The organism is Gordonia sp. NPDC062954, assembly GCF_044543825.1.
GTDB lineage: Bacteria > Actinomycetota > Actinomycetes > Mycobacteriales > Mycobacteriaceae > Gordonia > Gordonia tangerina.
This window is the reverse complement of the sequence record NZ_JBITWL010000024.1, coordinates 1-56,836: the sequence shown is the minus strand read 5'-3', so window position 1 is coordinate 56,836 and position 56,836 is coordinate 1. Positions and strand designations below refer to the sequence as shown.

The 56,836-nt window shown below is 67.7% G+C and carries 54 protein-coding genes and 1 pseudogene (1 of these 55 cut by a window edge); 14 read left to right on the top strand and 41 right to left on the bottom strand.

Features of this window, described 5'->3' with window-relative positions:
- The 7 genes from ACIGKQ_RS20040 to ACIGKQ_RS20010 all read right to left on the bottom strand — a co-directional run.
- Nucleotides 1-491: the 5' portion of a cytochrome c biogenesis CcdA family protein gene (locus tag ACIGKQ_RS20040; RefSeq protein WP_266060092.1), read on the bottom strand. Its footprint begins 316 nt before the window's first position; 491 of the gene's 807 nt are visible here — the first part of the coding sequence; the start codon lies at nt 489-491; its stop codon lies beyond the left edge, outside the window.
- Nucleotides 488-1,126, bottom strand: coding sequence for a TlpA disulfide reductase family protein (locus ACIGKQ_RS20035; protein ID WP_266060091.1), 639 nt, complete (start codon nt 1,124-1,126; stop codon nt 488-490). The genes ACIGKQ_RS20040 and ACIGKQ_RS20035 overlap by 4 nt, the downstream gene beginning before the upstream one ends.
- A 24-nt stretch (nt 1,127-1,150) precedes the next feature.
- The gene (locus ACIGKQ_RS20030) at nt 1,151-1,780 is read right to left on the bottom strand and encodes a histidine phosphatase family protein (protein ID WP_235724087.1); all 630 of its coding nucleotides are present in this window, start codon (nt 1,778-1,780) and stop codon (nt 1,151-1,153) included.
- Nucleotides 1,781-1,796: 16 nt separating this feature from the next.
- Entirely contained in the window at nt 1,797-3,116 is a 1,320-nt protein-coding gene (gene hemL, locus ACIGKQ_RS20025; RefSeq protein WP_396574743.1) for a glutamate-1-semialdehyde 2,1-aminomutase, read from the bottom strand.
- Between the two features lie 147 nt (nt 3,117-3,263).
- Entirely contained in the window at nt 3,264-4,142 is an 879-nt protein-coding gene (locus ACIGKQ_RS20020; protein ID WP_396574742.1) for a DUF559 domain-containing protein, read from the bottom strand.
- A 175-nt stretch (nt 4,143-4,317) separates the two neighbouring features.
- Complete coding sequence (locus ACIGKQ_RS20015) at nt 4,318-5,220, bottom strand: SGNH/GDSL hydrolase family protein (RefSeq protein ID WP_396574741.1); 903 nt, start codon at nt 5,218-5,220, stop codon at nt 4,318-4,320.
- Nucleotides 5,217-6,716, bottom strand: a complete 1,500-nt coding sequence (locus tag ACIGKQ_RS20010) for a PucR family transcriptional regulator (protein WP_396574740.1) — start codon at nt 6,714-6,716, stop codon at nt 5,217-5,219. The genes ACIGKQ_RS20015 and ACIGKQ_RS20010 overlap by 4 nt, the downstream gene beginning before the upstream one ends.
- Nucleotides 6,717-6,852: 136 nt before the next feature.
- Here ACIGKQ_RS20010 and gabT point away from each other — a divergent pair, with 136 nt between their 5' ends.
- Genes gabT through ACIGKQ_RS19995 form a run of 3 tightly spaced genes read left to right on the top strand, consistent with a single transcriptional unit; the run spans nt 6,853 to nt 10,294 of the window.
- Nucleotides 6,853-8,205 carry a 4-aminobutyrate--2-oxoglutarate transaminase gene (gabT, locus tag ACIGKQ_RS20005; RefSeq protein WP_396574739.1) on the top strand — a complete coding sequence of 451 codons (1,353 nt, stop codon included), beginning with the start codon at nt 6,853-6,855 and terminating at the stop codon, nt 8,203-8,205.
- A 41-nt stretch (nt 8,206-8,246) separates the two neighbouring features.
- Complete coding sequence (locus tag ACIGKQ_RS20000) at nt 8,247-9,716, top strand: NAD-dependent succinate-semialdehyde dehydrogenase (RefSeq protein WP_396574738.1); 1,470 nt, start codon at nt 8,247-8,249, stop codon at nt 9,714-9,716.
- Between the two features lie 20 nt (nt 9,717-9,736).
- Entirely contained in the window at nt 9,737-10,294 is a 558-nt protein-coding gene (locus ACIGKQ_RS19995) for a YdcF family protein (protein ID WP_396574737.1), read from the top strand.
- 175 nt (nt 10,295-10,469) lie between these two features.
- Here the strand turns inward: ACIGKQ_RS19995 and ACIGKQ_RS19990 are convergent, their stop codons facing one another.
- The 3 genes from ACIGKQ_RS19990 to ACIGKQ_RS19980 form a co-directional block, all read right to left on the bottom strand.
- Nucleotides 10,470-11,633, bottom strand: a complete 1,164-nt coding sequence (locus ACIGKQ_RS19990; protein ID WP_235724096.1) for an acyl-CoA dehydrogenase — start codon at nt 11,631-11,633, stop codon at nt 10,470-10,472.
- Between the two features lie 125 nt (nt 11,634-11,758).
- Complete coding sequence (locus ACIGKQ_RS19985) at nt 11,759-12,463, bottom strand: TetR family transcriptional regulator (protein ID WP_235724097.1); 705 nt, start codon at nt 12,461-12,463, stop codon at nt 11,759-11,761.
- Between the two features lie 48 nt (nt 12,464-12,511).
- The gene (locus tag ACIGKQ_RS19980) at nt 12,512-13,210 is read right to left on the bottom strand and encodes a GAF and ANTAR domain-containing protein (protein ID WP_235724098.1); all 699 of its coding nucleotides are present in this window, start codon (nt 13,208-13,210) and stop codon (nt 12,512-12,514) included.
- A 509-nt stretch (nt 13,211-13,719) separates the two neighbouring features.
- Between ACIGKQ_RS19980 and ACIGKQ_RS19975 the strand changes: the two genes are divergently transcribed.
- The gene (locus ACIGKQ_RS19975; RefSeq protein WP_396574736.1) at nt 13,720-15,750 is read left to right on the top strand and encodes an acyl-CoA dehydrogenase; all 2,031 of its coding nucleotides are present in this window, start codon (nt 13,720-13,722) and stop codon (nt 15,748-15,750) included.
- Between the two features lie 113 nt (nt 15,751-15,863).
- Here the strand turns inward: ACIGKQ_RS19975 and ACIGKQ_RS19970 are convergent, their stop codons facing one another.
- The 10 genes from ACIGKQ_RS19970 to ACIGKQ_RS19925 form a co-directional block, all read right to left on the bottom strand.
- Nucleotides 15,864-16,790: a hypothetical protein gene (locus ACIGKQ_RS19970; RefSeq protein ID WP_396574735.1), complete on the bottom strand. Its 927-nt coding sequence runs from the start codon at nt 16,788-16,790 to the stop codon at nt 15,864-15,866.
- Nucleotides 16,791-16,933: 143 nt separating this feature from the next.
- On the bottom strand, nt 16,934-17,566 hold the full coding sequence (locus tag ACIGKQ_RS19965; RefSeq protein ID WP_372475054.1) for a DUF3093 domain-containing protein: 633 nt from the start codon (nt 17,564-17,566) through the stop codon (nt 16,934-16,936).
- A complete protein-coding gene (locus ACIGKQ_RS19960) occupies nt 17,563-17,988 on the bottom strand; it encodes a hypothetical protein (protein ID WP_235724101.1) in 426 nt (141 codons plus the stop codon). Before ACIGKQ_RS19960 ends, ACIGKQ_RS19965 begins: the two co-directional genes overlap by 4 nt.
- The gene (locus tag ACIGKQ_RS19955) at nt 17,975-18,646 is read right to left on the bottom strand and encodes a hypothetical protein (RefSeq protein ID WP_396574734.1); all 672 of its coding nucleotides are present in this window, start codon (nt 18,644-18,646) and stop codon (nt 17,975-17,977) included. The genes ACIGKQ_RS19960 and ACIGKQ_RS19955 overlap by 14 nt, the downstream gene beginning before the upstream one ends.
- A 60-nt stretch (nt 18,647-18,706) precedes the next feature.
- On the bottom strand, nt 18,707-19,684 hold the full coding sequence (hemB, locus tag ACIGKQ_RS19950; RefSeq protein ID WP_396574733.1) for a porphobilinogen synthase: 978 nt from the start codon (nt 19,682-19,684) through the stop codon (nt 18,707-18,709).
- A 30-nt stretch (nt 19,685-19,714) separates the two neighbouring features.
- Nucleotides 19,715-21,397, bottom strand: a complete 1,683-nt coding sequence (locus ACIGKQ_RS19945; protein ID WP_235724104.1) for a bifunctional uroporphyrinogen-III C-methyltransferase/uroporphyrinogen-III synthase — start codon at nt 21,395-21,397, stop codon at nt 19,715-19,717.
- 46 nt (nt 21,398-21,443) lie between these two features.
- Nucleotides 21,444-22,394 (bottom strand): hydroxymethylbilane synthase, encoded by a 951-nt coding sequence (gene hemC / locus ACIGKQ_RS19940; RefSeq protein ID WP_235724105.1) that lies wholly within the window; start codon nt 22,392-22,394, stop codon nt 21,444-21,446.
- A complete protein-coding gene (locus ACIGKQ_RS19935; protein ID WP_235724106.1) occupies nt 22,391-23,764 on the bottom strand; it encodes a glutamyl-tRNA reductase in 1,374 nt (457 codons plus the stop codon). The genes hemC and ACIGKQ_RS19935 overlap by 4 nt, the downstream gene beginning before the upstream one ends.
- A complete protein-coding gene (locus ACIGKQ_RS19930) occupies nt 23,761-24,447 on the bottom strand; it encodes a redox-sensing transcriptional repressor Rex (protein ID WP_266060075.1) in 687 nt (228 codons plus the stop codon). Before ACIGKQ_RS19930 ends, ACIGKQ_RS19935 begins: the two co-directional genes overlap by 4 nt.
- 109 nt (nt 24,448-24,556) lie before the next feature.
- Entirely contained in the window at nt 24,557-24,823 is a 267-nt protein-coding gene (locus ACIGKQ_RS19925; protein ID WP_266060074.1) for a glutaredoxin family protein, read from the bottom strand.
- Nucleotides 24,824-24,975: 152 nt separating this feature from the next.
- Between ACIGKQ_RS19925 and ACIGKQ_RS19920 the strand changes: the two genes are divergently transcribed.
- Both ACIGKQ_RS19920 and ACIGKQ_RS19915 read left to right on the top strand, forming a co-directional pair.
- Nucleotides 24,976-26,160 (top strand): HAD family hydrolase, encoded by a 1,185-nt coding sequence (locus tag ACIGKQ_RS19920; RefSeq protein ID WP_396574732.1) that lies wholly within the window; start codon nt 24,976-24,978, stop codon nt 26,158-26,160.
- Between the two features lie 10 nt (nt 26,161-26,170).
- Nucleotides 26,171-27,553 (top strand): DUF2252 domain-containing protein, encoded by a 1,383-nt coding sequence (locus ACIGKQ_RS19915; RefSeq protein WP_396574731.1) that lies wholly within the window; start codon nt 26,171-26,173, stop codon nt 27,551-27,553.
- A gap of 1 nt (nt 27,554) precedes the next feature.
- Here the strand turns inward: ACIGKQ_RS19915 and ACIGKQ_RS19910 are convergent, their stop codons facing one another.
- The 10 genes from ACIGKQ_RS19910 to ACIGKQ_RS19865 form a co-directional block, all read right to left on the bottom strand.
- Nucleotides 27,555-28,718: a zinc-binding dehydrogenase gene (locus ACIGKQ_RS19910; protein WP_235724110.1), complete on the bottom strand. Its 1,164-nt coding sequence runs from the start codon at nt 28,716-28,718 to the stop codon at nt 27,555-27,557.
- A 64-nt stretch (nt 28,719-28,782) separates the two neighbouring features.
- On the bottom strand, nt 28,783-29,994 hold the full coding sequence (locus ACIGKQ_RS19905) for a lysophospholipid acyltransferase family protein (RefSeq protein WP_396574730.1): 1,212 nt from the start codon (nt 29,992-29,994) through the stop codon (nt 28,783-28,785).
- 160 nt (nt 29,995-30,154) lie between these two features.
- Nucleotides 30,155-31,207: an NAD-dependent epimerase/dehydratase family protein gene (locus ACIGKQ_RS19900; RefSeq protein WP_287016871.1), complete on the bottom strand. Its 1,053-nt coding sequence runs from the start codon at nt 31,205-31,207 to the stop codon at nt 30,155-30,157.
- A 93-nt stretch (nt 31,208-31,300) separates the two neighbouring features.
- A complete protein-coding gene (locus ACIGKQ_RS19895) occupies nt 31,301-31,402 on the bottom strand; it encodes a 30S ribosomal protein bS22 (RefSeq protein ID WP_003402602.1) in 102 nt (33 codons plus the stop codon).
- A 231-nt stretch (nt 31,403-31,633) separates the two neighbouring features.
- Entirely contained in the window at nt 31,634-31,867 is a 234-nt protein-coding gene (locus tag ACIGKQ_RS19890; RefSeq protein ID WP_160900212.1) for a helix-turn-helix domain-containing protein, read from the bottom strand.
- A 189-nt stretch (nt 31,868-32,056) separates the two neighbouring features.
- Entirely contained in the window at nt 32,057-32,926 is an 870-nt protein-coding gene (gene proC, locus ACIGKQ_RS19885) for a pyrroline-5-carboxylate reductase (RefSeq protein ID WP_396574729.1), read from the bottom strand.
- A 60-nt stretch (nt 32,927-32,986) separates the two neighbouring features.
- Complete coding sequence (locus ACIGKQ_RS19880) at nt 32,987-33,841, bottom strand: thioesterase family protein (RefSeq protein ID WP_266060067.1); 855 nt, start codon at nt 33,839-33,841, stop codon at nt 32,987-32,989.
- A gap of 31 nt (nt 33,842-33,872) precedes the next feature.
- Nucleotides 33,873-34,778: a sugar phosphate isomerase/epimerase gene (locus ACIGKQ_RS19875; protein WP_235724115.1), complete on the bottom strand. Its 906-nt coding sequence runs from the start codon at nt 34,776-34,778 to the stop codon at nt 33,873-33,875.
- A 4-nt stretch (nt 34,779-34,782) separates the two neighbouring features.
- Complete coding sequence (locus ACIGKQ_RS19870) at nt 34,783-36,465, bottom strand: hypothetical protein (protein WP_396574728.1); 1,683 nt, start codon at nt 36,463-36,465, stop codon at nt 34,783-34,785.
- 99 nt (nt 36,466-36,564) lie between these two features.
- Nucleotides 36,565-37,557 carry a Ppx/GppA phosphatase family protein gene (locus ACIGKQ_RS19865; RefSeq protein WP_235724117.1) on the bottom strand — a complete coding sequence of 331 codons (993 nt, stop codon included), beginning with the start codon at nt 37,555-37,557 and terminating at the stop codon, nt 36,565-36,567.
- Nucleotides 37,558-37,705: 148 nt separating this feature from the next.
- Here ACIGKQ_RS19865 and ACIGKQ_RS19860 point away from each other — a divergent pair, with 148 nt between their 5' ends.
- A complete protein-coding gene (locus tag ACIGKQ_RS19860) occupies nt 37,706-38,533 on the top strand; it encodes a hypothetical protein (RefSeq protein WP_235724164.1) in 828 nt (275 codons plus the stop codon).
- 73 nt (nt 38,534-38,606) lie between these two features.
- On the opposite strand, the gene ACIGKQ_RS19855 is transcribed toward ACIGKQ_RS19860, so the two are convergent.
- The 5 genes from ACIGKQ_RS19855 to ACIGKQ_RS19835 form a co-directional block, all read right to left on the bottom strand.
- Nucleotides 38,607-39,293 carry a response regulator transcription factor gene (locus ACIGKQ_RS19855; protein ID WP_235724118.1) on the bottom strand — a complete coding sequence of 229 codons (687 nt, stop codon included), beginning with the start codon at nt 39,291-39,293 and terminating at the stop codon, nt 38,607-38,609.
- Complete coding sequence (locus tag ACIGKQ_RS19850; RefSeq protein WP_396574727.1) at nt 39,290-40,681, bottom strand: sensor histidine kinase; 1,392 nt, start codon at nt 40,679-40,681, stop codon at nt 39,290-39,292. The genes ACIGKQ_RS19855 and ACIGKQ_RS19850 overlap by 4 nt, the downstream gene beginning before the upstream one ends.
- A 130-nt stretch (nt 40,682-40,811) precedes the next feature.
- The gene (locus ACIGKQ_RS19845) at nt 40,812-41,165 is read right to left on the bottom strand and encodes a GNAT family N-acetyltransferase (protein WP_396574726.1); all 354 of its coding nucleotides are present in this window, start codon (nt 41,163-41,165) and stop codon (nt 40,812-40,814) included.
- Between the two features lie 162 nt (nt 41,166-41,327).
- A complete protein-coding gene (locus ACIGKQ_RS19840; protein WP_235724121.1) occupies nt 41,328-42,074 on the bottom strand; it encodes a phosphoglyceromutase in 747 nt (248 codons plus the stop codon).
- Between the two features lie 30 nt (nt 42,075-42,104).
- Nucleotides 42,105-42,761, bottom strand: a complete 657-nt coding sequence (locus tag ACIGKQ_RS19835; protein WP_396574725.1) for a DUF1361 domain-containing protein — start codon at nt 42,759-42,761, stop codon at nt 42,105-42,107.
- A 94-nt stretch (nt 42,762-42,855) separates the two neighbouring features.
- Here ACIGKQ_RS19835 and ACIGKQ_RS19830 point away from each other — a divergent pair, with 94 nt between their 5' ends.
- Nucleotides 42,856-44,289 carry an APC family permease gene (locus tag ACIGKQ_RS19830; protein ID WP_235724123.1) on the top strand — a complete coding sequence of 478 codons (1,434 nt, stop codon included), beginning with the start codon at nt 42,856-42,858 and terminating at the stop codon, nt 44,287-44,289.
- Nucleotides 44,290-44,459: 170 nt separating this feature from the next.
- On the opposite strand, the gene ACIGKQ_RS19825 is transcribed toward ACIGKQ_RS19830, so the two are convergent.
- From ACIGKQ_RS19825 to mshA, 3 genes are all read right to left on the bottom strand, one after another.
- The gene (locus ACIGKQ_RS19825) at nt 44,460-46,064 is read right to left on the bottom strand and encodes a 4-coumarate--CoA ligase family protein (protein ID WP_235724124.1); all 1,605 of its coding nucleotides are present in this window, start codon (nt 46,062-46,064) and stop codon (nt 44,460-44,462) included.
- 172 nt (nt 46,065-46,236) lie between these two features.
- On the bottom strand, nt 46,237-46,854 hold the full coding sequence (locus ACIGKQ_RS19820) for a YbjN domain-containing protein (protein ID WP_396574724.1): 618 nt from the start codon (nt 46,852-46,854) through the stop codon (nt 46,237-46,239).
- 47 nt (nt 46,855-46,901) lie between these two features.
- Complete coding sequence (gene mshA, locus ACIGKQ_RS19815) at nt 46,902-48,248, bottom strand: D-inositol-3-phosphate glycosyltransferase (protein ID WP_396574723.1); 1,347 nt, start codon at nt 48,246-48,248, stop codon at nt 46,902-46,904.
- Nucleotides 48,249-48,373: 125 nt separating this feature from the next.
- Between mshA and ACIGKQ_RS19810 the strand changes: the two genes are divergently transcribed.
- The 5 genes from ACIGKQ_RS19810 (at nt 48,374) to ACIGKQ_RS19790 (ending at nt 53,062) form a co-directional block, all read left to right on the top strand.
- Entirely contained in the window at nt 48,374-49,645 is a 1,272-nt protein-coding gene (locus ACIGKQ_RS19810; protein ID WP_396574722.1) for a cytochrome P450, read from the top strand.
- The gene (locus ACIGKQ_RS19805; RefSeq protein WP_396574721.1) at nt 49,642-50,229 is read left to right on the top strand and encodes a TetR/AcrR family transcriptional regulator; all 588 of its coding nucleotides are present in this window, start codon (nt 49,642-49,644) and stop codon (nt 50,227-50,229) included. Before ACIGKQ_RS19810 ends, ACIGKQ_RS19805 begins: the two co-directional genes overlap by 4 nt.
- 100 nt (nt 50,230-50,329) lie before the next feature.
- Nucleotides 50,330-51,298, top strand: coding sequence for a metal ABC transporter solute-binding protein, Zn/Mn family (locus ACIGKQ_RS19800; protein WP_396574720.1), 969 nt, complete (start codon nt 50,330-50,332; stop codon nt 51,296-51,298).
- Between the two features lie 4 nt (nt 51,299-51,302).
- Nucleotides 51,303-52,190, top strand: a complete 888-nt coding sequence (locus ACIGKQ_RS19795; protein WP_396574719.1) for a metal ABC transporter ATP-binding protein — start codon at nt 51,303-51,305, stop codon at nt 52,188-52,190.
- Nucleotides 52,187-53,062 carry a metal ABC transporter permease gene (locus ACIGKQ_RS19790; protein WP_396574718.1) on the top strand — a complete coding sequence of 292 codons (876 nt, stop codon included), beginning with the start codon at nt 52,187-52,189 and terminating at the stop codon, nt 53,060-53,062. The genes ACIGKQ_RS19795 and ACIGKQ_RS19790 overlap by 4 nt, the downstream gene beginning before the upstream one ends.
- A 72-nt stretch (nt 53,063-53,134) precedes the next feature.
- On the opposite strand, the gene ACIGKQ_RS19785 is transcribed toward ACIGKQ_RS19790, so the two are convergent.
- A complete protein-coding gene (locus ACIGKQ_RS19785) occupies nt 53,135-53,620 on the bottom strand; it encodes a DUF2599 domain-containing protein (protein ID WP_266060056.1) in 486 nt (161 codons plus the stop codon).
- Between the two features lie 68 nt (nt 53,621-53,688).
- Here ACIGKQ_RS19785 and ACIGKQ_RS19780 point away from each other — a divergent pair, with 68 nt between their 5' ends.
- Entirely contained in the window at nt 53,689-54,810 is a 1,122-nt protein-coding gene (locus ACIGKQ_RS19780; RefSeq protein ID WP_396574717.1) for a beta-mannosidase, read from the top strand.
- On the opposite strand, the gene ACIGKQ_RS19775 is transcribed toward ACIGKQ_RS19780, so the two are convergent.
- Both ACIGKQ_RS19775 and ACIGKQ_RS19770 read right to left on the bottom strand, forming a co-directional pair.
- A complete protein-coding gene (locus ACIGKQ_RS19775; protein ID WP_396574716.1) occupies nt 54,803-56,485 on the bottom strand; it encodes an ArnT family glycosyltransferase in 1,683 nt (560 codons plus the stop codon). The genes ACIGKQ_RS19780 and ACIGKQ_RS19775 overlap by 8 nt on opposite strands.
- Nucleotides 56,482-56,742, bottom strand: a pseudogene (locus ACIGKQ_RS19770) (N-acetylglucosaminyltransferase); the annotation flags it as partial. The pseudogene ACIGKQ_RS19770 and the gene ACIGKQ_RS19775, both read right to left, overlap by 4 nt.
- Nucleotides 56,743-56,836: the final 94 nt, after the last annotated feature.

Here is a 56,836-nt window from a genome sequence, read left to right as displayed (position 1 = left end):
CAGCCGAGCGCGAAGACGGCGCCGAGCAGTGGGGCGCCGACGATGTTGGACATCCGTCGCGGCGCGAATCGGAACTCGTGTTGCATCGCGGGCACCAGGCCGATGAACACCAACCCCATCAGAATGGTGATCACGCCGCCGATACGCTGCAGCAGTTCACGATTCACCACGAAAGTGCTGGTGATACCGAGCACGGTTGCGGTGGCCGCGACGAAGATGACGGTGAAGCCGAGGACGAACAACGCCGCGGCGAGTGCCACCCGCGACCGGCCGCTTTTGGCGGATTCGCCGACGGTCACCGCGGGCGCCTCGGCGCCGACGAGCCCGGCCAGATACGACAGGTAGCCGGGCACCAGCGGCACCACACATGGGGAGGCAAAGGAGACCAGCCCGGCGACGACGCAGGCGGCCAGGGCCAGCAGCAGCGGGCCCGACGAGACGGTGGTGGCGAAGGTCTCGCCGATGGCGGCCTGCGGGGCGAGCGCGATCATGGCGCGCCCGGTGCCGACGACGCGGGCGTGTCGGCCGGTGGGGTCGCTGCGGGGGCTTCGGCGGCGACCCGGCGCACAGTCGCCTCGAGTTCTTCGGCGGTGATGGCCTTGAGGAACACCGCGGCCGGCCGGTGCTCCCGGTCGAGTACGACGGTGGTGGGGACCACCGAGGTCGGGGTGGTCAGCGCGGCCAGGGTGATGCCGTCGAAGTCGTAGATGGACGGGAAGCCGACGTTGCGGTCGGCGACGAAATCCTTGGCATTCTGCCGGTCGTCACGCAGGTCGATGCCGAGGAATTCGACACCGAGGTCTTTGGTGTTCTCGTAGACGGTCTCGAGGTCGTCGGCCTCGCCGCGACACGGCCCGCACCACGAGCCCCACACGTTGATGACGACGACCTTGTCGGCGAAGCGCTCGTCCCCGAGCGCGAGCGGTTCATCGGTGATCAGGTCAGGTCCTGATACCTCCGCGACCGGTTTGCGCTGCTCCGGCGGGTAGGTGATGACCACCTGGCCGCCGGGCGAGATGAACTCGAAGGTGTCTCCCTGCGCGACCGCATCGTCGCCGGTACCGCAGCCGCTGACCACACCGATCACGACTGCCAGCACCGCCAGCAGCAGGGAAAACTTTCGCACGTTCGTCCTATCGCACCGGGCCGGTCACGCCCCGGTGGCCAACGGGTCCGAGGCCCCCACGGGCTCGGAGTAGATGATGTCGACGAGCGCATCGCCCTCGTAGATCAGGCTGGTCAGGGACGCCAGCGAACACTGCCGCCGGCGAGGGTCGTGCCACAGCCGCTGCCCTTCCAGGAAGCGGCGCAGTGTGTAGACGGGCAGTTGGTGGCTGACGCAGACGGCTTCGTGGCCACGAGCGGCGTCGCGGGCCTTGTTGGCTGCGGCCAGCATGCGATGGGCCAGTTGGATGTAGGGCTCGCCCCACGACGGGGTGAACGGATCACGCATCTTGGGCCAGTGCCGCGGTTTGCTCAGCGCGCCGTCGCCGACGGACACCTTCAGTCCTTCGAAGACGTTGTCGGCCTCGATCAGTTCGTCGTTGGTGATGATCTCGAGTCCGTGCGCGCCGGCGATCGGGGTGGCCGTCTCCTGCGCCCGCTGCAACGGCGAGGCGAAGACGGCAGTCACGTCGTGGTCGGCGAGAGCGCCGGCCACCTTGTTGGCCTGGGCGCGTCCGGTGTCGGACAGTCGGAAGCCGGGCAGCCGGCCGTAGAGAATGCCTTCGGGGTTGTGCACTTCCCCATGGCGCATCATGTGGACGATCGTGTTGGTCATCGTGTCTCCCCCCGGGTCAGCTCTGGACCGCTGCGGCAGCGGCCTGCGCGGCTGCCGGCAGTGCACCGGCGATACGTGAGAAAGCATCGTCGTCCAACGCCGCGGACACAAACCAGGCCTCGAACGCACTCGGCGGCGGGTAGACACCACGTTCGAGCAGTGCATGGAAGAACGGAGCAAAACGCCAGGTCTCAGTGGCCTTGACGCCCGGGTAGTCGACGATCGGGTCGCCAGAGTCGGTGAAGAAGACGCTGAGCATGCTGCCCGCGCGCTGCACCCGGTGGGCCACACCGGCGGCGTCGAGGGCGTCGGTCAGCAGCGTGGCGAGGCGGTCGGCGTTGTCGTCGAGTGCGCGGTAGGTGTCGGCGTCGGCGGTGCGCAGAGTGGCCAGACCGGCGGCGACGGCCACCGGATTCCCCGACAGTGTGCCCGCCTGATAGACCGGACCGGTCGGTGCGAGTCGTTCCAGCACGTCGGCACGTCCGCCGAACGCAGCGGCGGGCAGCCCGCCGCTCATCACCTTGCCGAAGGTGTAGAGGTCGCCGCCTACCCCTTCGAGTCCGTACCAACCGGACGGGCTGACGCGGAAGCCGGTCATCACCTCGTCCATGATCAGCAGCGCGCCGTGGCGTCGGGTGAGTTCGCGCAGGCCGGCGTTGAATCCGTCGTGCGGGGCGACCGCGCCCATGTTGCCGGCGGCGGCCTCGGTGATGACCGCGGCGATGTCGTCGCCGAACTCCTCGAACGCCTTCGCGACGGCCTTGAGGTCGTTGTACGGCAGCACGAGTGTGTCGTGGGCGGAGGCTCCCGTCACGCCCGGCGAGGTGGGCAGGCCGAGGGTGGCCACGCCGGACCCGGCGTCGGCGAGCAGGGCGTCGACGTGGCCGTGGTAGCAGCCGGCGAACTTGATGACCTTGCTGCGTCCGGTGTAGCCGCGGGCGAGCCTGATCGCCGACATGGTGGCCTCGGTCCCGGAGTTGACGAGCCGGACCTGCTCGACGGGGTCGACCCGGTCGATGATCTCCTCGGCGAGTTCGATCTCCGACGAGGTGGGCGCACCGAAGGAGAGCCCGCCGGCCGCAGCCTGCTGCACGGCGGACACGACGGCGGGGTGCGCGTGGCCGAGGATCATCGGACCCCAGGAGCACACGAGGTCGATGTACTCGTTGCCGTCGACGTCGGTGAGTCGGCAACCCTGCGCCGAGGCGATGAAGCGCGGATCGCCACCGACGGCGGAGAACGCCCGGACCGGGGAGTTGACCCCGCCGGGGATGACCTGGGTGGCGCGTCGGAACAGCGCGGCAGAGTTCGCGGCTACTTCAGCGGATCGGGTCACGGGGACCAGTGTTCCAAATGGCCTCGTGAGGGCCAAAATCGTTCAGCCGGTTCTCAGGGAGAGTGTGATGTCGGTGACGGTTGCTGCGGCCGTATCCGCCTGCGGCGACATAGGACGTCGGCGACGATAGTTGTCGCGGCAACCTGCTCAGCCTGCAGGTGGAGACGCCCGACGACGTCGGCGCCGGCCGGTCGGTAGCTTCTTGCGGTGCTCACGTCGGCGAACCAGATCGAGGATGGTCCTTTCTGCTTCCGCCCACTCCTCGACCACGCGCTTATAACTCAACCGCACGGTGATGTAGCCCTTTCGGGTCGCCTCCTCGTCGCGTCGGCGGTCCCTCTCGCGCTGTTCGGCGCTGCGGTCGTGGAATTCCTCGCTGTCGATCTCGATGATGAGTCGGGTGCCGATCAGCAGATCGACACGACCGACCCCCGCGATCTGCACTTGTGAGCGCACCGTCACGCCTTTGAGCTGCAACCGCAGCCGCACCATCGTCTCCGTGCCGGATTCCGCCTTGCCATCGCACCGGTCAAGTAGTCGGCGAATCCGCCGCGGGGCCGACGCCATGAGCGATTCCAGGTCGCAGCGTTCGAGCAGGGCCTTGTTGAGGATGGAGTCGCACACCACGACGATGCCTTCGTCGTCGAGGCATTTGAGTGCGTGGCGAAAAGCGGTTCGGATGTCGTCGACGGCGGACACCTCCGGTTCGGGCGACCCGTAGCCCAGGCAGAACCGGCCACTGCGCCCTTGTCGGTGCGCTGACTCCCGAGCCCGGACGTGGACCTTCTTGGGGTGCGTGGGCACCCAGACACCATGGAGCTTCAGCGCCGACAGACAACTCAACACTCCCCCGGCAGCCACCGCCTCGACCACCATCGCATCCGCAGTCGGCGTCGCATACCAGCCACGTCGCAGCCTGCGCAGCTTCTCCTCCCTCATCGCACGCCGCAGGTGTGCGAGAGTCACAGCACGCGAACGCAATTCGGACCAGGACACTACGCCGTAGTGCTCATCGATCTCCATCATGAGGTCGAGCATGCCGACGAAACCGGCCGTAATCGGGTTCCGCGCATAGCGGTGTGTGGTTCTGTGGACCCGCACCCGACCTGTGGACTACCGACGCCGTATACAGCTGCGGCAGCAGGGGTGGCCGCCGACAATTATTGTCGGCCCCACCCCCTGAGACCGCGGCTGCATACGACTACTCTAGCGCCGCAGCCACTGCGCCGGCGATGGCCTGCTGGCCGGCCGCATTCGGGTGGACCGGTGCCGCCCCCGACGCACCGTTGCGCGGTTCGATCCACCGCTGCCTCACCGGCGCGCACGCGTCGTGGCCTTCCGACCCCGGCGCCATGTCGACGAACCGCGCTCCGGTCTGCTCGGCTCCACGCTGTAGAGCGGCGTTCAGAACCGATTGCAGCTGACGCAGATACGTGACATCGCCGGTCGCGACCGGCATCGCGGGATAGCAGCCGTCGGCGGGCGGCAGGATCCACGGATACCCAACCGCCAGGATCTCGGCGTTCGGCGCTCTGTCGCGTACCGCTTGCAACGCTTCGAGCAGGGCCGGCGCGGTCTGGTTCTCGACGATGTCGACGTACTCGGAGCCTCGGGTGTCCGCGCACGGTGATCCGGACAGATCGCGGGCGGCGAGGTCGGCGCACTCGCGGATCGCGGTGCTGTAGAGGTCACTGTCGTTGCCGCCGATCATCACCGTGACGATGTCGGCCTCGTCGGTGAGTGCATCCAGTTGTGGTGGTACGCCGTCGTATTGGGCCGACTCGAAATCCGCCGTGTCGGCGCCGCTGCAGCTGACGTCGGTCAGTCGATAGCCCGCGTCGGTGGCGAGCACGTGCGCGAAGTTGCGCGAGGATCGCAGGCACATCACCGGGGAGTCGGCGACCAGGGGTTGCACGCCGGCCGCGGCGGAGAAGCTGTCGCCCAGGTTCACCAGGTGTAGTTGGTCGGTGCCCGTTGCGGTGGAGGCGCTCACCGACGGGGACGTCTGGGTTGCACTCGGTGCCGCGGAGTCGTCGATGTCGTCGGCGCAGCCGGCGACGGCCACCGCCACCGCCGCGATCCCTGCGGCCACAGCCTTTCTCATTCGTGCGCTCCCAACAACATCAACAACAGTTCGGCACGGACACGCGCGTCGGCCAGGTCCACATCCAACAGATCCTCGACTCGTTCGACCCGGTGGCGCAACGTGTGCCGGTGCACGCCTTGCGTCGCGGCGGCGACACCCCAGTTGCCGTTGGCTTCCAGGTAGGCCAACAGGGTTGCTCGTAGCTCGGTCCCGTGTTCGGCGTCGTGGTTCAGCACGGGGGCCAGCCGCTGGGCGTGTGCGTCAGCGAGCGCTCGACGCACGGGGTCGACGGTCAGCAGCGACCGGGTGCCGTGCAGATCGGCGAGCTGACCGACGGCCGCGGATCGGCAGGCCAGCCTCGCCTGCCGGACGGCGTCGGCGACGTCGCGCACATCGGTCACCGTGCCCACCCCGCCGCCGACCGGACCGGCGGAGTTGACGACGGCGAACAGGGTGGTCGCGAGCTCGGTGGAATCGTCGCCGCGAAGCAGCACCATCAGTTCCGGTCCGTCGCGATGCACGAAGACCGCGTGCCACCGGTGGTCGAGCTCGTCGATCAGCAGGCGCTGCCCGCGGGTGGCCGCGTCGTCGTCTCCGAAGCGCAACGCCAGCGCCCGCACCCGTCCCGACGGGTCGGCAGCCCGCGCCAGAATACGTTGTACGCCAACTCGCTCGGTGGGATCGTCGAGCGCCGATGCCAGTGTGTCGGTGTGCAACTCGACAAGGTCGCGGCGTAGCTGGCGTGGTTTCGCGTGCTCGATGGCCAGCAGCGAGATCGCGTGACCGACAAGCATCCGCGCGACGTCGTCGAGGGCGGTGCGTCCCACCGTGCCGAGGTGTCCAAAGGTTCGTCCGCCGGAGCCGACCCGGGACACCGTGATCGTGGCATCATCGGTCACCGTGACCGCCGCCGCCGACGCCGGGTCACGAATCACCAAATCACGCAACCGGTTCAGGTCTGCCGACGACACGGAGCCGGGTGCGTTGGCGACCACGGCCAGGCCGGTGTCGAGCAGCACCACCTTCTGCCCCACCGCGTCGGCGAGTTCCCGGATCACCGCCGTCGACCCACCCGAGGCGGCCGCGCGGGTCATCTTCGGTTGCGCCTTGGTGGCCGCCAACAGCCGCGACGATCGCTGGGCGGCGATCTGATCCAGCACGGCGCGGGTGATCGCGGAGAACGGCACCGGCAGCGGAACCTCGAACAGCGGTAGCCCCAGCTCGTCGGCGACCGACGCCATGCCGGCGGGCACCGCGTCGAACTCGAAACCGACACCCATTCCGACCGCCGCCACGCCGACGGCATCGAGACGCTCGAGGTAGTCGCGCCAGATCGTCGGGTCACCGAGCCGCAGCCCCGTGGTCAACAGCACCTCGTCGCCGGACAACCATTCGCCGGGCTGGGTCAGTTCGCTGGTCATCACGCAGTCGACGTGCCGATCGAGGCCGGCCACCCCGCCGCGCAGCGTGAGACGGAGACGTCGCTGGGCCAGCAGCCAGCGCACCGTCGTCATGCCCACCACCCTACCTGGACACCATGGAGTGCAATGTTCACCGACTTGTACACATTGGCAGGTCACCCCGATCGGGTTGTCGGCGAAGACTGGGGTCGTAAGCAGCGCCTGACACCATCGACGGAATGAGGACGTGATGACCGCCATCCCCTACCGGTTACCGCAGAAGCGGCATCTTGTCACCGAGCTCCCCGGCCCGCGGTCGGTCGCGCTGACGGAGCGTCGGCGCCGCGCGGTCGCGGCCGGACTCGGGTCGGCCACGCCGGTGTTCGCGGTCGACGCCGATGGCGGCATCATCGTCGACGCCGACGGCAACTCACTGATCGACCTGGGATCAGGAATCGCTGTCACCGGAGTCGGAGCCAGCAACCCGGCGGTTGCCGACGCCGTCGCCGCACAGGCGCACCGGTTCACCCACACCTGCTTCATGGTCACCCCCTACGAGGGATATGTGGCCGTCGCCGAAAAGCTCAACGAACTCACCCCGGGCGATCACGAGAAGCGAACGGTGCTGTTCAACTCGGGCGCAGAGGCGGTGGAGAATGCAGTCAAGGTCGCGCGCTTGGCGACCGGGCGCAACGCGGTGGTCGCTTTCGACCACGCCTATCACGGCCGCACCAACCTGACCATGGCGCTCACCGCGAAATCCATTCCTTATAAGCATGATTTCGGCCCGTTCGCGCCTGAGGTGTACCGGATGCCGATGAGCTACCCACTGCGGGATCCGGCGGGGACCGACGGAGTTGCCGCCGCCTACCGCGCCATCGGCATGATCGACACCCAGCTCACCGCCGACAGTGTGGCCGCGGTCATCGTCGAACCCATCCAGGGTGAGGGCGGTTTCATCGTGCCCGCACCGGGTTTCCTGCCGACGCTGGCCGCCTGGTGCGGAATGCACGGCGTGGTGTTCATCGCCGACGAGGTCCAGAGCGGGTTCTGCCGCACCGGTGCGTGGTTCGCCAGCGAAGACGAAGGCGTGGTCCCGGATCTGATCACCACCGCCAAGGGGATCGCCGGCGGCATGCCGTTGTCGGCGGTCACCGGCCGCGCCGACCTGATGGATGCGGTGCACCCCGGTGGGCTCGGCGGCACCTACAGCGGCAATCCGGTCGCGTGCGCCGCCGCGTTGGCCACGATCGAACAGATGTCGACCCTCGATCTGAACGCACGTGCGCGCCACATCGGGGAGATCGCATTCGCGTCGTTGTCGGCAACCACAGAACGTCTCGCCGCCACCGGCCAGGACGTCATCGGCGAGATCCGCGGTCGCGGAGCGATGATCGCCGTCGAATTGGTGAAACCCGGGACCACCGAGCCCAATCCGGAACTGGCCAAGGCGGCTGCGGCGCACGCACTCTCCCGCGGAGTGGTGGTCCTCACCTGCGGCACCTATGGCAACGTGCTAAGGCTGCTGCCTCCGATGGTCATCGACGACGATCTGCTGTGCGAGGGCCTGCAGATCCTCGACGAGGCCCTCACCCCCGCGTGAGTCACATTCTGCACAGAACATTTCGAAGGAAGTGAGATCTGATGACTGACACCATCGTTGACAACCCGCGCACCGTGCTGGACAACGTACCGACCGGGCTGTGGATCGATGGCGAATCGGTGCCGGCGTCGTCGGGCGAGACATTCACCGTGTACGACCCGGCCACCGAGGAGCCACTGACCTCGGTGGCCGACGCCGGCGTGGACGATGCGCGCCGCGCCCTCGACAAGGCTGCGGCAGTCGCCGACGACTGGGCCGCCACCCCGGCCCGCGAGCGCGGCGAGATCCTGCGCCGCGCATTCGGACTGCTCACCGACCGGGCCGACGACATCGCCATGCTGATGACGCTGGAACTCGGGCGTGCACTACCCGACAGTCAGGCCGAGACGAAGTACGGCACCGAGTTCCTGCGCTGGTTCGCCGAGGAGGCCGTCCGCATCGGCGGCCGGTTCGCCACCGCACCGGCGGGCAACGGCCGAATCCTGGTGTCGCATGCGCCGGTCGGGCCGTCGTTGGCGATCACACCGTGGAACTTCCCCCTCGCGATGGGCACCCGCAAGATCGGTCCGGCGTTGGCCGCCGGAAACGTCATGCTGGTCAAGCCCGCGCACGAAACCCCGCTGACGATGCTGGCGCTGGCGTCGGTGTTCGCCGAAGCGGGCCTGCCCGCCGGGGTGCTGTCGGTGTTGCCGACCAGCAACGCCGGTGACGTGTCGTCGGCGATCATCACCGACGACCGCATCCGCAAGATCAGCTTCACCGGCTCGACGCCGGTCGGCCGCAACCTGATGGCACAAGCCGCCGAACGGGTACAGCGCACGTCGATGGAACTCGGTGGCAACGCGCCGTTCCTGGTGTTCGACGACGCCGACATCGACGCCGCGGTCGAGGGCGCGTATCTGGCGAAGATGCGCAACGGCGGGGAGGCGTGCACCGCGGCCAATCGATTCCTGGTGCAGTCCGGTGTCACCGAGGAGTTCACCGCGAAGCTCACCGAGAAGATGGCGGCGGTACGCCTCGGCGCCGGATACGACGAGGGTGTCACCCTGGGCCCGCTGGTCAGCGCCAAGCAGCGCGACAAGGTCGCCGAGATGGTGGACGGCGCGATCGCGGGCGGTGCGCGGGTTCGATTGGGCGGCAAAGTCCCCGAGGGAAAGGGCTACTTCTACCCGGCGACGGTGCTCGATCAGGTGGACGCCTACGCGCCGGTCACGCGCGACGAGATCTTCGGTCCGGTCGCGGTGATCAGCACCTTCGAATCTGAGGCCGACGCCATCAAGGCCGCCAACTCGACCGAGTACGGACTGGCGTCGTACTTCTACAGCCGCGACCTGGAACGCTGCATGCGGGTGGCCGAAGGGCTCGAATCGGGGATGGTCGGCGTGAACCGCGGCGTCATCTCCGATCCGTCGGCACCGTTCGGCGGGGTCAAGCAATCGGGTATCGGCCGTGAGGGCGGCAGCGAGGGTATCGAGGAGTACCTGTCGGTGAAGTACATCGCATTGACCTGACAAATGGGTACACTCGTGCCATGCGTGTTCGGGTGGCCGCACTAATCATCGCAATTCTCACCACGCTGAGCGTGGCCGTCGCGGCTCCCGCGCGCGCAGACACCGGAAGTCTGGGCGCCGGGAGTGCCGACCTGTTCTCGCCGAGCAGCATCTTCCTGTGGCAGAGTCCGCCGACGCGCTACATCGTGGTGCTCGGCGCCAAGATGGGCACATTCGGCCAGACGCCGGCCATCCTGGCGCAGCGGATGAACGTGGCAGCGAACCTGGCGTTGTCGCATCCGTTCAACCGGATGATCGTGTCCGGCGGCAACACCTGGTGGCTGCCGGTGTCGGAGGCCCAGTTCATGAATGTCGGTCTGCTGCGGCGCGGGGTGCCGGTATGGCAGATGATCAACGAGGCGGCCTCCACCAGCACCGTCGCCAACGCGACGAACACAGTGGCGATGCTCAAACACATGGGCGCCACCGGTGCGCTGATCGTGACCAACGGCTTCCACATGGGACGCGCCCTCAACGACTTCCGCACCGCGGCGCGCAAACAGCATGCACGCCTGGAGTTCCGACCAGCCTACGCCTGATCCCCGCCCCCTTCCCCCGTTCTCCGTTGACTGGGCGCTGTTCCCCGTGGCCCCCACTCGACGGAAAACGGCGCCCAGTCAACGGGTGGGTTCAAGGCTTCGGCGCCCGCTCAACGAGAAAGGGCGCCCTGTCGACGGGGTCGACGGGGCGCCCTCGCAAGGAGGACGGCGCGGGTCAGCGCAGCAGGGCGCGGCTCATCACGACACGCTGGATCTGGTTGGTGCCCTCGTAGATCTGGGTGATCTTGGCGTCGCGCATCATCCGCTCGACGGGGAAGTCACGGGTGTAACCCGCGCCGCCGAAGAGCTGCACGGCGTCGGTGGTGACCTCCATCGCGACGTCGGAGGCGAAGCACTTCGACGCGGCGGAGATGAACCCGAGGTTGCCCTCGCCGCGCTCGGCGCGCGCAGCCGAGGTGTAGACCATCAGACGGGCGGCCTCCACCTTCATCGCCATGTCGGCGATCATGAACTCGACGCCCTGGAACTTGCTGATCGACTGCCCGAACTGCTTGCGGTCCTTGACGTATTCGATGGCCTTGTCGAGCGCGCCCTGCGCGATGCCGACGGCCTGCGCACCGATGGTGGGCCGGGTGTGGTCGAGAGTCTGCAGCGCGGTCTTGAAGCCGGTGCCCTCATCGCCGACGATGCGGTCGGAGGGGATGGTGCAGTCCTCGAAGTACAGCTCGGCGGTGGGCGAGCCCTTGATGCCGAGCTTCTTCTCCAGCGGACCGACGGTGAAGCCGGGATCGTCCTTGTGGACCATGAACGACGAGATGCCGTTGGCCCCCTTCTCCGGATCGGTGACCGCCATGACGGTGTACCACGATGACTTGCCGCCGTTGGTGATCCAGCACTTCGAGCCGTTGATCACCCAGTTGTTGCCGTCTTTGCGGGCGCGGGTCTTCATCGACCCGGCGTCGGAGCCGGCCTCACGCTCGGACAGCGCGTAGGACGCCATCGCCTCACCCGAAGCGATCGACGGCAGCACCTGCTTCTTGAGCTCGTCGGAGCCGTTGAGGATCAGACCCATGGTGCCGAGCTTGTTGACGGCCGGGATCAGCGACGACGACGCGCACACGCGGGCGACCTCTTCGATGACGATGCACGCGGCGACGGAGTCGGCGCCCTGACCGTCGTAGGCCTCGGGCACGTGGATGGCGTTGAAGCCGGACGCGACGAGGGCATCGAGTGCCTCCTGCGGGAACCGCGAGTTCTCGTCGACATCGGCCGCATGCGGCTCGATCTCTTTCTCGGACAGAGCCCGGATCGCCTCACGCAGTGCGACGTGCTCTTCGGGCAGTTCGAAGACGTTGAAGTCGGGGTTACCGAACGCCATGATCACTCCTTTGTAGCTCGTTGACGTGGCACCGCGTGCCAAGGATTTAGTTTAGTGTAGCTATCCGCGGCACTAAGTGCCAAAGATTGTCGAACGAACGTGGGTCGATGTCGGCCTGGACTCCCTCATTGTCCGCGATCTCGCCGCTGCGCACGCAGTTGTTCGACGACCCGGTGGCCGATCTCCTCCGGCGACATCCCGGCAGGATGCGTGATCACCGACACCGCGTCGGCCCCGGCGTCGACCTCCCGACGGGTGAACGTGCGACGCAGCTGCCGCAGCTCATCGCGCAGATGCTCGAGTGTCGCGTTCTCGTCGCCGCGGATCATCGCTCGCAGCAAGTAGTTGTGTGCACTGGTGATGGCGGCGGCGTAGCCGATGAGCTGTGCCGGCGACTCCTCGGGCAACCGGGCACGCAAGTGGTCCTCGAACAGTCGCTGATAGCGGTAGGTGGTGACCAGTTCGCGGTCGCGCAGCGCCGGAACCCCTTGGACGATGCGCAGGCGCCGGACCGCCATCATCCTGCTGTCACGGAAGTGTAGGAACACCAGTTCGGCTGCGGTGCATACCGACTCGTACGGGTCGGCCTCGGGCCCGTCGGACAGGTGCGCTGCCACGAGTTCGAGCAGGGACTCGTGGTCGGCGAAGATGACGTCTTCCTTGGCGCCGAACTGGCGGAAAAAGGTGCGTCGGGAGATGCCTGCGGCAGCGGCGATCTGCTCGACGGTCGTCGATTCGTAGCCCTGCTCGGCGAACAGGCGGATCGATTCGGCGACCACGTGCACCCGGAAGTCGATCGGGTCGTCGGTGTCGGGTGGTGCGCTCGGCATGGGAGTGATTATGCGCGACTCGCGGGGATGGCCGTCGCGATCGCTCACCTACGACCGGACGGGCTTCTCCGCATCGATGACCTGGCGGGCGACTTCCACCAGCGGGGTGTTGGTGTCCTGCGAGAGCCTGCGCAACAACTCGAACGCGGCCACCGCGTCGATCGAGAACCGTTCCATCAGCATGCCTTTGGCCTGCCCGATGGTGTCACGGCTGGCCAGGGCACTGCGGAAATCGTGCTGCTCGCGCACGGCCCCGAGCGCGAGGGCGGCATGCGTGGCGAAGATCAACCCCACCTCCTCGGACTCTGCGGTGAACGCATCCACCTCGTCGGCGAACACGTTCAGCGCGCCGATCGTCCCCTTGTGGGTGAACAAGTGGAACGACAATCCGGCGCGGACCGGGGTCTGATCGACGACCCGAGAGGAGAACGCAGGCCAGCGCGGGTCACCCGCGATGTCGTTGATCAGCACCATCTGGTGGCTCCACGCCGCCTGCAGGCACGGACCCTCGCCGGTCTCGAGTTGGATGCGGTCCACCTCGGTCATCACCGGACCGGTCGGGGCGATGGTCTCGAAGTTGCGCTTCTTGTCGACCAGCAGCACGCCCGCGTGCCGTGCGCCGGGCACATTCGCGATCGCGGCAGCGGTCACCGACCGCAGCGGCCCGTCGTCGTGGCCTGATGCCTCGGGCATGTCGTGCAGTCGTCGCGCGAGGTCTGCGATCGAGTGGTGAACTTGGTTGTTCATCGTCGTTCCTCTTCTGAGCACCCCCGTCGTCCGCCTCGCCGGCGGCTTGGGACAGGAGGCAACCTGCTACCCACAGCTGACTTCGATGCCGAACCATGATCGGATGGTCGACTGGGCGCCGCTTCCCGTCGATCGGGTACGCGGGACGTCTCAGTTACCGGGCGTGGCGGGAGGAGGTGTGGCGAGGAGGGTGACCTGATGCCAACGGGAGCCGGCTGTCAATCGTCGAGTGACCGCATCGCGCGGGCCGCGGGCAGGTACGCCCGCGTGGTACCGGGCGTGGTCGCGCGGCACCCCTACACTGCAGTGATCCGATCCGAACACAGCTTCCACCTCCTGAACGCCGAGGCTGCCCACCACCCGCCGACGAGCAGCACACGCTGTGCACGTGGTCGAAAATAGCATCGTCACCCACGAGTTGCCGACAATCGGTTGTTGCGAGGGCCGGCCGCAGCGGTGAGCGTCACAAACATGTCAACGGCCCGTCGAAGAGTCCGTAACGTGGAGACATGGCGACATCCACCGAGAGCCCAGCCACCCCATCCGCCGACGACACCGTCCGCGACGACCCGGAATCCGTCGCCCCGCCGACCGACGACCTCTCCGCCGACGAGCGCGCCCTGCTGGTCGACAACCTTCGCTTCGTCCTCGACGGCCCGTGGCGATCCACCCGCGACATGGTCCGCAGCAACTCCGATCGCGCCGACCTGCTACCCGACCCGTCCCGCACGCTCGACGAGGCCCGCACCCGCATGCTCGAGGAGATGCGCGAGCTAGGCAGCAGCGGCTTCTCGGCCGCCGGGTTCGCCAAGGACCACGGCGGGACCGGCGACGTCGGCGCATCGATCACCGCGATCGAGATGCTCGGTTACGCCGACCTCTCGCTGATGGTGAAAGCCGGCGTGCAGTGGGGACTGTTCGGAGGGGCGGTGGAGAACCTGGGCACCGCGCGCCACCACGACCGCTACGTCGCCGACATCATCAGCCTCGATCTGCTCGGCTGCTTCGCGATGACCGAGACCGGGCACGGGTCCAACGTGCAGGCGCTGGAGACCACCGCCACCTACGACCCCGAGACCCGCGAGTTCATCATCGACTCCCCCACGCCGTCGGCGCGCAAGGATTACATCGGCGGCGCGGCGCAACATGCGACGGTCGCGGCGGTCTTCGCCCAGCTGATCACCGCCGGCCCGGGCGAGGAGCCGTCGAGCCGCGGCGTGCACTGCTTCGTGGTGCCGATCCGCGATGCCGACGGCAACGACCTGCCCGGCGTCACCACCAGCGACTGCGGCTACAAGGGCGGGCTCGCCGGCGTCGACAACGGCCGCATCATGTTCGACCAGGTACGGGTGCCCGCCGACAACCTGCTCAACAAGTACGCCGACGTGGAGGCCGACGGCACCTACACCTCGCCGATCGACAACCCGAACCGACGCTTCTTCACGATGCTCGGCACCCTCATCCGCGGTCGGGTGAGCGTCGCGGCGACCGCCGGTGCCGCGGGCCGCAAGGCGCTTGCGCTGGCCATTCGATATGGGTTGATCCGCAAGCAGTTCGAGGCCCCCGACGCCGAGAACGAGATCATCGTCATGGATTACCTGGGTCATCAGCGGAAGTTGTTGCCGCTCATCGCGAAGTCGTACGCGGTGGCGTTCGCGCAGAACGAGCTCACCGAGGAGTTGCATGAGGTGCAGTCGGCTCCCGACGACTCTGATGCCGGTCGACAGCGTGAACTGGAGAGCGCCGCAGCAGGATTGAAGGCCTACGCCACCTGGCATGCGTCGAACGCGATCAACGTGAGTCGTGAGGCATGCGGCGGCGCAGGCTATCTGGACGAGAACCAGCTCTCGATCATGCGCGGCGACATCGACGTGTTCACCACCTTCGAGGGCGACAACACAGTGCTCACCCAACTCGTCGCCAAGGAACTGCTGTCGGCCTACGCCGACGATGTGCAGGGATTGTCGGCCGGCGGCTGGGTGAAGTTCATCGCCAGCATGGCCCGCGATGTGGTGGTGGAGAAGACGGCGGTGCGCCAGGTGGTGCAGACGCTGTTGGAGAGTTCCGACGAGGACACCGAGAAGTCGAACCTCACCAACCGCGGTACCCAGCTCCGGTTGTTCCGCAACCGCGAGGACCATCTGGTGCGGACCTGCGCGCAGCGGCTGCGGCGCGCCACCGACGAGGACAACGACCCGTTCGAGGTGTTCAACAACGCTCAGGATCATCTGTTGAAGGTGGGACGGGCGCGCACCGAACGGCTGGTGCTCGAAGCGTTCGTGCAGGGCATCGAGGACTGTGATTCGCGGTCGGCGGCCGAACTCCTCGGCAAGGTGTGCGATCTGTTCGTCTACTCCGCTCTCGAGGACGACATCTCGTGGTTCCTGATGCACCGTCACGTGTCAGTGGAGCGGGCCAAGGCCATCCGACGTGGCGTCAACGAGCTGTGCATGGAGCTTCGCCCGCATGCGCGCACCCTCGTCGACGCCTTCGGCATCCCCGAAGAGTTGCTGGCCGCGCCCATGCTGCGCAACGGCTGACGCCCGGGGCCGGCTCGCGATCGGGCCCAACCACACGGAGAACTGACATCCACGGTGGTTACAACCTGTGTGGATGCCAGTTCCCCATGTGGTTGCGATCGGGGGCCCCGACGTCACGCGGCGATGCCGAGGCGGTCGAGCCACTCGCGCACCATCGGGACGACGCGGTTGCGGCGCAGATCCTCCCAGACCCACCGGATGACCATGACGCCGAGGCGGCGCAACGCGTCCTCGCGTTCCTTCTCCCGGCGCATGGCGTCGAATGCCGTCTCCCCGTCGGCGAGATACCGCTGGTATTTGGCCATGCCGTCGAACTCAGCCGCCAGCTTGCCCAGCCAGTCGTAGTCGGTGCGGGCGACGAAGACGCCCTTGTCGTCGTAGAACTTGTGCTGCAGCCGCGGGGTCGGCAACCCGCCGCAGATCAGCTGCGCTCTCCCCCACGATTCGCCCGCGTTCTCCGCACCCGGATCGGCGTGGGCGAGCGCTCGCCGCGCCTGCCCGACACCACGTTTGTGTCCCTCGAGATATTCGGCGATGACGGCCGCGTCTGCGCCGTTGCGTAGCGCAGAGTCGAATGCGGCCAGTGCCTGGGCGAAGCCAACACTGCAGGCTATGTCGACCACGGTGCGCTCCAGCGAGGTCACGCGAATCCCGTCGACGACGACGGTGTCGGCATCGTCGAGGGCGCCCGAGTGCAGGTGGCGACGCTTTTCCAGCCGCGCGCCGGTGGCATATCCGGTACTGAGATGCACGCGGTCGAGTTGCGGGGTGAGCAGGGACAGTCCGTGTAGCACACCGGCGGACTGATGGCTCAACGCGAAGCCGCTGTCCGGACTCGAGGTGACCGCGGCGATCGCCGTGAGGCGGTGCAGTTCCTCCGGTGTGCGGGTTTCGCCCGTGTTGAGCACATACGCACCGGACCAGATGCGGGTCATCGTCGCGTCGTCGACACGACGATTCAGTTGCTTGTCGGTGTATCCCTCGTCGAGGGCGGCTCGACGGTAGACGATGCCGTGGTGGTCGGGAGTTGGTTGTGTCATGTCCATTGGACGCGCGAAGGCCCGGATCGGCTCCATCGACTTCCCAACCACATGGAGAACTGACATCCACGGTGGTTACAACCTGTGTGGATGTCAGTTCCCCATGTGGTTGCGATCGGCCGGGGCGGCGCGGGTCCCGCGGGTCAGGTGTCGCGGCGGAGATGCGCGGCGAGGTGGGCTTCGGTGAGTTCGGTACGGAATCGGTCGACGTCACGGGCCCAGGCCTGCCGGACGGTGCCGTCGGCGAGACGCACGCCGACGCCTTTGCGGCGCCGCGGCACTGCCGGGAGTTCGCCGAGCGCGCGGGCGCTCTCCCAGTCCTGGTGCTCGGGACCGTTGTTGGCCGGGAAGACGGTGGCGATGTCGGTGAGCGGCACCACCTGCGTGCCCTGCCGCAACGTCGCCTCGGTCAGGCGGACGCTGACGTGCGTGCGCGCGGCGTGCACCTGCACCACCGAGAAGCCGATCAGGATCACCGCGAAAATCCCCAACACCAACCAGTGCACCTGCCCGGGACCGGAGATCTCCATCGCGAGGACCGCGCCGATCAGCACCGGGCCGATCGCCGTCACCCACCAGCTGCCGCCCGGTTCGTAGAAGAGCACCTCGCCCTCGTCGACCGGCTCGTCGGCGGATGGATCGTCGGATGAACCCGAACTGGGGCTCGTGTCGTCGGGGGCGTCCACGTCGTCCCGGTAAGACGTCTCGGCCTCGGGGATCTCGGGCTCGGACGTCTCGGGCTCGGGGGTCTCGCGCGAGTCGTCGGCGTCGGTCACGAGCGGGTCGGGTTCGACGGAGTATCCGGGTCGTCGGTCGCGTACCAGGTCTCCGACTCCGGGCGGAACGCCAACAGCGATCCGAACAGGCCGACGACCGCGGCCAGCAGGGAGAACGCGAGTATCGGGATGCCGAAGCTCAGGAAGAGCAGCATCACGACGACGACGAGGGTGAGTGCGGCCAGCGACGACCGCCACCGCGCGTCACCGAGAAATGCCTTGCTGCCCAGCATGATGAAGGCCACCCCGACGGCAGCGACGATGACCCCGATTCCGACGGGCAGCAACGTGGGGCCCGACATCACGACCCCGATGACCACGTAGAGCACGCCGAGGGCCACCAATAGACCACCACTGATGGTCCAACACCGGTAGGCCCAGGAGACCTGCTTGGGTCGCAGTGCGGGGTCAGGACTCGCCACGGGATCTGTTTCCTTCGTTCGGATGTGGGCGGTCCGGATGGGAGTCGCCGACGTTGTGCTGTCCGCCACCATACGTCCACGACGACGGTCCCGGCCGATATCCCTGACCACCGTTGGATGGCGGGCCCGGCGGCATCGGCGGCGGTGTGGGCCGGCGACGGTGCTCGGACATGTCACGGCAGTACTGCTCACTCTCGCGACGCAGCAGCAACACCGACGCACCGATCGCTGCGACACCGCTGAGCACCATCGGGACCATCACCCACACCGGGTCGATGTCCCCGAAGATCATGAACACCAGATTGACCGCGAGGAACACCCCCGCCGCAGCGATGATGATGCGGGCCCAGTTGTAGCCGTTGCGCGTCAGCCACACCAGCCCCGCCGACACCACCGTCAGCGCCAGTCCGAACAACGCCAGCACGACGATGAGGGTCGCCGACGAGTTGAGCACGTCGAGTTCTTCGCGCGGGGTGTCGGCTGGAAGAGTATTGACCTGCCGGTCCCAGGCATCCCGCAGCGTCGGGTACTGGCCGATGAAGGCGATGATCTGACCGAGGATCACCACCACCCAGAGTTCGGCGGCGATGGCGACGGAATCGGGCCGTGCGGGTCGGGCACCCGAGTCCGTCGGCGCCGGTTGATGTGGAGCGGTCATGGTCCCCAGGGTAGTGAATCGGAGGCATCGGCCATCCACCCGCTGATGCGCGACAGGCCCTCAGCGCAGGCGGGCGGCGACCTCGGTGGCGAAGTAGCTGAGGATGATCGACGCCCCGGCCCGCTTGATCGACACGAGGGACTCCATCGCGGCGGCGTCGCGATCGATCCAGCCGCGTTCGGCGGCGGCGGTGATCATCGAGTACTCGCCGCTGATCTGGTAGGCCGCCACCGGGACGTCAGCGATTTCGGCGGCGTCGCGGACGATGTCGAGGTAACTCATGGCGGGCTTCACCATCAGGAGGTCGGCGCCCTCGTCGATGTCGAGGCGGATCTCGCGCATGGATTCGATCCGGTTGGCGGCATCCTGCTGATAGGTGCGCCGGTCTCCCTGCAGCGACGAGCCGACCGCCTCGCGGAACGGCCCGTAGAACGCCGACGCGTATTTCGCTGCGTAGGCGAGGATGCCGGTGTCGGTGAAGCCCGCGGCGTCGAGGCCGGCGCGGATGGCGGCGACCTGGCCGTCCATCATCCCGCTCGGCCCCAGCAGGTGCGCACCGGCGCGGGCCTGGGCCAGCGACATCGACACGTAGCGGTCGAGGGTGGCGTCGTTGTCGACGCGGCCACGGGCGTCGACGACGCCGCAGTGCCCGTGGTCGGTGAACTCGTCGAGGCAGGTGTCGGCCATGAGCACCGTCGCATCGCCGAGGTCGTCGGACAGCGTGCGCAGCGCCCGGTTGAGCACGCCCTCGTCATCGTCGGCGCCGGAGCCCACCGCGTCCTTGTCACCGGGTGCGGGCACGCCGAACAGCATCAGTCCGCCGACGCCGGCGCGGACGGCCTCATCGGCGGCCTTGCGCAGCGAATCGAAGGTGTGCTGGACGACGCCGGGCATCGACGAGATCTCCCGGGGCGCCTCGATGCCGTCGGCGACGAACATCGGCAGGACCAGGTCCTGCGGCGCGAGGGTGGTCTCGGCGACGAGCCGGCGCAGCGCGGGCGTGGATCGCAGCCGACGGGGACGGATCACCGGTGCCATGTGGTACTCCTTCGCGTGCCGGGCCTGACCTCAGGACCGCGACCGGCGCGACTTCTTGCGCGGCGGCGGCAGGGCGCCCTCGGCGCGCAACCGGGCGGCGTGCTCGGCAAGCGTGTCGACCAATTCGTGCACCGACGCGTTCTCCGGCTGCACGTCGACCCGCAGACCGAATTCGGTCGCCGTCTCGGCCGTCTTGGGACCGATGCACGCAACGATGGTGCGTGCGTGCGGCTTTCCGGCGATGCCGACCAGGTTGCGAACCGTGGAACTCGAGGTGAAGCACACGGCGTCGAAACCACCGGTCTTGATCATCTCGCGGGTTTCGGCGGGCGGCGGCGCGGCGCGCACCGTGCGATACGCGGTCACGTCGTCGATCTCCCAACCGCGTTCCCGCAGCCCCTCGGACAGCGTTTCGGTGGCGATGTCGGCGCGCGGCAACAGGATTCGGTTGACCGGGTCGAACACGTCGTCGTACGGCGGGAAGTCGTCGAGCAGCCCCAGCGAGCTCTGCTCACCGGACGGCACCAGCTCCGGCTGAATACCGAAGGTGCGCACCTTCTCTGCGGTGGCCTCACCGACGCAGGCGATCTTCACACCGGAGAACGCGCGGGCGTCCAGACCGAACTCGGCGAACTTCTCCCACACGGCGCGCACGGCGTTGGTGGAGGTGAACACCACCCACTGGTAGCGTCCGTCGACCAAACCCTTGACGGCCCTTTCCATCTGGGCCGGACTCCGCGGCGGTTCGACGGCGATGGTCGGCACCTCCTTGGGGATGGCGCCGTGGCTGCGCAGCCGCTCGCTCATGTCGCCGGCCTGGTCCTTGGTCCGCGGCACCAGCACGGTCCAGCCGTACAGCGCCCGCGACTCCCACCAGGAGAGCTTGCCGCGCTGACCGACGACCTTGCCGACGGTCAGGATCAGCGGACCCACCAGCGCATTGCCCTGCTCGTTGAGGGTGGCCAGCGTTGCCTCGATGGTGCGCTGCGCGCAGGTGGTGCCGTTGACGGTGATCGCGACCGGCGTCTGCGGGGCCATGCCGTGCTCGGTGAGCGCGCTGGCGGTCTCCGCGAGGTGACCGGCGGTGGCGTGCAGCACCAGCGGGCCCGGCGCGGCGGCCAGCGCTGCCCAGTCGACGCCCTCGGCGCGCACGTCGGCCTCGCTGTGGGTGGAACCCAGCGGCATGCCTGCGTAACTGGGCACCACCGCAGCGGCCGGCAGGCCGGGCAGCACCTCGAACTGCACCGAGGTGCGTGCGACGGCGTTGACCTCGGCGAGCACCGAATCGGTGGTCAGCGGGTCACCAGAGACGACGCGGACGACGTCCTCGCCGGCCTTGGCGGCGGCGACGAGCGTCTTGGCGACCTCGGCGGGATCGCCGAGCGCGGGGTGCACCACCGAATCCTCGGCCGCCTCGGCGTCGTCACCGGCAGGCGTGGTGTCGTCGGCTTTCGCGTTCTCGTCGGCGGCCGACCCGTTTTTGGTCGGCGCGGTCTTCTTGGCGCCCCGACCCGACCGCGGTTGTTCTGCTGCCTCGTCACGATGGGCCGCGCCGAGCATCTCGACCACACCGGAAGGCACGTCAGGGTCGATGTAAGCGGTGGTCGCCTTCTCGATGGCGTTGCGGGCACGCACGGTCAGCAGATCGGGATCTCCCGGACCCGATCCGACGAACAGGATCCGTCCCGGATTGACCTTTTTCGTACGGCTCATGAGTTCGCACTCTCCTGCCCCTGGTTCGGAGCTGCAGTTCCTTCTGCTACCGGAGATGCGATACGAGCTCGCCCGCTCCCAACTCCAGCAGTTCGGCGGCGAGATCCTTGCCGAGTTGTTCCGCGCGTCCGACCGGTCCCACCACCGAAGCCCGGATCACATCTGATCCGTCCTCCGCCGCCACTGCGGCACGCAGTGACAGTTCGGCGAAGATCCGCCCGTCGTCGTCGATCGACTCGACCACCTCGGCGATCGCCCCGATCGGTGCGGTGCACCCGGCCTCCAGGGCCGCGAGCACTGCCCGCTCGGCATCGATCGCCGCACGTGTGGACGCGTCGTCCAACTCGGCGAGTATTCTCACCAGTTCGGCATCGTCGGAGCGGCACTCCACCGCCAAGGCGCCCTGTGCCGGTGCCGGTAGCAGGACCACCGGGTCCAGCGACTCGGTGACCTCGTCGGCTCTGCCGATCCTTACCAGACCGGCCCGGGCGACCACGACTGCGTCGAGTTCACCGCTGGCGACTTTGCCCAACCGAGAATCAAGGTTGCCTCGTAGGGGGCGGATTTCCAAACCGAGACCCAATGCTCTAAGCTGTGCCGCCCGGCGCGGCGCCGAGGTGCCCACCGTGGACCCCGGCGGCAGCTCGCCGAGCACCATCCCACCCCGGCTGACCAGGGCATCTCGGGGATCTTCGCGGGGCGGGATCGCCGGGATGACGAGCCCAGGTTCGGGGGCGGTCGGCAGATCCTTGTAGGAGTGGATCGCGACGTCGACCTCGCGGTTTTGCAGCGCAACGCGGATGGCGGTGGTGAACACACCCACCCCGATCTCGGCGACCGGGGCCTGCGATGCGTCACCGGCGGTCTTGATGATGACCAATTCGGCCGGGTGGCCGGCCGCGATCAGGGCGTCGGCGACGGTCTGAGCCTGGGTTCGGGCCAGCAGTGAACCCCGCGTGCCGATGCGGATCACGTTCTGGCCGGTCGGCGCGCTCACTTGTCTCCGCGGTCGCGGTCGACGAGTCCGGTGTCGGGTGTGACCAGCCCACCGACCTCGGGGGCCGACACCGACTCGGTGGCGCCCGGCGCGAGTTCGAACAGTTCCCGCAGCGCCTCGGCGTAGTGGTCGCCGTTGGGGGTGGAGGCGAGTTGTTTGACCCGCACGGTCGGCGCGTGCAGCAGCTTGTCGACGACGCGGCGCACCGTCTTGGCGACCTCGTCGCGTTGCGGATCGTCGAGCTCGGGCAGCCGCGCATCGAGGCGCAGGATCTCGGCTTCCACGACCTCGGCGGCACGCTGCCGCAGCGCGGCCACGGTGGGCGTGACCTCGGCCTGACGCTGATGGGTGAGGTAGTCGGCGAGTTCGGCGGCGACGATCGAGCGCGCCGCGGACGTGTCGTTCTCCGCGGCCTGGGTCTCGGAGTCACCACGCAGGCCCTCGATGTCCACCACGTGCACGCGCGGCAGTCGGCCGGCGGCCGGGTCGACGTTGCGGGGCAGACCGAGGTCGCAGATGACCAGCGGCCGGTGGTCGCTGCGGGCGGCCAGCGCCGAATGCACCTCACCGACCCCCACGACCGAGCCGACCGAGCCGGTACAGGTCACCACGACGTCGGCGGTGGCCATCGCGGCGGGTAGATCGTCGAGGCCGACACCGCGCACCGAGATGCCGTGGTTGGCGGCGACGTTGCCGGCGAGATGTTCGGCGTTGGCCACGGTGCGGTTGACCACGACCAGGTCGTTCACGCCTTCGCGGGCGAGTTGCGCGGTGGCCAGGCCACCCATCGCACCGGCGCCGACGACGACCGCCGAGCGCATGTGAGCGCCTTCGCGGGTCAGCAGCGACTGGGCCCGGTGCAGGGCCACCGACACCACCGATGCACCGGCGCGGTCGATGCCGGTCTCGGTGTGCACACGTTTGCCGACTCGCAGTGCCTGCTGGGCGAGCTCGTGCAGCACCCGGCCGGCGGACTTGTTCGAGTCGGCGTCGAGGTAGGCGTTGCGGATCTGGCCGAGGATCTGTTGTTCGCCGACGACCAGCGAGTCGAGGCCCGCGGCGACGGTGAACAGATGCTCGACGGCGGCCTCGGAGTACCGCACGTAGGCGTGGCGGGTCATCTCGTTGACGGTCATGCCCGAGTGGTCACCGAGGACCGCGCCCACCGATTCGAGCGCCGGGTGGAAGGCGTCGACGACCGCGTAGATCTCCACCCGGTTGCAGGTGGAGACCAGCATCGCTTCCGATATGGCCCGCGACGACAACAATTCGTCGACGAGTTTGGGCCGATCATGGTCGGAGACCGTCAGCCGCTCGAGCACCTCGACCGGTGCGCTGCGGTGCGAGACCCCGAACAACAAAACACTCACGCCGTCACCGTTTCCTCACCCATGACTGGTCGGCGGACACGCGAACGCGTCGCGTTGAACGCCAACACCTGTAGCTCCAAGGCTAGATCAACCTGTCTGACGACGACATCGGAGTCCGTGTTCAGTGTCGTCGGCGTGACGTTCAACAGTTGCCGCACACCCGCTCCGACGAACGCGTCGCAGGCCGTCTGCGCGTCGGCGTCGGTAGTCGCGATGACCGCGATTTCGATCGGCTCCCCACCGTGACCTGCACAGACCTCGGCAATCGTGGACAGCGCGGCGACCTGCGGGCCCTCCGGTGTCACCACGGTGCCCACCACGTCGGGGTCGGCGTCGAACATCGCCGCGACGCGGAACCCTCGTCCGAACCCGGCGTGGGCCAACAGGGCGCGGCCCAGCCATCCGGCACCGGCGAGCGCGACGGTGTGGGTGCTGTCGGTGTGCAGGACCATCGAGATCCGCGCGGTGAGGCGTCCGACGTCGTAGCCGACGCCGCGCACCCCGTTGGCGCCCACATGGGACAGGTCTTTGCGCAGAATGGCGGGGTTCACGCCGGCGGCGGTGGCCAGTTGCCCGCTGGAGGCCACCAGGACGCCGCGTTGACCGAACGAGTGCAGCACGTGCAGATAGGTCGCGAGCCGGGTCACCGTCGGTTCGGGGATCTCGGTCGCACTGCCGCTCACGCTGTGGTCACCCTCTTCCGGCCCGCCCTGCCTGGCTGTGAACCCCCTATACCTCAGGTCAGGGTATACCGCGCGATAACGTGTTCTGACCCGGCCCCACCCCTGCCGTTCATCTGCCCGCCGCGCGGCGGGTCGCGAGGTCGGCCCGCAACCGGGGTTCGTCCACCTCCCAGTAGCTGTGCTCCTCGCCGTCGAGCAGCACCACCGGCAGCCGGTCACCGAACTCGGCACGCAAGGCCGCATCGCCGTCGGCGGCCAGTCGGTCGACGTCCACCTCGTCGAATTCGAGTCCGAGATCTGTACAGATACGCGTCAATTCGGTGTGGGCCGTGCGGCACAACGAGCACCCGTCCCGGGTCAGCAGGGTCAACGCCACGACATCCTCCTCGGGTCGTCTGCACCATCGCCGCGCTCCGCAGGCGGCCGGTCTCGCACACCAGTGTGTCACCCCTCGCAATCGGTCCCGACTACGCTTGTGCGTGGCTACTGTGGGTTGTCCGATCGACATGAGCGGAGTGGAGGTGAGCCGTGGCCGAGGTCCCGGGCTCCGGTGCGGATGATCCGACCGAGCCGGCCCACGACGAGGCCGAGGAGTCGACCGACCACTCCCCCGACGACGTCGTCATCGACGGTGCGGACGTGGTCGACGCAGACGACGTGATCGACGGGGAGGACTGGGAAGCCCACGCCGACGCGATGGATCCCGATGGGGCGCACCGCGACGATTCCGGCGAGGACGGCGACGACGATCCCGACGAGGAAGAGCAGTCGCGGGTCGCCACCTGGATCGCCGAACGTGCCCGCGCCACCAGCGGCCGCTTCCGTCAGACCGCGCACGAGCTGCGTCAGTCGCTGGCCGGTGAGGCAAGTGCGAAGGCGGCGGTCGACTCGCTGCGCGCACGTCCGTCCGACGACATCGAGCCGACCGACACCCCGCGTGATCTGACCGCCGCGGCGTTCTTCGACGTGGACAACACGCTGGTGCAGGGCGCGTCGATCATCCACTTCGCGCGCGGTCTGGCCGCCCACAAGTACTTCACCTACGGCGACATCTTCGACTTCGCCTGGACGCAGGCGAAGTTCCAGATCACCGGCAAGGAGAACGCCGACGACGTGGCGCAGGGCCGGGAGAAGGCTCTGTCGTTCATCGCCGGGCGGCGAACCTCAGAGCTCGTCGAACTCGGTGAGGACATCTACGACGATTACATCGCCGAGAAGATCTGGCCCGGCACCCGCGCCCTCGCGCAGCGCCACCTCGACGCGGGTCAGCAAGTGTGGTTGGTGACCGCCACCCCCGTGGAACTCGCGCAGACCATCGCCGAACGACTCGGTCTGACCGGAGCGTTGGGCACAGTGGCCGAGAGTGTCGACGGAGTGTTCACCGGCCGGTTGGTCGGCGACATCCTGCACGGCCCCGGCAAGGCGCATGCGGTGCGCGCCCTGGCCATCCGGGAGGGCCTGAATCTCAAGCGCTGCACCGCGTATTCGGATTCGCACAACGATGTGCCGATGCTGTCGCTGGTCGGCACGGCGGTCGCGATAAACCCCGACGCCGACCTGCGCGATGTGGCCAAGGTTCGCGGCTGGGAGATCTACGACTTCCGTACCGCGCGCAAGGCGGCCAAGTACGGCGCCACCACGGCGTTGGTGCTCGGTGCCGCCGGCGCCGGCGCGGCGACGGCGACCAGGATGATCCGGCAGCATCGCGGTTGAGCCGAGCGCCATGACCGACAAGCGAAGCCGCATCGACCTACGTACCCGCGTGGACCACGACGAGCGCCGCGCCGAGGGCCGCGCGCTGCGGGCCGACGTCCCCATCGACGCCCACGATCACGCCGCGGTGTCGGCCACCCGACCTACCGTCCTCGACTTCATCGCGCACTCCAACGCGAACCGTCTCGAGCATCTGATCGGATTGCGCGTCGGGCGGATGATCGCCTCGCCGTTCACCTTCTTCCGCGGCTCGGCCGGCTTGATGGCCGCCGACCTCGCGGGTTCACCGGCCACCGGTCTGACCGCGCAGCTGTGCGGGGACGCACATGCCGCGAACTTCGGTCTCTACGGCACCCCCGACGGCCAGATCGTGATGGACATCAACGATTTCGACGAGACCATCGAGGGTCCGTGGGAATGGGATCTGAAACGTCTGGCGACCAGCCTGGTGCTCGCCGGACGCGAGGGCGGCGTTGCCGAGTCCGGCTGTGTCGACGCCGCCGAGGACTCGGTGAAGTCGTACCGCCGCACCATGCGCGGGCTGGCGGAGGTGGGATTCCTGCGGTCCTGGAACGCGCTGCCCGACGAATCGGCACTGGAGCGGGTGAAGGCCGACGAGTTGCTCGACGACTTCGCGAAGGCGGCGAAGAAAGCGCGACGCAACACCAGCGCGAAGGTCGCCGCGAAGTGGACCGAGCATCTCGACGACCACGAAACCGGCATTCGCAGCAGACGTTTCGTCTCCGACCCGCCGATCCTGACCGCAGTCGACCCAGCCGTGTCCGACGCCGTCGTCGACGGCCTCGAACGGTACGCCGACACGCTGCGCGAGTCGCGTCGCACGCTCATGGCGCGGTATTCCGTCGCCGACGTCGCGTTCCGTATCGTCGGCACCGGAAGCGTGGGTCTGCGCAACTATGTGGCGCTGCTGCTGGGCAACCACGACGAGGTCCTGGTGCTGCAACTCAAGCAGGCCCAGCCCTCGGCGTTGGCCCCGTTTCTACCGGCGGCGACGCCCCGGCACGAAGGCAAGCGGATCGTCCGCGGCGCCCGCCTGGTCCAATCCGAAACCGATATCCTGCTGGGCTGGACCACCATCGACGACCGGCCCTACATCGTGCGACAGTTCCGAAATCTCAAGGGCGACATCGACCCCACCGACCTGGAACGCGACCACCTCGACGATTACGGCCGCCTGGCCGGAGCCCTGCTGGCCCGCGCGCACGCGCGGTCGCTGGACCCGCGGCTGCTCGCCGGCTACTTCGAGGACGACTCCGATCTCGACGAGGTGATCGGCCGGTACGCGGTGCGCTACGCCGACCGCACCGAGGCGGACCACGAGACGCTGGTCGAGGCGGTCCGGGCCGGGCGGGTGCCCGCCGACGAGGGCTGATTCACAAACCGGTCTCGTCGGAGGTCGGATCGATGAGCACCTTCGCGTGGTGTTCGGCCGATCGGAGCGCCTCGAAGGCGGCCGCGACACCGCCGAGACCGACGGTCGCGGTGATCAGCGGACGCGGGTCCACCTTCTGATCGGCGATCATCTGCAGCGTGTCGTGGAATTCTCCTGGATCGTAAGCGAATACAAAGCGCAGCTCGATCTCCTTGTTGATCGGCATGGCCGGCCGGAAGGTGTCCGGCTGCATACACACCCCGACCACCACCACCCGCGAACGGAACGGTGCGTGCGAGCAGATGTCCTCGATGATGCCGGGCACTCCGACGCATTCGAACACCACCGGCCCCTGCGGGGTGGCGCCGACCCGTTCGGCGGCCCGCATCACCTTCGCCCACGGTAGCCCGGGGATGCGCTGCAGATCGTGCATGGCGGAGAATGCGGTGTCGAACAGGTCGGACGCACTGGTGAGGTAGCGGCGCTTCTGGGCGGCGGCCTGCCACGGTGATTCCGACCGTGGGTCCACCACGACGTCGGCGCCGCAGCGCCACGCCAGATCCCGCCGGCCGGCCGAAAGGTCGGAGGCCACCACGGTCCGCACCCCGGCCGCCTTGAGCATCAGGATCACGGCCAGGCCGATGGGTCCGCAGCCGATCACCACCGCCACATCACGTTTGCCGACATCTCCGCGACGCACGGCGTGATGGGCGACGGCCAGCGGCTCGGTGAGGGCGGCCAACTCCGCGGGCACCCCGTCGGGCACCGGCATGGTGAGATCCTCGGAGACCAGCATCAGGTCGGCGTAAGCACCCGCCGCCTGCGCCGACAACCCGGTCAGATGGGCGTCGTCGCCGTGTTTGATCATCGGTACCGACACCACCGGCGTTCCCGGCGCCCAGCGTCGGCGGCACTTCGGGCCGTAGGAGACGACGTCGCCGGTGAACTCGTGACCCATCACCACCGACTCGGTCGAGCGCATGAAGTCGGGATAGCCGACCTCGGCGGCGACGTCGGCACTCGCATCGCCATGGGTGCGCGCGTGCAGATCGGACCCGCAGATGCCGGCGCGGATGACCCGAATCAGCACCTGGCCAGGTCCGGGTGTCGGGGTGGGGAGTTCGACCACGGAGAGCTCACCGTGCTGACACGCAACCGCCTTCATCTACCCCGTCCCCTTCGCGACGCTCGGCCGGCGCGCCTCGCTTCTCAGGGATCGGGCCCGCACCTCAGCCGAAGTAGACGCTACCGCGGCGACTGAGCATCCGGAACAAGGTCTGCTGGATTTCCTCGCGGACGTGGTCGGTGAGGTCGAAGACCACCATCGGGTCGTCGGCCGACGACTCGTCATAAGAGCCGGTCTCGATGGGACGGCCGAAGTGTATGTGCCACTTGGACGGTAGCGGCACCACACCCAGCGGTCCCAGCCACGGGAAGGTCGGTGTGATCGGAAAGTACGGCAGCCCAAGAACTTTGGCGAGTGGCTTGAGGTCGGCGAGCATCGGGTAGATCTCTTCGGACCCGACGATGGAGACCGGGATGATCGGCGACGCGTTGCGCAGGGCCGTGGTGACGAACCCGCCGCGCCCGAACCGTTGCAGCTTGTAGCGGTCCTTGTAGAGCTTGCCGATCCCTTTGTATCCCTCGGGCCACACCGCGGTCAGCTCGCCGGCCCGCAGCAGCCGGTCGGCATCCGAGGTGCACGCTACCGTGGCTCCGATGCGGCGAGCCACCTCACCGACCGCCGGAGTCTCAAAAGCCATGTCGGCGGCCAGAAGTCGGAGGTGCCGACCGGTGGGGTGATTGTCACGGACGGCCAGCGAGGTCATCACGGCATCGATCGGCAAGGTGCCGGCATGGTTGGCCACCAGCAGCGCACCGCCCTCCACCGGGAGGTTCTCGACGCCGGACACCTCGACCCGAAACCAGTTGTCATACACTTGTCGCACCGCGGGGAACCACACCGACTCGGTGAAATGCGGGTCGAAGCCGAACTCGTCGACCTCATAGTCACCGGTCATCCGCTCCCGGATGAAGCCCGCGGTGGCGGTCAGCGAGTCGGCCACCGCACCGCGCAATCCGGACAGCGAGAACAACGGACTCGAACGGGTGGGCCCGAGGTGTTCCACACCAAGCGACTCGGCGGGCAGTCGGACCTCGTCACTGATCGGCGTCACCTGCGCCGCGGGCCTGCCGAAGCCATCGGTGTTGGGATGTCCGAGTTGTGACGGTTGGGAAGACTTTCCTTGCGCGGGCGTCGATTTCGTGACGTTTCCGCCGGTTTGCTGACTGGGATGTCGCCGGCGCCCCTGCTCGCGGACCGAGTTGCGACTGCCTCGTGAATCCACCGCGCCCCCAGGGGTCGCATACAGCTGGATCACTTTCGCGGTACGTGCGTCCGTCGCGCCGCCACCTGCCAAGATCCTCACCTCTGCGTCCATTGATCTGATCAGCCCCGACGTCCACTTCGGCGATCAGCCTCTATGGTACGCGCGCCCTGAGTGGGTCTGGCGTCCAAGTGTAGAGGCTACGTCACCGTTGTGCTTGATTGTGCGGCAAGTCGCAGACAAATCGGACTAGTCGCCATTCACATCACTGTCGTCATTGCAGCTGATGCGCCGCGCCAACGACTTTCCGCTCGAACGCACGCCACGTATCCGGACCGACGACCGGTTGCGAGCCACCGCGCGCAATGAAGTCGTCGACCGTCTCGAGAGTGGTGAACTTGGGCACGAAGCCGAGCTCCACCCGCATCCGCGTCGTATCGAGAACGCGCCCGTGTGTGAGGTACTCGGTCTGACTCGAGCGCAACTTCGCCGAACGCAGGTCCTGGAAGACGCCGGTGATCGGCGCGAGCAGACTGCTGGGCACCGGCAGTTCGACGTGCCCGATCCGACGGATCGCCTGTGTCAGAGTCACCACGCCCTCACCGGAGACGTTGAACGTCCCCGGCTTGCCGGTCAGCGTCACGTGTTCCATCGCCGCGAGCGCATCCTCCTCGTGCAGGAACTGCAGCCGCGGCTGGTAGCCGATCACCGTCGGCACGATGGGCAGGGACAGATACGACCCCATCCGGGTGTTGATCCGTGGGCCGAGGATCGCCTGCGGGCGCACGATGGTGACCTCGATGTCCTGTCGGCGCCGGCCGAGACCACGCACGTAGCCCTCGATGTCGAGCAGGTCGCGCCCATATCCGCGTTTGGGTTCACGGCGCGCGGGGGTCTCCTCGGAGAAGTGCGACGGGTCGCGCCCGCTCGCGCCGTAGACCATCGCGGTGGAGCGCAGGATGAGCCGCTTGACCGACGGACTGCGCTGGGCGGCCGCGCACACCTGCATCGCGCCGACGACGTTGAACTCCTTGATCGCGGCCGAATGCGGTGCGGTCTCCATGATCGAGGTCGCCGCATGCACCACCGTGTCGACCTCGTAGCCGGCGATGGCCTTCGCGATGGCCGGCCGTCGGATGTCCAGGCGCAGGAACTCCGCGCGCCCCATCCGGCGCAGCAGGTCCTTACGCGGCACCCGGGAGTCGACGGCGAGCACCCGCTCGATGGCGGGGTTGGCCGCCAGCCGCGCGACCAGGTAGCCGCCGAGGAACGTGGACGCGCCCGTGACCAGGACGGTCCGGGGCGGTGCGGACTGCTCGTCGGACATGGTCACAGGTTAGCCGCGGCGGCCGCGACGCGCCCGGCCACCACACACGAAAAAGGGGCCCGACCGTCATCGGTCGGGCCCCTTCTTCGACGACTATTTGCCGAGTTTACGACGCTGCACCCGGGTACGTCGCAGCAGCTTGCGGTGCTTCTTCTTCGACATGCGCTTGCGGCGCTTCTTGATCACTGAACCCATTTGGGTGCTTCCTCACAGTTGACGCGGTTACTACTGATTTCTCTGGTGTGCCCAGCCGGTGCATGACGCGACGCGGGGGCATCAGCACGCGACCTCCCACATTACCGGTCGGTGTGGATCAGAAGAAATCGGGTGGATCAGAAGAAATCGGGTCGCATATGCCACGACTCCCTCGGCAGGTCGCATCGTCGGTGCGACCTGCCGAGGGAGTCGGGTCGATTCGGGGCCGGCCTAACCGACGTCGAAGTACGAGGTCTCCAGGTAATCGTGCACGGCCTTGGCGTGAACTCGGAACGAGCGGCCCACGCGCACGGCCGGGAGCTCGCCACTGTGCACGAGTCGGTAGACCGTCATCTTCGATACACGCATCAGGGATGCGACCTCGGCGACCGTGAGGAACTGCGAACCCGAGGCCGCGTTGCTCACTGCGCCGGTCCTGTCACCAGGCTTGTCTGCAGGTGCCATGAATAACTCATACCTCCGAAGCACGCATCGCGGCCGCCGGCTTCCCCTCCGGCGGACACCAGACACGCACGTGCTTAAAGGAGCTTAGCGTGGCTGATGTGAAAAAAGCGACGTGAGTTGTGTGAAAAATGTGCCCGAAACCGGCACCCACCCCCACATCCTGGGGTTTCCCGCGAATCTACCCCAAAATCATGGGGCGTCGACGTCGCTCCGGCCCGAGTTGGCGCCTCCCAAACCCTCAACGTCGGGTCGATGTCCGGCCTTCTTGGAGACCGCCGCGCACGCCCGGGTGGCCTCGTAGACACCGTGACGGAAGCCGTTGGCCTCGAACTGTCGGATCGCCGCGGCGGTGGTTCCACCGGGTGAGGTCACTGCGGCCCGCAGGTCCACCGGCGACAACCCGGACTCGCTGAGCAGCAGCCCGGCGCCGCGGACCGTCTGCACGGTCAGTTCGGCGGCCTGCGGCCGGCTCAGCCCGAGAGCGACACCGGCGTCGATCATCGCTTCGGCCATCAGGAACACATATGCCGGCCCCGACCCGGACACCGCGGTCACCGCGTCCATCTGCTTTTCGGGCACCACCGCCACCTTGCCGACCGTCTCGAGCAGGCGAACCACCGCGGCGAGTTGGTCGTCGCCGACGTAGCGGCCCACCGACACCGCGGACATGGCCTCGTTGACCAGCATCGGCGTATTGGGCATCACCCGCACCACCGGCGAACCCGCCTGCAGACCGTTCTCGTAGCGCGACAACGGCAGGCCGGCGACCAGCGTTACGGTCACCCGCTCGGACTCGGCGTCGTCGTCGGCGCTGGACAGTTCGCGCAGGACCGCATCGACGTCGTCGGGTTTGATGGCCAGGAACACGTACTGCGCGCCCTCGGCCGCCGACGTCACGTCGGTGACCAGCACGCCGTACTCGTCGGCGATCTCCTTGGCCCGTTTGTCCATCTTCTCGGCCACGACAAGGTCCTTGGTCTGCTTGCCGGACTGGATCAGTCCGGCCAGCAGCGCTTCGCCGATCTTGCCGCCGCCGACGATGGCGATGCGTTCACTCACAGGTGGGCCTTTCTGAATTCACGTCTGGTCTTTCGATTCCGGGTCTCGCGGACGTCGCGGTCACGACCGCTGCGGGATGAGGGCCAGCTGCCGCGACTGCGCGACGACCGTTCCGGTCGAGTCCACCACGAGGTGGTCTTCCTCGAACATTCCGGGTCCCACCTCGGTGCTCGTCGCGGCGAATCGCAGCCACCCCGGCGCCGGGTGACGTCGCACGTAAGTGGTCAACTGCACGGTCGGCGCCCACCCGAACAGGGCGAGGTTCATCACCACCGGCGGCGAGATGTCACACACCAGCACGGCGAAATCGGTGTCGGGCTCACTGCCCTTTGGGCGGACCCAGCCACGCACCACGGGTTCGCCGGTCTCTCCCCGCACCACCGGGAAGGTCGCCGGGTCGAGCACCAGGTCCAGGGCCGGGCCCAGATGGTTGACCTCCGCGATCGGTGAGTTGTCCAACCCGATGCCGTCGACGGGAGGTTCGGCCGGGGTGCCGTCGAGGACGGTCGGTGCCGAATGATGCGGCGCCCCGGTGTCGGGGCGCGCGCAGGTCACCGACGACGACACCATGGTGCGGCCGTTTTGCACCGCGTCGACCGTCATCACCGTCACCGTGCGACCGCGCTTGCGGACCACGATCTCGAGGTCGACATCCGCGGCGTCCGGCGCGGTGAGGTAGTCGCTGGTGATGGCGACCGGCATCTTGGCGTCCGCGCCCGCACCGGCCGCCTCGTCGGCGGCGAGTTCGCCGAGTGCCCGGGCCGCGGCGTGCGCCACCACCATCTGCAAACTCCCACCGTGGACCTTCGGTCCGATCGTGAACACCGGATCGATGGTCGTGCGATACGTGATGGCATCGGCACCCGTCCGGGACACCTCGGTGAGGTCCAGTACGTCGGCAAGCTTCTGACTCATGGATCGTCGCCTCCTCGGCAGTGCCGGGGATTCAGTTGCGTTCGGAACGCACCCGCCCGGCATCGTCGGACGGCAGCCCCCGTGCGAGGTGCCGCCGCGCAAAATCTAGCGAACGTGCCAGTAGCGCACTGCGTTCGGGTTTGGTGCGAGCCGAACTCGTTGTGACCTCGAGCACAACGGCTCCGCTGAAGTCGCTGTCGGCCAGTCGGCGGCACACCTGCGCGCAGGGCTGATCACCGTCGCCGGGCAGCAGATGTTCGTCGGTGGCCGCGCCGTCCCCGTCGGCGAGATGCAGATGGTTCAGGCCCGTGCCCATTCGATCGAACATCGCGAGCGCATCCACACCCGCCGTGGCCGTGTGGGACAGGTCGAGGGTGTAGTGCGCGTAGCCGTCGTCGGTCGGGTCGATGGACTTGCCGAATGCCGATGCCGATGGTCCCGGCCCGCCGCCGCGTTGCCGGAGTCGACGTGCCGAGCGTTCCCCGGCACCGAACAGCCGATCGGCGCGCATCGGAAACATGTTCTCCACCGCGATGGCGATCCCGCTGTCGTCCTCGAGTTCGGCGACCAGGTCGTCAAAACCGTCGACGTAGGCCCGTTGCCACCGAAACGGCGGATGCACCACGACAGTCTGCGCCCCGAGATCCTCGGCCGCCTGTACCGACCGCCCGAGCTTCACCAACGGATCGCGGCCCCACACCCGCTGCGAGATCAACAGGCACGGCGCATGCACCGACAGAACCGGCACCTGATAGCGCTCGGACAAGTACTCGACGTGCTTGATGTCCTGGCTGACCGGTTCACCCCACACCATCAGTTCGACGCCGTCGAAGCCGAGTTCGGCAGCGTAGACGAATGCCGCCTCGGTGTTCTGCGGGTACACCGAGGCCGTGGACAGACCGACGGGGATCTCGTCGCGAACGAGTGGTGGGGTCATTCGGTCAGGTGGCCAGCAGCACGAGTGGACCGATCGTCACGATCAGCGCCACCCCCAACGCGAGCAATGTGGTGGTCAGGTCCTTGGTTCGGCGAACCAGGTGAGCGAAGGTGACGATGCCGAAGATCACCAGCACCGCCAGGACCAGCGCGAAGTACACATTCCACTTCCACAGCTCGGTGAATCCCCAGAAGAGACCCACACCGATGGCCAAGCCGGCCAGCGACTGGCCGATGATCGACAGCCAGGCGAGCACCGGTGATTGCTCGCCGGCATCGTCGTCGGCCGTGGTGGCCGCGGCGTCCGCGGACTGCTCGGCGGCCGGCTGATCGATCAGCGGCCCGGTCGGCGCCGACAACGCGGCGGCGGTCGGCTCAGTGGCGGGTCCATCGTCGTCGGGGGTAGACGTGTCCGACGCTGGGGTGTCAGACTCTGCGGTCTCGGACTCTGCGGCCTCGGACTCTGCGGCCTCGGACTCTGCGGTCTCGGACTCTGCGGCGTCCGACACTGCGGTGGGGCCGGCGACGTCGCGAACGCTGTCCGCCACCACCGGGGCTGCCATCATGCCGAGCACCGACGTGCTCTGGGTGTCGTCGGAACCGGCGTCGGTAGGCGCATCGTCGGCGGCCACGTGGTCAGCGGAAGCGATCTGCGCGGTGGCCTGTGCCGGGCCCGACTGTTCGTCGACGGTCGGTGCGTGGTCGACGCCGGTTGCGTCGACGACCTCGGCTGCGCGGCGTTCCCGTTCCCGGGCGGCAGCCGGGCGAGCCGACCGGTCCTTTTTCTTCCGCAGACCCTTCGACAGCCCGAACAGCCCCTTACGCGGCGCCGGCTCGTCCTCCTCGATGTCGGCGAACGCGCGGTAGGCCTCGAAGTCGTCGGCAGGCGGTGTGTCGACGGGGGCGGCGCTGTTCGCGGTGTTCGGGCCGGCGGTGGCGTTCTCGGTGTCCCCGGGTGCGGCGAGATCGACCACGTCGACGTCGTCGGAGTCGATCACCACCAGCCCGTCCGGGGTGTCGTCGACCACCGGAATGATGCCGGTGACGGCGTTCGCGTTCTCGCTGTCTCGGGTCGCCTTGTCCGGCGACTCGGACCCGGTCGGAGCCGTGGGCCGCGCGCTGCGGTCGGCGACATCGGCGGCGCTGAAGTCGCGCGTGGACGGCTGGGCGTAGTCAGGCATCCCGCTCGAGGACAGTCCGGGCGACCGGCCGGCCGGGGGGCCCGCGATCGGGGGGCGAGCGCGCGTCTGCGGGGCCTGCGAGCGTTCGGGGAATGCACGATCGTCGGCGTGACGTCGAGCGACCGGTGTGGTGGACCGCGGGAACGGCGCGGCCGGTCGGGCGGGTGGCGGCTCGGAGGGTTGCTCCACCGGTGTGGTGCGATCCCGAGGCGCCTGAGCGGCTCCCGGGTTGGAGGTGGACGCGCCCGCACGGCTCGCCGGCCGGTCGGGCTGGGCGGGCGTCTCGCCGTCGGCGGAGGCCACCCGCGGGATCTCGCCGGTCAGCTCCGACACCGAGACCGCACCTTCGCGACCGACCCGACGTCGATTGCGGGTCTCGCGGTTCGGGGCGGCGGACGGCGCGCCCTCCGCGCGGCTGCGGGCCAACAACTCCGAGACCGAGATCGGCCGGGAGTCGGTGTCATCGGGCCCGCTCGTGCTGCCCCCGGAACCCGATTCGCTAGCCATACAGTGCGCTCTCCGTCCTCGAGATGTTCCTCGCCCGCGCCCGCGGGACGTCATGTGAGTATGTGGTCGGCTCGTCCCGGCAGTGGTTCGGCACGCCGATCAACCGAGACCGCGACCGCCATTCGCGGCGCCCACGACCTCGGCGCCGACGGTCTCCGCCGCCTGAGTCGGCTCGGAGTCGAGCCGACGCAGGATGACCCCCTCACGCAGAGCCCACGGACAGATCTCAAGTGTATCGACTGACATCGCCCGCATGGCCGCCTCCGCGACGAGCGCTCCGGCCACCAACTGTCCGGCCCGGTCGGCGCTGACACCTTCGAGTTCGGCGCGGTCGTCGCGGGTCATCCGCGAGATGAAGGAGATCAGCTGGCGCAGCCCGTTCGCGGTGAGCTGGCGCTGGACCCGCGGACCCGCACTCGACGGCGCCGCGCCAGTCAGCCGGGCCAGGCTGCGGAAAGTCTTCGACGTACCAACGGCCAAGTCGGGGCGACCGGGTCCGGTCAGCTCCTTGGCCACCGGACGCAGCTCGGCGTCGAGCCAGTCGCGCAGCACCGAGACGCGGCGTCGGTCGGGTGGATCACCGGGCAGCCATTCCCGGGTCAGGCGGCCGGCACCGAGTGGCAGCGACAACGCCGATTCGGGCTCCTCGTCCACCCCATTGGACATCTCCAGCGACCCGCCGCCGATGTCGAGGGCCAGGATGCGGCCGGCGCTCCAGCCGTACCAGCGGCGCACCGCCAACGAGGTCAGACGCGCCTCGTCGCGGCCCGACAGCACGGTCACCTCGACGCCGGTCTTGTCGGCGACCGCCGCCAGCACCTCGTCGCTGTTGCTCGCGTCGCGCACCGCCGACGTCGCAAACGCCATGATCTGCTCGCAGCCCGACGTCGATGCGATGTGGGTGAACTCGTCGACCGACTCGATGAGTTTGGTGGCCGCACGGTCGGTGAGACGCCCGCGGTCGTCGATCTGCTCGGCGAGCCGAAGGACTGACTTCGTCGAACTCATGGGGGTGGGATGGCCACCGCGATGGGCATCCACCACCAGCAGATGAACGGTGTTGCTGCCCACGTCGAGCACTCCTAGACGCACGGCCCTCAAGACTACTGCCTCGACGGTTGCGCGCGGGACCCGCGGGTCGAAATCGCGTGCTGCGTCCATTCCGGCCGCGACGGCCGGGGACGGTTACCGTTGAGTTGTGACACGCACCGAAGCCTCGCGTCCCGCGGCCCCCGCACGCATCACCCCCGCGCCCGAGGTCGATCTCGACTTCCCCCGCGAATGGTACGAATTCGCCGATCCCGACAATCCCGAACACGTCATCAAGGCCGACCTGACGTGGCTGTTGTCGTACTGGACATGCGTGTTCGGCACACCGGCCTGCCAGGGGATCATCGAGGGCCGCGAGACCGACGGGTGCTGCAGTCACGGCGCGTATCTCTCCGACAAGGACGACCGCAAGAAGCTGGCCAAGGCGATGGCGATGCTGACCGAGGACGACTGGCAGTTCTACAAGAAGGGCAGCGGCAAGGATCCGCTCGGTCCGCGCGGCTACCTCGAGGAAAGCGACCTCGACGACGAACCGGCCCTCAAGACCCGAAAGCACAAGGGCGCCTGCATCTTTCTCAACCGACCCGGGTTTGCCGGCGGCGAGGGATGCGCACTGCACTCGATGGCACTGAAGCGGGGCCTGGAGCCGTTGACGGTGAAACCCGACGTCTGCTGGCAGCTGCCGATCCGCCGCGAACAAGACTGGGTGGAACGTCCCGACGGCACCGAGGTGCTGCGCACCACCATCACCGAATACGACCGCCGCGGCTGGGGTGAGGGTGGCCACGATCTCAAGTGGTACTGCTCGGGCTCCCCCGACGCCCATGTCGGCGCCACCCAGGTGTGGCAGTCCTACGCCCCGGAGTTGACCGAACTCATCGGAGAGCCCGCGTACGAGGCCCTCGCCGCCGCCTGCCGCCGCCGAAACGGTCTGGGCCTCATCGCCGTCCACCCGGCGACCGCCGCCGCTACCAGCCGGCGCGACAGCGATCAGAAGTACAACCTCATCGAGGAGTAGTTTCTGGGCCGGTGGCGGCTTTTGTGCCTTTCGCGTCGAGCTGGTGGCGTTGCCAGCGCGAGGTACAGCTGCTTTACGGCTCGTACTTGTACCCCAGACCGCGCACGGTGACGAGGTGTTTGGGGTTGCTGGGGTCTGGTTCGATCTTGGATCGTAGGCGTTTGACGTGCACGTCGAGGGTCTTGGTGTCGCCCACGTAGTCGGCACCCCAGACGCGATCGATCAGCTGCCCGCGGGTCAGCACGCGCCCGGCGTTGCGCAGCAGGTATTCGAGCAGATCGAACTCCTTGAGCGGCAGCGTCACGGCCTCACCGTTGACCGCGACGGTGTGCCGTTCCACATCCATCCGTACCGGCCCCTCTTCGATGACGCCGATGGTGAGTTCCTCTTCACCGGCATCGCCGCCACGGCGCAACACCGCGCGGATACGGGCGATGAGTTCGCGCGCCGAATACGGCTTGGTCACGTAGTCGTCGGCGCCCAGTTCGAGTCCGACGACCTTGTCGATCTCACTGTCGCGGGCGGTCACCATGATCACCGGGACGCTCGACCGCGCCCGCAACGTCTTGCAGATCTCGGTGCCACTCATCCCCGGCAGCATCAGGTCCAGCAGGACGATGTCGGGGCTCACCCGGTCAAACGCCGAGAGCGCTTGTGCCCCATCGTTGATGACACTCGCCTCGAAACCCTCTTTACGAAGGAGGAAGGCCAGTGGATCAGCCAGCGATTCCTCGTCCTCGACGATCATTACGTGCGTCACCGATGTAAGTCCTCTTGTCGTTGGTTGCTCTGAATATCCGGTTGGTCTGCGTCGATGATGCTGGCGGTCAGGTCCTCCGGGATACACAAGGTGAACGTGGAGCCGGTACCCGGCTTGCTCCACAGCCCGATGGAACCGTCGTGATTGGCGGCGACATGCTTCACGATGGCCAACCCGAGTCCGGTGCCACCGGTCCGTCGTGACCGGGCCTTGTCCACTCGGAAGAACCGTTCGAAGACCCGTTCCTGATCGTCGGGGGCGATACCGATGCCGCGGTCGGTGACCGCGATCGCGACCATCGGGCGGCCGTCGATGGGGGTGAGTCGCCGACTGATGGACACCGTGGTGTTCGCCGGTGAGTAGGCGATCGCGTTGACCACCAGATTGCTGATCGCGGTCAGCAGCAGCACCCGATCGCCGCGCACGCACAGGCCGGTCTCGTCGTCGGCGCGCAGCGTGATACCGGCCGCCTCCGCGGTGGTGGCAGCAGTGTCCACCGCCTCGCGCACCAGCTCGTCCACGTCGACGGTGGTGAATTCCGGGGTCTCGCCACCCTGCAGTCGGGACAGCGCAATCAGTTCGCTGACCATGTTGCCGAGCCGGTCGGACTCGGTAAGCACACGACGACCGAAATGTTGCACCGACTCCGGGTCGTCGGCGGATTCCAGCAACGCCTCGGCGAGCAGGCCGACGGCGCCGACGGGAGTCTTGAGCTCATGCGACACGTTGGCGACGAAGTCGCGCCGCGTCGCCTCCACCCGACGATGCTCGGTGTCGTCGGTGCCGTAGACCACGGCGTACTTCTCGTCGTCGTGGGCGACCAGTCGAACCAGGCAGCGAACCGATTCGACCTGGCGGGCCGTCGCGCGGCCGGTGGAGACGAATCCGTACGAGGACTGCACGGGCGCGAATTCGAAGCGGGCCTCGACGGCGGTGTCCAGGACCTCCTTGGCCGCATCCCAGACCGCGTCGGCGAGCAGACGGTCGTGGACGACGCCGAGTTCGACGGCCTGCTGGTTGAACAGGACGACATCGCGGAAGCGGTCCACCACGGCGACCGCGTGTTCGCTGTTCCGCACGATCAGACTGAGCAGACCGGCTTTGGTCATCCGCCCGTCGTCGGTGGTCAGGCTGACATCGGAGTCGCGCAGTTCCGCGGTTTCGGAAACCTCGCGTGGGGCGTTTGCGGTGATCACCCGACGCGACACGAGTCCGGTCGTCGTGGACGCGGTTTCTTCGGACGGCTCACCGTCGGTCGAGAACTTCCTCCACCTGGCAAGCGGTCCGGTCCCCCGACCATGACGAGGCGTGCGGAGTCCGACAAGAGCTCCGCCGGCAAAACAGACAAGCGCGATGGCGATCGCCGCGACGAGCAATGCAACGGTCACAATGGCAGCTTACGGCGCAGCGAACGCACACTGCACATCCATCGCGATTGTTCCGACGCTGTTCATATGGCGTTCGAACTATCTACCCCGCCGTCGCGGTGACATGGCTAACCTCGCGTCGGGCCGCAGGTCACTGCGGTACCGGCACCGCCATATCGGCGTACTCCGGGTGTTGACTGATGAATCGCTGGACGTAGGAACAGACGGGGACCACCTGCTTACCCGCGTCCCGGATGTCGTCGAGCACCACCCGGACCAGTTCGCCCGCGTAGCCGTGTCCGCTGTACTGCTCGTGGATCACGGTGTGGGTCAACACGACCTGATAGGGCTCTGAGACGTAGTCGAGATAGCCGACCACCTGGTCCACATCGGAGGCGTAATCCCCGGATTCCGCCGCAGCTGTGTTGGTATCCGCACTCAAGACAGCCTCGTAACGCTCCTGAGCAGGGGAATGATTGATCGTCAGACTCCCGACATTCGCCATGGCATCCAATGTAGCGCGAGTCACACGATTCCCACCATGACGATTTGACTACAGCGACGATTTGGCCGCCCCGCCGGGACGGTCCGGACCGCGCAGACGATCACATCGCCGGTGAACCAGGTGGGCGGCCGCCCGCGGCCGCGGTGCCGAGCGCGGACGTCGCTACTTCTGGCCTTGCGCGGCGACCGCCGCGGCACCGGCGGCCGCGGCCTCCGGGTCGAGGTAGGTGCCACCCGGGTTCAGCGGCTTCAGATTCTCGTCGAGGTCGTAGCGCAGCGGGTTGCCGGTGGGGATGTTGAGCCCGGCGATATCGGCGTCGGAGATGTCGTCGAGGTATTTGACCAGAGCGCGCAGCGAGTTGCCGTGGGCGGCGATCAGCACCGTCTTGCCGGCCTTGATGTCGGCGGCGATGGTCTCGGTGAAGTACGGGACCATTCGCTCCACGACGTCCTTGAGGCATTCGGTGAGCGGAACTTCGGCAAGGTCGGCGTAGCGGGCATCGCCGGTCTGGCTGTATTCGGCGGCCGGGTCGATCGGCGGCGGCGGGGTGTCGTAGCTGCGGCGCCACAGCATGAACTGCTCGTCGCCGAACTCCTCCTTGATCTCGGCCTTGTTGAGCCCCTGTAGCTTGCCGTAGTGGCGCTCGTTGAGCCGCCAGTCGCGGGTGACCGGAATCCAGTGCCGGTCGGCCTTGTCGAGAGCGATCTGCGCGGTCTGGATCGCACGACGCAGCAGCGAGGTGTAGAGGATGTCGGGCAGCACGTCGTGCTCGACGAGGAGCTCCCCGGCACGAACGGCTTCGGCCTCACCCTTCTCGGTGAGCGCCACATCGACCCACCCGGTGAACTGGTTGGAGGCGTTCCATTCGCTCTCGCCGTGCCGCATCAGGATCAAGGTGCCGTTGGTCATGGGAAAGAGTTTCGCACAATCGCCCGTTGGTCACCTGCTCGGCCGGCGCGCGAAATCCCCGGCCGAGCCCATCGACCAGACGGTCGCGTACGCGAGCCCGAAGAAGGCCGCCACGGCCGCCGCCACACCAGTAGACGCCACCTCCGCGAAGGGCGACCGCACCCACTCCAGGGTCGACGCGACCACCGCATCAGGCCTGGTCACCAAATCCCACGAGTTCCATCGCTGAAAGCGGCCGATGACGATTCCCACGGCGCACAACGCCACCGAGACCGTGACAACCGCCCAACCCGCGAGCCGGCCGTGGTCGTGCTCCACGCGCCGATGCACAAGCAGCATCGACACCACACCGAGCATGATCCCGGTCCAGGCGGCGAACCCGTATTGCAGCACGTGGCGCCACAAGTCGACGCCATCACCGAGGTGAACCAGGTCGGTGACCAGGTAGGGCGCGTTCGGCAGGAACGCCAGCCAGCCGACACCGAGGAGGATCAGCCACCCGCGACGACGAACCGTGACGAACCCGACGGCGAAAACCATCGGAATCCACGCCAAGAAGAGGTTCCAGACGAGGAATCGCGTCGGGTAAAACTGCGGCTCGGCCGGATCGGTGACGCCGAGCACCACAGTGAGTCCGGTGGTGGCCAACAGGGCACCGAGCAGAATCATCGTCCGCACGTCTCTCATCGGACCAGTGTGCCCGAGCACGCCCCGGCATCGATCCGGTCACCGACAGGGCGAAAACGCGCGAACCCGACCAAACGGGTCTAGCTTCACACTCATGACCGTCAGCGCGGATTCCGGCGCGACCGGCGCCGCCACACCCCAAGAACCCCAACTCAAACGCGTCCTCGGCTGGAAGCTCCTGCTGCTCTTCATCATCGGCGACATTCTCGGAACCGGTGTGTATGCCCTCACCGGGCAGGTGGCCGGCGAGGTCGGTGGCGCCGCGTGGCTGCCGTTCCTGATCGCCTTCGCCGTGGCCACGCTGACCGCATTTTCCTATCTCGAGCTGGTCACCAAGTATCCGCAGGCGGCCGGTGCCGCACTGTATGTGCACAAGGCCTTTGGCGTGCACTTCCTGACCTTCATCGTGCTGTTCACGGTGATGTGTTCAGGAATCACCTCGGCGACGACGGCCTCGCGCGCCTTCGCCGCCAACATGTTGACCGCATTCAGCGGAGGTGACGAACCCGACTCGACCAACCCCGCCCTGCTGTTCTTCGCGATCGGCTTCCTACTGCTGGTGATGTTCATCAACTTCCGCGGTGTCGCGGAGGGCGTCGGCACCAATGTCGTCCTGACCCTGGTGGAACTGTCCGGCCTGCTGTTGGTGATCTTCATCGGCTACTGGTTCATCATCGGCGGCAATGCCGAACACTGGGATGCGGTGATCGCGTTCGAAACCGCAGCCGACAAGAATGCCTTCATCGCCGTGTCCGCGGCGACCGCGTTGGCGTTCTTCGCCCTGGTGGGTTTCGAGGACTCGGTGAACATGGCCGAGGAATGCAAGGAACCGACCCGCATCTTCCCCAAGGTGATGCTGACCGGGTTGGGGATCACCGCGGTGGTCTACGTGCTCATCGCGATCGCGGCGGTCGCCATCGTTCCGGTCGGCGACCTCGCCGAGAGCGACACCCCGCTCGTTCAGGTGGTGGAGGCGGCGGCGCCCGACTTCCCGATGACCGAGCTGCTGCCCTGGATCTCGATGTTCGCCGTCGCCAACACGGCCCTGATCAACATGATGATGGCCAGCCGGCTGCTCTACGGCATGGCCAAACAGGGCGTGCTGCCCCGGTTCCTGTCCTACGTGCACCCCGGCCGCCGCACCCCGTTCGCCGCCATCATCTTCACCACCGTCATCGCGCTGTGCCTGCTGGTCTACGTCAGCGCCGACCCCGACAGCAACGTCGTCGGCCTCCTCGGCGGCACCACCGCGCTGCTGCTGCTCGCCGTGTTCACCGTCGTCAACATCGCGGTCCTGGTCTTGCGGCGAGACAAGGTGGAACACAAACACTTCCAGACCAACGTCGTGTTCGCCGTCCTCGGCGCCGTGACGTCGGGGGCACTGACCCTGCCGTTCGCGCGCGCCGACAACGAGCAATACGTGATCGCCGGCTGGCTACTGCTGCTCGGCGTGATCCTGTGGGCGCTGACCTACTGGTGGCATCGCCGCCACCCGGTCGGTGAGGCGCACCTGGAGGATGTGGGCTGACAGTTACGAGTGGGTCGCGTTTGACAGCCTTTCGCGTTGAGTGGGCGCTGTTTTTCGTTGAGTGGGCGCGGAAGTTGGGGTCGAACCGCGCGTTAGGCAGATCGCCGCGCCCACTCAACGAAAAACAGCGCCCACTCAACCTCCGTGCTGGGCACGCTGGGTGCGCAAGCCTACTTGCGTAGGTCCTTCCGCAGGATCTTGCCCGAGGCCGACTTCGGGATCGCCTCGATGAACTCGACGGCGCGAACCTTCTTGTGCGGGGCCACCTTTGCTGCGACGAACTCGATCACGTCGTCGGCACTCAGCTCCGCACCGGCCTGGGCGACCACGAAGGCCTTCGGGATCTCCTCGCCCTCGTCGTCGACCACGCCGATGACCGCGGTATCGGCGATCTGGGGATGGGTCAGCAGCAGCGCCTCGAGCTCGGCGGGCGGCACCTGGTAGCCCTTGTACTTGATGAGCTCCTTGAGCCGGTCGACGATGTAGACACAACCGGTCGGGTCTACCTGCGCGAGGTCGCCGGTGTGCAGGTACCCGTCGGCGTCGATGGTGTCGGCGGTGGCCTGCTCGTTGCCCAGGTAGCCGAGCATCACGTTGGGCCCCTTGACCCACAGCTCGCCTGGCTCCGAGAGTCCCTCGGTCGGCAGGCCGATCTCGTCACCGGTGGCCGGGTCGACGATCTTGTTCTCGGTGTTGGGGATGGCCCATCCGGTCGACGAGAGCGGCGGCTCGTCGTAGCCGAGTGCCGCCTTCGTGTCGATGGGGATCAGGTGACTCACCGGGGAGAGCTCGCTCATGCCGTAGCCCTGCAGCATGTGCAGGTCGAGCCGCTTGGCGACGGCCTTGCCGAGTTCGTCGTCGAGCGGCGCGGCCCCCGACATCATCACCGTCAGCGACGACAGATCGTAACTGTCGACGATCGGGTGTTTGGCCAACGCGACGGCCACCGGAGGCGCGATGTAGGCGGTGGTGACCTTGAAGTTCTGGATGTTCTCCAGGAACTCCACGAGGTCGAACCTCGGCATGATGACCAGCCGACCACGGTTGTAGAGCGCGGCGTTGAGCAGCACTGTCATGCCGTAGATGTGGAAGAACGGCAGCACCGCGATCACCACGTCGTCGGCGGTCATCCCCTGCAGCGGTTTGATCTGCGCGACGTTGGCGACCAAGTTGCGGTGCGTCAGCGCCACCCCCTTGGGGTTGCCGGTGGTGCCGGAGCTGTACGGCAGCGCCGCCACGTGGGTGGCCGGGTCGATGGCGACCTCGGGGGCCGGAAGATTGGGCGCGAGCAGGTCGACGGCGTTGGGGTGCCCGGTCTCCTTGAGCCCCGCACCGTCCAGGATGATCAGGTTCTCGTCGGAGATCCCCACCTCCTTGGCCGCGGCCTTGGCCTGGTCGGCCAGCGGCGACACGGTGACGAGCATCTTCGCCTTCGAATCGGTGAGCTGCTTGGCGATCTCCGGCGCGGTGAACAACGCGTTGATCGTCGTCGCCGTGCCGCCCGCACGCAGGATGCCGTGGAAGACCGTCGCGAACGCCGGAATGTTGGGCGACAGGATGCCCACCACGTCGCCGACGCCGATGCCCTTCGCCCACAACGCACCGGCTGCGGCATGGATCTGGCCGATCAGCCGGGCATACGTCGTCTCGTCCCCCGATTTCGGATCCACCAGCGCAACCCGATTCATGTCGTCGTCGCTGATCGATCCGAACAGGAAGTCGTAGACCGTCTGGTTCGGGATCTCGACATCGGGGAAAGGACTCGTGAAGCTCATAACACCTCCGTTGGGGAACACCGGACCGCAATCGTAACAACATTCATTGTCACATCAGTGAGATGCGTGCCCGATTCGCCCGATATGGCACAGTCGGGCGATCAGCACGGCACAACTCTACGACGAGCGAGTCGGCGGGTGTGATGCGGACCACCATCACGCCCCCGGCGGGTCAGTCCGCGTCGTCGGCGAACTGGTCACCGGAGCGTTGCGCCGCCGCGTCGGCCGCGGTGGTCTCGCCGGGCACATAGCGGCCGGCCAGCGGCTCTCCCGGTTCGGGCAACGCATCCTTGTCGATGAGGTGCTCGAAGGCGAGCAGGTTGCGCAGCGACTCCCCGCGCGACACCCGCCACGCCCATTCCCGCTGAATGGAGGTCAGGAAGCCGATCTCGAGCAACGTGTTGAAGTCACCGTCGGCGGCCTCGAGGACCTGGCCCAGCACGCGGTCGATCTCGTCGGCGCCCAACGCATCGCCGGAGATCCGACCGACCAGATAGATGTCGCCGGTGTTGTCGATGGTGTACGCGACGCCGTAGAGCCGGCGGTTGCGTCGCAGCAGATAGCGATACACCTGCTCATGATTCTCATCCGGCCGCCGGCAGACGAAGGCCTCCACGCGCACCCCGTGCGGCCCCGCGGTGAGCAGCACCGTCGTGGTCAGCTTGCGTTCGCCGGGCAGTTCGATGACGAAATGCTCGGCCTGGGCGCCACCGGCATCCCGGCGGCTGAACTCGATGTCCCGTTCGGTCAACGTCGATCCGAGTAGGTCGACGATTTCGGCCTGGTTCACACGATCACTTCCCTGCACTCATCCGACGACTCAACCGCTCGCGAGACTCACTGCCCCACGGAAACTTTCGGCCGAACACGACGCCACCGACGGGCCGCGCGGCGTGCCGACGCCGCCCCGATGGACCCGGGATTGCGCGCGGCGAACGATGCCATCGCGGCCGAGTAGGACGCCAGCAGGTCGTCGGCGGTGTGCTCCCAGGAAAACTGTTCGGCGTGTGGTCGGGCGTTGCGACGCATCGCGGCGAGCCGATCGGGGGTGGCCAACAGTCCCTCGATGGCCGCGGTCCATTCCTCGACATCGTGGCCGTCGACGAGCAGGCCCGAATGCCCGTCGGCCACGGCCACGTTCAGACCGCCCACGTCGGCGGCCACCACCGGCGTCCCACAGGCCTGCGCCTCCACGGCGACCAGACCGAAGCTCTCCGAGTAACTCGGCACCGCAACCAGGTCCGACGCCCGATAGATCTGGGCCAGCTGCGGCGACGGCTGCGGCGGAAGGAAACTCACTTCGGACCCGATGCCGAGGTCGCCGGCCAGATCCATCAGCGCCGTCGGACGATCCAGCCCGCTCCCCGACGGCCCGCCGACGATCAGTACCCGCACCCGACGGCCCGATCGGCGGGCGCGCTCGATGATCGGCGCAGCGGCCGCGAGCAGCACATCCGGCGCCTTGAGCGGCTGGATCCGGCCGACGAAGGTCAGGATGGTCTCATCGTCGCGCAGGCCCAGTTCGGCGCGGGCCCGCTCGCGTGACCCCGGCGCGTAGACGCCGAGATCGGCGCCGGGATGGACCACGTCGATGCGGTCGCGGTCGGCGTTGTACATCGAGACCAGTTCGGCGGCTTCGGTATCGGTGTTGACCACCATGCGGTCGGCCTCGTCGACGACCTGCTGCTCGCCGATGACCCGCAGCATCGGTTCGGCGGTGTCCCCCTTGGCCAACGACGCGTTCTTCACCGCCGCGAGGGTGTGCGCGGTGTGGACCAGCGGGACCCCCCATCGGTCGCGCGCCAGCCACCCGACCTGTCCGGACAGCCAATAGTGGGAGTGGATCAGGTCGTAGTAGCCAGGTTTGTGCATAGCCTCGGCGCGCAGCACACCGGCGGTGAACGCACACAACTGCGCCGGTAGATCGCGTTTGTCCAGACCCTCGAACGGGCCGGCGACCACGTTGCGCACGGTGATCCCCGGCGCCGCGGTCACCAGCGGCGCATCCGACGACGAGGTGGCCCGCGTGAAGATCTCCACCTCGATTCCCCGCTGCGCCATCCGCGTGGCTGTCTGCCAGACGTAGACGTTCATTCCCCCCGCGTCACCGGTTCCCGGCTGCGCCAGCGGGGAGGTGTGCACGGAGATGAGTGCGACGCGCCGCGGCATCGAGGGGCTACTCATCCCTCCAGCCTAGAGAAGACAGCCGGATGTGCACGCCGCGCCCCATCCCACCTGCTGCGACCGTCGCAGCTTCCCGACCACCGACGACGGTTGACACATACGCAATTGTGTCTCACCATCACGACATGAGGACTGAAGTGTCGCGACCGGCGCCGGTGGGCGGCGGTCCCTGGTTCACCCTGCGTTCTGGTCAGTCGTGGGCCGACCCGTTCCCGATGTACGCGGCGCTGCGCGAGCACTCGCCCGTCCATCGCGTCGCCCACCCCGACGACCCGGCCGCCGACTACTGGGTGCTCACCCGCCACGCCGACGTCCTGGCCGCCGCCGACGACACCACCACTTTCTCGTCGGCGCAGGGACTGACGGTCACCTACGGCGAACTCGATGCCATCGCGATGGCCGACCATCCGCCGATGGTGATGCAGGACCCGCCGACGCACACCGCATTCCGCAAACTCGTGGCGCGCGGGTTCACCCCGCGGCAGGTGATCGAGGTGGAACCGGCGGTGCGCGAGTTCGTCGTCGAACGACTCGAGACGCTGCGCACCGACGGCCCCGCCGACATCGTCGGCGAGCTGTTCAAACCGCTGCCGAGCATGGTCGTCGCACACTATCTCGGGGTGCCCGAAGGGGACCGGGACCGTTTCGACGGCTGGACGCAGGCCATCGTCGGCGCGACCTCGGGGGTCGGCGGGATGGCCGCGGCGGCAGAGTCCGCCGGGGCGGCGACGATGGAGATGGCGGCGTATTTCACCGAGCTCGTGGAGTTCCGCAAGCAGCACCCGGCCGACGACACGGTGTCGCAGCTGGTGCGTGCCGGTCTCGCCGACGATGCCGCACACGGCCTGCTGTCGATCCTGGCGTTCACCTTCACCATGGTCGCCGGCGGCAACGACACCACAACCGGCATGCTCGGCGGCAGCGTTGCCCTGCTCGAACGCCATCGCGACGAGCGCCGACGTCTCGTCGACGACCCGGACCTGATCGGCGGCGCCGTCGACGAACTGCTGCGCCTCACCTCGCCGGTGCAGGGGCTGGCCCGCACCACGACACGCGCGGTCACCTATCCCGACACCCCGGACGGCCCGGTCACCATTCCGGCGGGCCGCAAGGTGTTGCTCTGTTACGGGTCGGCCAACCGCGATCGGCTGGCCTTTGGCGCCGACGCCGACATGCTGGATGTCACGCGTGGACCGCGGCGGATCCTGACGTTCAGCCACGGCAATCATCACTGCCTCGGCGCGGCCGCCGCCCGCATGCAGGCCCGGGTGGCACTGGCCGAACTGCTGGCCCGGTTCCCGGACTTCACCGTCGACCTCGCCGGCATCGAATGGGCCGAGGGCAACTACGTGCGCCGACCCACCTACGTGCCGTTCACCTGTGGGATCGCCGGATGAGCGACCACACGGCTGCGCGTTCGGACTGGCTGGCGCCCGAACGCGCCGAGCTGGCGGCTGGTCGAATTCTCGATGTCGCCGAGCAACTGTTCGTCGAGCAGGGCGTGACGGCGGTGACGATGCGCGGGCTGGCCGCCGCGGTCGGCTGCTCGCGGGCGACCCTGTACCGCTACTACCCGGGTAAATCCGAGGTGCTCGCCGCCTACGTCGACCGCGCGGCCACCGAACTCGGCGCCGCCGTCGCCGAGGCCGTCCACGATGCCCCGGACCCGGCGACGCGACTGGTGAACGCCGTGCTGACGGCGGTGCGCGGGGTGCGGGACAACCCGGCGCTGTCGGCGTGGTTCGTCCCCGACAGCGCGGGCCGATCGACGTCGCTGGCGCTGGTCTCCCCCGCGATCGAACGCATCACCACCGAATTCCTCGCCGAGGTCGCGCCGCACACCGATGAGCGCGACCTGCACGAGCGTGCCCGCTGGCTGGTTCGGGTGATCGTCTCGTTGTTGACCAGTCCCGCCGAATCGGCCGCGGAAGCGGCGCTGCTACGCAGGTTCGTGGTGCCGGTGGTGTTGACGCCCGGGTGACCACTCCCCGGCGAGCGCGCCCCCACCCGATTTCAGCGGTGCAGCAACGTCGCCTACACTTCTTTCGGTAACGATTGTCATTTGCGTGAGGCGGAGAACGATGAGGCGAACCCTGGCCACTGCGGCCGCACTGCTCGGCGCCGGCACCCTGGTGCTGGCCGGATGTTCGAGCGGCGACGACGCGTCGTCGGACGGCATGCCGACCGTGGTCACCTCGACGAATGTCTGGGGATCGGTCGCCTCGGCGGTCGCCGGCGACAAGGCGACGGTGACGACCCTCTACACCAACAACGAGGGGGACCCGCACGAGTTCGAACCGTCGGCCGCGGACACCGCGACCGTCGCCGACGCCGACCTCGTGGTGATCAACGGCGGACACTACGACCAGTACATGGAAGATGCCGTCGCCGGTGGCGACGTGCCCACCGTGAACGCCTTCGAACTGCTCACCGGCGAGGAACACGCGGCCGAAGAATCCGGTGAGTCCCACGAGGACCACGCCCACGACGACCATGCGCACGACGAGTCGTCGCTCAACGAACACGTCTTCTACGACCTGGCCGTCGTCGGTGAGGTGGCGACTCAGGTGGGCGATCAGCTCGCCGACCTCGACCCGGCCAACGCCGACGAGTTCCGCTCGAACGCCGAGCAGTTCACCACCGAGATCGACGGCCTGCGCGAACAACTCGCGACCATCAAGGCAGATCACGACGGCACCGAGGTCGCCCAGACCGAACCGTTGGCCGGCTACCTCCTCGCCGAGGCCGGACTCACCGACTCCGCACCCGCAGGTTTCACCCAGGCCGTCGAGGAGGGTCAATCCCCGTCGGCCGCCGACCGCGCCGCGATGGAGGACCTGCTGACCTCGGGCACCGTGCATGCGCTGATCTACAACACCCAGGCGGTGGACTCGGTGACCGAGGCCGTGCTGGCGGTCGCACAACGGTCCGACGTCCCCGTGGTGGAGTTCACCGAGACGCTGCCCGACGGCACCACCGACTACATCGCGTGGCAGTCCGCGCAGATCGAGGACTTGAACAACGCGCTCGGATCGCATGCCGCACACTGACCGCATGGCCCCACCGCATCATCGGCAAGCGCAGAACGCGGAATCGGACCCGCACGCGCCGGTCGCCACCTTTGACGCGGCGCGGCTGGCGTTCGGTTCCCGGGTGCTGTGGGACGACCTGGACCTGACGATCTCGCCCGGCGAGTTCGTCGCAGTGCTGGGCCCGAACGGATCGGGCAAGACGTCGTTCCTGCGGTGTCTGCTGGGGCAGTACCAACTCGACGCCGGGCGACTCGAGGTGACCGACGCGATCGGCTACATCCCGCAGCAGCACGCCGACGACTCGGACCCGATGGCGATGCGTGGCCGCGACCTGGTGGGATTCGGGGTCGACGGCGCGCGCTGGGGTGTCGGGCTGCGTGGGCGGGCGCGGCGACGTCGACTCGTCGACGCCGCACTGGCCGAGGTCGGCGCCACCGCGTACGCCGACGCCCCGATGGGCCTGCTCTCCGGCGGCGAACAGCAACGCCTGCGGGTCGCCCAGAGCCTGACGTCGAACCCGACGCTGCTGTTGTGCGACGAGCCGTTGTCGAGCCTGGACCCCACCAATCAACAGCGGGTGGTGGAACTCATCGACGAACGGCGGCGCTCGGCGAACACCGCGATCGTGTTCGTCACGCACGAGATCAACCCGATCCTGCCCTACGTCGACCGGGTCCTGTACCTGGTGGGCGGCCGGTTCCGCATCGGTACACCCGACGAGGTGATGACCACCGCGACACTGTCGAACCTGTACGGCAGCGACGTCGAGGTGTTGCGGGTCAACGGCCGGTTGGTGGTGATCGGTGGCGAGGACGGCCATCACTGCGAGGAGTCCGCCGACCCGCCCACCTTCCCCGCAACCGCCGACGCGTCGGCCGTGGTCGACGGAGAGCGAGACCCGCGCACATGACCGTCGCACAACCGTTGGCGGCCGCGGAAATCGAGTTCAGCAAGTTCTGGGATTTCAGCGCCACCGCCGACCTGCTGAGTCGTGACTTCGTCCAACAGTCATTGCTGGCCATCGCGCTGCTGGGTCTGCTCGGCGGCATCCTCGGCCCGCTGATCGTGGCCCGGCAGATGTCGTTTGCCGTGCACGGGGTCAGCGAACTGTCGGTGACCGGTGCCGCAGCCGCATTGTTGTTGGGTATCAGTGTCAACGTCGGTGGCGTGATCGGCGCGGTCATCGCCGCCGGCGTCTTCGGATTCCTCGGCAACCGGGCGCGCGAACGGGATTCGGTGATCGGTGTGGTGATGGCGTTCGGTCTCGGCCTCGCCGTGCTGTTCCTGGCGCTCTACGGCAGCGCACGAACCGGTTTCGCCATGCTCACCGGGCAGGTGGTCAGCGTGGGCACCGGCGGGTTGACCGCCATCGCCATCACCACCGTCGTGGTGCTCGTCGGGATGGCGATCATCTACCGCCCGTTGCTGTTCGCCTCGCTCGACCCGAGGTTGGCGGCCGCCTCCGGCGTGCCGATCCGCACGTTGTCGGTGGTGTTCGCGGTGTTGATGGGTCTGGCATGTGCGCAGGGTGTGCAGATCATCGGCGCGCTGCTGGTGATGTCGCTGATGATCACCCCCGCAGCCGCGGCCGCACGCTTGACCGCCAATCCGACGACCGTGCTGATCGTGTCGGTGATCTTCGCCGAACTGGCCGCGATCGGCGGGCTCATCCTGTCGCTCGCTCCCGGGCTACCGGTGTCGGTGTTCGTCACGACGATCTCGTTCGTCATCTACGTGGTGTGCCGCTGGGCCGGCCATCGGCGGCAGTTCGTCACGAGGTAAAGCTCACTCGCCTGCCCAGTCAACGGGAAACGGCGCCCAGTCAACGGGGACGGGACCATCACGACGCGCGGGCTATTCTTCGGCGAAGCCGGGGTTGCATCGAGTCTGGATCATCACGTCGTCGGTGACCACCGGTCGCTGCGGCTCGATGTTCCAACTCGGTTTGTCCGGCTCGACGAGACGCGCGAAATCCCAGTGACAGTCGAACTGCGCGCGCATACCCGGGGTGTCGGCGTCGGGCGCCATTCGCAGCACCTCGGCCCAGGCGATATCGTCGCCGGTCGGGTTCTCGGTGCGCCGACCGGCCGGGGTCGGCACGATCTGCAGGCTCGGGCCGACCGCGGTCTCGACCCACGTCACGTGGTCGACGTACGGGGGCGGCAGGGTTGGGGTGCTGGTGGTCGTCGGTGTACTCGCTGCGGCCACACTCGATGTGCTCGTGGTCGTCACCGGCGCCGGGGCGGCGTCGTCGGCGCCCGCGCAGCCACTCGCCGTGACGCCGAGTAGTACGGCCGCCAGGAGCGCGGCACCCGCGCCGACGATGTTGTCAGCCTGCATACCCCGCAGGCTAGCCGAGCCGGTGCTGGCAGCCACCTGTCGCGCCCGGCGACGGGTAGCCTGCGAAGGTGAGACGTCCACGATCGGCCGCACTGATGTGCCTGCTCGTTGTGGTGACTCTCGGCCTCACCGCCTGCTCCACCGGTGATCGTCGCCCGCTGACGGGGCCGACCGTCACCGAGGACTTCAGCACACGGGTCACCGTCACCGACACCGGGCTGCGGCTGGACAACCAGGCCTGGTGGCCGACCGGGTTCAACGCGTATCAGCTCGGCACCGACTGGTCGGTCAACGAGGGTTGTGGCGCCGAGGTCGATCTCGACGCCTATTTCGCGAAGCTGCCCGCACACGCGCTCACCCGGTTCAACCTGTTCTCGATGTTCGTCGTCGACAAGCACAGTGGGCTGATCGACTTCGGTCCGCTCGACGCCGTCTTCGATGCGGCCACCCGCCACCGGCAGATGGTGTTGCCCGTCCTCGCCGGCGGCACCGGCCAGTGCGAGGACGACCAGTTCAAGCAGCGATCGTGGTACGACGCCGGCTGGCGGACCCAGAAATCTTTGGGCGGCATGACCTTTGCCGATTGGGTTCGCGCCGCCGTGACTCGCTGGAAGGATCGGCCCACCATCGCCGGCTGGGAACTCGTGGGCGAACCCGAAGCAAGTGTGTGCGGCGCGCAGGGCTGCGACTGGCAGGTCCGCGAATGTCCGCCCGGCGGCGATGAGATCTTGCGCTCGTTCTTCGACGACGCGGGCGGACTGCTGCGCTCACTCGATCCGAACCGGCCGATCTTCGCCGGGTTCGTCGGCGGCGATCAGTGCGGGCTCGAGGGCTCGGACTATCTGCAGGTGGCTGGGTCCGAGCAGCTCGATGTGCTCGACTTCCACGACTACGGCGGCAATCTCACCGACTACGGGCCGTCCGGCAGTGACCTGCCCACCCGCATCCGACAGGCCAGCGAGGCCGGTAAACCGATCATGGTCAACGAGATCGGCGTGAACGCCGGGTCCTGCCTCGACCCTGCCGAACGTGCACGCGGGTTGCGCACCAAGATCGGCCAACAGCGCGACGCCGGCACTGCGGGCGCGTTGCTGTGGGCGTTCGTCCCGGATCCCCGAACGCGCGAGTGCACCTACGACATCGGGCCGAGCGACCCGGCGTGGCAGGTCATCGCCGACACCGTCAGCTGACTCCGTTGCTAGTCAACGTGCCGGAACCGGTCACCCGATAGATCCGCCAGTCGGGCAGATCCGCGCCGACGTTGCGGGCCTCCAGGACCAGCACCCCCACCTGGGCACCGTTCTCGTAGAGCGTCGGGAAGCGGACGTTGAGGGCGTCGGATTCCCCTCGTCCACTTCGCGGTACCGACAGCATGTATCGCACCCCGTGCGCGGCCGGATCGTTGACGATCTCGGTGAAATCCTGATCCGACGGGATGACGAACTGCTTCGGATTCTGCGACTGGGCGACGACCGCGAAGCCGTACACGGTGTCGCACAGCACGCTGCCGTCGGGCAGGTCCAAGTCATCGAGGTACTGCGCGATGGACCGTTCGGTTTGAAACGACCGGATCACCCGCTGTCCGTCAAGGACTTCCTGGTTCACCGAATCCTCGTGGGCGCCCAGCGAATAGACCGCGAACTCCTGCGGCGCATATGTCGGCGATCCCATACCCACCGCGGTGCTCGGTACCGCGATCGCCATGGTGATGACCGCGCACATCCCCAGCGCCAGGTAGCCGGCGCCGCGCCGCACCACGATCCGTGGCGCGCTGGCGTGGGCGCCCGGACGTCGGGTGGGGTTCGCGCGGCGGGCGGGAACTGCGAGCAGCGCCACCACCGCCGCCAACGGGACGACCGTCAGGTAGAAACGCAGGAACGCAAACGTCGAGCCTTGCGAGTAGCTGTACACCTGGAAACCCAGGACCAGTCCGATGATGACCAACGGCACCAGCAACGGGTAGAACCGCTGACGCCGATATCGCACGATCGCGACCACCGCCAACAACAACGGGAACAGTGGTGCCAGGATCAGCAGTTCGGTCGTCGAGAACCGCAGCGCCTGCCACGGGGTGGACGACCCGCTGCCCCCGGATTGTTCGAGGATCGCCGCGTTGCCGTAGGCCGAGGACAACTGCGCGAACAGATCGCCGGTGATCAACCAACTCGTGAACGCCCACCCGATGAAGGCGACGAACGCCGGCAACGCGACGATCGCGACATCGAGGATCACCCGCATCATGCGGTCTGTCGTGTCGCTGCGCCGAAAGGTCACCAGCGCAACCACTATCCCGGCACCCAACGCAGCGGCGGCCCCGTCGTAGCGGGTGAGGTAGGCGAACCCCAGCGCGATGCCCGCGGCGACCAGATCGTGCACGTCGTCGGTGTCGATCCAGCGGATGAGGCGTCGGCCGCACCACGTCAGGAAGAACAGGTACGGGGCCTCACTCATCCCGTTCGCGGCATACAGCACGATCATCGGGTTGAGTGCGTAGCTCGCGGTGACCGCGATCGTGATCCACGGCGCCACCCCGCGGTCGCGTGCGATACCGGCGATCTGCACCACCGAGCCGGCCATGAACACCGACGACATCACCGCCGCCGACAGCGCCGAGGTGGTGATCGCCGGGAAGATCGGGGTCAGCGCCGTCAACGGCAACTGCACGATCACGGTGAGCGGGGTGAAGATGAAGCCGATCGCCGACAGGTGGGGGTCGCGGCTGAACAGCACACTCTGCGCCGACTGCACTCGGGACAGCGAGTCACCGAAGTACCACCGCACATCGGCGGCCAACCACACCCCGATCACCAGGTAGAGCAGCCAGATCACCAGGAAAAGGCCGATGGCCTGCCGACGGGCCGTCACGTCGCCTGCTCGGCGCTCGGGGCGGCGGGCTCGTCGGCCTTCTTGTCGTCGCCACCCGCCGACAGTCCGTGGAAGGTCTTCTCCCAGTACGACGGATTGAACAGCATCTGCCACATGCCCTTGATGGCGGCAATACTCATCAGGACCCAATAGGCGGGCACCATCAGCCCCGACCACACCAGTGCGCTGCGGCCGTCCTCCCGCAGTGCAACGAGATTCATGTAGATTGCCGCACCGTTACCGAAGATCAACGAGATGTGGTTCCCCCGGAATCGTGGAGGACTCCTCTATGCGGCTTCGGGCTCGGTCAGTGCGGCGTTCTCGTAGTCGACCGGACTCACCATCCCGATC

What these genes read in the sequence shown, in the direction of transcription:
- ACIGKQ_RS20030 (WP_235724087.1), bottom strand. Translation starts at nt 1,780, where the DNA reads ATGACCAACACGATCGTCCACATGATGCGCCATGGGGAAGTGCACAAC.
- ACIGKQ_RS20020 (WP_396574742.1), bottom strand. Translation starts at nt 4,142, where the DNA reads ATGATGGAGATCGATGAGCACTACGGCGTAGTGTCCTGGTCCGAATTG.
- ACIGKQ_RS20015 (WP_396574741.1), bottom strand. Translation starts at nt 5,220, where the DNA reads ATGAGAAAGGCTGTGGCCGCAGGGATCGCGGCGGTGGCGGTGGCCGTC.
- ACIGKQ_RS20010 (WP_396574740.1), bottom strand. Translation starts at nt 6,716, where the DNA reads ATGACGACGGTGCGCTGGCTGCTGGCCCAGCGACGTCTCCGTCTCACG.
- gabT (WP_396574739.1), top strand. Translation starts at nt 6,853, where the DNA reads ATGACCGCCATCCCCTACCGGTTACCGCAGAAGCGGCATCTTGTCACC.
- ACIGKQ_RS20000 (WP_396574738.1), top strand. Translation starts at nt 8,247, where the DNA reads ATGACTGACACCATCGTTGACAACCCGCGCACCGTGCTGGACAACGTA.
- ACIGKQ_RS19995 (WP_396574737.1), top strand. Translation starts at nt 9,737, where the DNA reads ATGCGTGTTCGGGTGGCCGCACTAATCATCGCAATTCTCACCACGCTG.
- ACIGKQ_RS19990 (WP_235724096.1), bottom strand. Translation starts at nt 11,633, where the DNA reads ATGGCGTTCGGTAACCCCGACTTCAACGTCTTCGAACTGCCCGAAGAG.
- ACIGKQ_RS19985 (WP_235724097.1), bottom strand. Translation starts at nt 12,463, where the DNA reads ATGCCGAGCGCACCACCCGACACCGACGACCCGATCGACTTCCGGGTG.
- ACIGKQ_RS19980 (WP_235724098.1), bottom strand. Translation starts at nt 13,210, where the DNA reads ATGAACAACCAAGTTCACCACTCGATCGCAGACCTCGCGCGACGACTG.
- ACIGKQ_RS19975 (WP_396574736.1), top strand. Translation starts at nt 13,720, where the DNA reads ATGGCGACATCCACCGAGAGCCCAGCCACCCCATCCGCCGACGACACC.
- ACIGKQ_RS19970 (WP_396574735.1), bottom strand. Translation starts at nt 16,790, where the DNA reads ATGACACAACCAACTCCCGACCACCACGGCATCGTCTACCGTCGAGCC.
- ACIGKQ_RS19955 (WP_396574734.1), bottom strand. Translation starts at nt 18,646, where the DNA reads ATGACCGCTCCACATCAACCGGCGCCGACGGACTCGGGTGCCCGACCC.
- hemB (WP_396574733.1), bottom strand. Translation starts at nt 19,684, where the DNA reads ATGGCACCGGTGATCCGTCCCCGTCGGCTGCGATCCACGCCCGCGCTG.
- ACIGKQ_RS19945 (WP_235724104.1), bottom strand. Translation starts at nt 21,397, where the DNA reads ATGAGCCGTACGAAAAAGGTCAATCCGGGACGGATCCTGTTCGTCGGA.
- ACIGKQ_RS19915 (WP_396574731.1), top strand. Translation starts at nt 26,171, where the DNA reads ATGACCGACAAGCGAAGCCGCATCGACCTACGTACCCGCGTGGACCAC.
- ACIGKQ_RS19910 (WP_235724110.1), bottom strand. Translation starts at nt 28,718, where the DNA reads ATGAAGGCGGTTGCGTGTCAGCACGGTGAGCTCTCCGTGGTCGAACTC.
- ACIGKQ_RS19905 (WP_396574730.1), bottom strand. Translation starts at nt 29,994, where the DNA reads ATGGACGCAGAGGTGAGGATCTTGGCAGGTGGCGGCGCGACGGACGCA.
- ACIGKQ_RS19900 (WP_287016871.1), bottom strand. Translation starts at nt 31,207, where the DNA reads ATGTCCGACGAGCAGTCCGCACCGCCCCGGACCGTCCTGGTCACGGGC.
- ACIGKQ_RS19895 (WP_003402602.1), bottom strand. Translation starts at nt 31,402, where the DNA reads ATGGGTTCAGTGATCAAGAAGCGCCGCAAGCGCATGTCGAAGAAGAAG.
- ACIGKQ_RS19890 (WP_160900212.1), bottom strand. Translation starts at nt 31,867, where the DNA reads ATGGCACCTGCAGACAAGCCTGGTGACAGGACCGGCGCAGTGAGCAAC.
- ACIGKQ_RS19880 (WP_266060067.1), bottom strand. Translation starts at nt 33,841, where the DNA reads ATGAGTCAGAAGCTTGCCGACGTACTGGACCTCACCGAGGTGTCCCGG.
- ACIGKQ_RS19875 (WP_235724115.1), bottom strand. Translation starts at nt 34,778, where the DNA reads ATGACCCCACCACTCGTTCGCGACGAGATCCCCGTCGGTCTGTCCACG.
- ACIGKQ_RS19870 (WP_396574728.1), bottom strand. Translation starts at nt 36,465, where the DNA reads ATGGCTAGCGAATCGGGTTCCGGGGGCAGCACGAGCGGGCCCGATGAC.
- ACIGKQ_RS19845 (WP_396574726.1), bottom strand. Translation starts at nt 41,165, where the DNA reads ATGGCGAATGTCGGGAGTCTGACGATCAATCATTCCCCTGCTCAGGAG.
- ACIGKQ_RS19840 (WP_235724121.1), bottom strand. Translation starts at nt 42,074, where the DNA reads ATGACCAACGGCACCTTGATCCTGATGCGGCACGGCGAGAGCGAATGG.
- ACIGKQ_RS19835 (WP_396574725.1), bottom strand. Translation starts at nt 42,761, where the DNA reads ATGAGAGACGTGCGGACGATGATTCTGCTCGGTGCCCTGTTGGCCACC.
- ACIGKQ_RS19830 (WP_235724123.1), top strand. Translation starts at nt 42,856, where the DNA reads ATGACCGTCAGCGCGGATTCCGGCGCGACCGGCGCCGCCACACCCCAA.
- ACIGKQ_RS19825 (WP_235724124.1), bottom strand. Translation starts at nt 46,064, where the DNA reads ATGAGCTTCACGAGTCCTTTCCCCGATGTCGAGATCCCGAACCAGACG.
- mshA (WP_396574723.1), bottom strand. Translation starts at nt 48,248, where the DNA reads ATGAGTAGCCCCTCGATGCCGCGGCGCGTCGCACTCATCTCCGTGCAC.
- ACIGKQ_RS19810 (WP_396574722.1), top strand. Translation starts at nt 48,374, where the DNA reads ATGAGGACTGAAGTGTCGCGACCGGCGCCGGTGGGCGGCGGTCCCTGG.
- ACIGKQ_RS19805 (WP_396574721.1), top strand. Translation starts at nt 49,642, where the DNA reads ATGAGCGACCACACGGCTGCGCGTTCGGACTGGCTGGCGCCCGAACGC.
- ACIGKQ_RS19800 (WP_396574720.1), top strand. Translation starts at nt 50,330, where the DNA reads ATGAGGCGAACCCTGGCCACTGCGGCCGCACTGCTCGGCGCCGGCACC.
- ACIGKQ_RS19795 (WP_396574719.1), top strand. Translation starts at nt 51,303, where the DNA reads ATGGCCCCACCGCATCATCGGCAAGCGCAGAACGCGGAATCGGACCCG.
- ACIGKQ_RS19790 (WP_396574718.1), top strand. Translation starts at nt 52,187, where the DNA reads ATGACCGTCGCACAACCGTTGGCGGCCGCGGAAATCGAGTTCAGCAAG.
- ACIGKQ_RS19785 (WP_266060056.1), bottom strand. Translation starts at nt 53,620, where the DNA reads ATGCAGGCTGACAACATCGTCGGCGCGGGTGCCGCGCTCCTGGCGGCC.